Origin of the sequence: Vibrio wakamikoensis (assembly GCF_050337275.1) — a bacterium.
Taxonomy (GTDB): Bacteria; Pseudomonadota; Gammaproteobacteria; order Enterobacterales; family Vibrionaceae; genus Vibrio; species Vibrio chaetopteri.
Genome location: NZ_JAKJST010000025.1, coordinates 1 through 57671 on the forward strand (window position 1 = coordinate 1; position 57671 = coordinate 57671).

General features: G+C 46.3%; 49 protein-coding genes (1 of these 49 running past the window's edge). 22 read left to right on the forward strand and 27 right to left on the reverse strand.

The features are described 5' to 3' along the window. The 3 genes from L4C42_RS15010 to L4C42_RS15020 form a co-directional block, all read left to right on the forward strand. Positions 1 to 406, forward strand: a 406-nt coding sequence (locus L4C42_RS15010; RefSeq protein WP_429761056.1) for an aldehyde dehydrogenase family protein, incomplete at its 5' end; no start/stop codon positions are given. Between the two features lie 413 nt (positions 407 to 819). Further along, the gene (locus L4C42_RS15015; protein ID WP_429761058.1) at positions 820 to 1566 is read left to right on the forward strand and encodes a sugar nucleotide-binding protein; all 747 of its coding nucleotides are present in this window, start codon (positions 820 to 822) and stop codon (positions 1564 to 1566) included. 51 nt (positions 1567 to 1617) lie between these two features. Then, positions 1618 to 1911 carry a hypothetical protein gene (locus L4C42_RS15020; protein ID WP_353498874.1) on the forward strand — a complete coding sequence of 98 codons (294 nt, stop codon included), beginning with the start codon at positions 1618 to 1620 and terminating at the stop codon, positions 1909 to 1911. Positions 1912 to 1954: 43 nt separating this feature from the next. Here the strand turns inward: L4C42_RS15020 and L4C42_RS15025 are convergent, their stop codons facing one another. Further along, entirely contained in the window at positions 1955 to 2650 is a 696-nt protein-coding gene (locus L4C42_RS15025) for a response regulator (RefSeq protein ID WP_353498875.1), read from the reverse strand. Between the two features lie 23 nt (positions 2651 to 2673). Then, positions 2674 to 4131 (reverse strand): ATP-binding protein, encoded by a 1458-nt coding sequence (locus tag L4C42_RS15030; protein ID WP_489686899.1) that lies wholly within the window; start codon positions 4129 to 4131, stop codon positions 2674 to 2676. Positions 4132 to 4714: 583 nt separating this feature from the next. On the opposite strand from L4C42_RS15030, the gene L4C42_RS15035 reads away from it, so the two are divergent. Beyond that, the gene (locus tag L4C42_RS15035; RefSeq protein ID WP_353498877.1) at positions 4715 to 6091 is read left to right on the forward strand and encodes an aldehyde dehydrogenase; all 1377 of its coding nucleotides are present in this window, start codon (positions 4715 to 4717) and stop codon (positions 6089 to 6091) included. A 125-nt stretch (positions 6092 to 6216) separates the two neighbouring features. Here the strand turns inward: L4C42_RS15035 and L4C42_RS15040 are convergent, their stop codons facing one another. Together L4C42_RS15040 and L4C42_RS15045 are read right to left on the reverse strand one after the other, a co-directional pair. Further along, positions 6217 to 8211, reverse strand: coding sequence for a DUF3466 family protein (locus L4C42_RS15040; protein WP_429761061.1), 1995 nt, complete (start codon positions 8209 to 8211; stop codon positions 6217 to 6219). A gap of 102 nt (positions 8212 to 8313) precedes the next feature. Next, positions 8314 to 8556, reverse strand: a complete 243-nt coding sequence (locus tag L4C42_RS15045; protein ID WP_353498879.1) for an EF-hand domain-containing protein — start codon at positions 8554 to 8556, stop codon at positions 8314 to 8316. 644 nt (positions 8557 to 9200) lie between these two features. Here L4C42_RS15045 and L4C42_RS15050 point away from each other — a divergent pair. The 3 genes from L4C42_RS15050 (at position 9201) to L4C42_RS15060 (ending at position 13297) form a co-directional block, all read left to right on the forward strand. Continuing rightward, complete coding sequence (locus L4C42_RS15050) at positions 9201 to 10724, forward strand: Lcl domain-containing protein (protein WP_418642555.1); 1524 nt, start codon at positions 9201 to 9203, stop codon at positions 10722 to 10724. A 176-nt stretch (positions 10725 to 10900) separates the two neighbouring features. Further along, complete coding sequence (locus tag L4C42_RS15055) at positions 10901 to 11692, forward strand: hypothetical protein (RefSeq protein ID WP_353498881.1); 792 nt, start codon at positions 10901 to 10903, stop codon at positions 11690 to 11692. A 123-nt stretch (positions 11693 to 11815) separates the two neighbouring features. Then, complete coding sequence (locus L4C42_RS15060; protein ID WP_429761064.1) at positions 11816 to 13297, forward strand: amidase; 1482 nt, start codon at positions 11816 to 11818, stop codon at positions 13295 to 13297. 94 nt (positions 13298 to 13391) lie between these two features. On the opposite strand, the gene L4C42_RS15065 is transcribed toward L4C42_RS15060, so the two are convergent. Continuing rightward, positions 13392 to 14426 (reverse strand): AraC family transcriptional regulator, encoded by a 1035-nt coding sequence (locus L4C42_RS15065; protein ID WP_429761066.1) that lies wholly within the window; start codon positions 14424 to 14426, stop codon positions 13392 to 13394. A gap of 97 nt (positions 14427 to 14523) precedes the next feature. Between L4C42_RS15065 and L4C42_RS15070 the strand changes: the two genes are divergently transcribed. Further along, the gene (locus tag L4C42_RS15070) at positions 14524 to 15264 is read left to right on the forward strand and encodes an SDR family NAD(P)-dependent oxidoreductase (protein ID WP_429761068.1); all 741 of its coding nucleotides are present in this window, start codon (positions 14524 to 14526) and stop codon (positions 15262 to 15264) included. 9 nt (positions 15265 to 15273) lie between these two features. Next, entirely contained in the window at positions 15274 to 16023 is a 750-nt protein-coding gene (locus L4C42_RS15075; RefSeq protein ID WP_429761070.1) for an urea carboxylase-associated family protein, read from the forward strand. 273 nt (positions 16024 to 16296) lie between these two features. Here L4C42_RS15075 and L4C42_RS15080 read toward each other — a convergent pair whose 3' ends face one another. From L4C42_RS15080 to L4C42_RS15090, 3 genes are all read right to left on the reverse strand, one after another. Continuing rightward, positions 16297 to 17526 carry a DEAD/DEAH box helicase gene (locus tag L4C42_RS15080; RefSeq protein ID WP_429761072.1) on the reverse strand — a complete coding sequence of 410 codons (1230 nt, stop codon included), beginning with the start codon at positions 17524 to 17526 and terminating at the stop codon, positions 16297 to 16299. Between the two features lie 156 nt (positions 17527 to 17682). Next, positions 17683 to 19419 carry a gamma-glutamyltransferase gene (gene ggt, locus L4C42_RS15085; RefSeq protein WP_429761074.1) on the reverse strand — a complete coding sequence of 579 codons (1737 nt, stop codon included), beginning with the start codon at positions 19417 to 19419 and terminating at the stop codon, positions 17683 to 17685. Positions 19420 to 19567: 148 nt separating this feature from the next. Then, the gene (locus tag L4C42_RS15090; protein ID WP_418642552.1) at positions 19568 to 20344 is read right to left on the reverse strand and encodes a sulfite exporter TauE/SafE family protein; all 777 of its coding nucleotides are present in this window, start codon (positions 20342 to 20344) and stop codon (positions 19568 to 19570) included. Positions 20345 to 20570: 226 nt separating this feature from the next. Here L4C42_RS15090 and L4C42_RS15095 point away from each other — a divergent pair, with 226 nt between their 5' ends. Beyond that, positions 20571 to 21089, forward strand: coding sequence for a DUF2058 domain-containing protein (locus tag L4C42_RS15095; protein ID WP_418642551.1), 519 nt, complete (start codon positions 20571 to 20573; stop codon positions 21087 to 21089). 61 nt (positions 21090 to 21150) lie between these two features. On the opposite strand, the gene L4C42_RS15100 is transcribed toward L4C42_RS15095, so the two are convergent. Together L4C42_RS15100 and L4C42_RS15105 are read right to left on the reverse strand one after the other, a co-directional pair. Then, a complete protein-coding gene (locus L4C42_RS15100; protein ID WP_353498890.1) occupies positions 21151 to 21873 on the reverse strand; it encodes a LytR/AlgR family response regulator transcription factor in 723 nt (240 codons plus the stop codon). Between the two features lie 10 nt (positions 21874 to 21883). Then, complete coding sequence (locus L4C42_RS15105; protein WP_429761077.1) at positions 21884 to 22960, reverse strand: sensor histidine kinase; 1077 nt, start codon at positions 22958 to 22960, stop codon at positions 21884 to 21886. 157 nt (positions 22961 to 23117) lie between these two features. Here L4C42_RS15105 and L4C42_RS15110 point away from each other — a divergent pair, with 157 nt between their 5' ends. The 6 genes from L4C42_RS15110 to L4C42_RS15135 all read left to right on the forward strand — a co-directional run bounded on the left by L4C42_RS15110 (position 23118) and on the right by L4C42_RS15135 (position 30090). Continuing rightward, the gene (locus tag L4C42_RS15110) at positions 23118 to 24167 is read left to right on the forward strand and encodes an efflux RND transporter periplasmic adaptor subunit (protein ID WP_429761079.1); all 1050 of its coding nucleotides are present in this window, start codon (positions 23118 to 23120) and stop codon (positions 24165 to 24167) included. Next, positions 24167 to 27244, forward strand: coding sequence for an efflux RND transporter permease subunit (locus L4C42_RS15115; RefSeq protein WP_429761081.1), 3078 nt, complete (start codon positions 24167 to 24169; stop codon positions 27242 to 27244). The genes L4C42_RS15110 and L4C42_RS15115 overlap by 1 nt, the downstream gene beginning before the upstream one ends. 90 nt (positions 27245 to 27334) lie before the next feature. Next, positions 27335 to 27691, forward strand: a complete 357-nt coding sequence (locus L4C42_RS15120) for a DUF2147 domain-containing protein (protein WP_429761083.1) — start codon at positions 27335 to 27337, stop codon at positions 27689 to 27691. Positions 27692 to 27845: 154 nt separating this feature from the next. Next, positions 27846 to 28844, forward strand: a complete 999-nt coding sequence (locus L4C42_RS15125) for a phospholipase A (RefSeq protein WP_353498895.1) — start codon at positions 27846 to 27848, stop codon at positions 28842 to 28844. 109 nt (positions 28845 to 28953) lie between these two features. Continuing rightward, complete coding sequence (locus L4C42_RS15130) at positions 28954 to 29616, forward strand: DUF3313 family protein (RefSeq protein WP_429761085.1); 663 nt, start codon at positions 28954 to 28956, stop codon at positions 29614 to 29616. 12 nt (positions 29617 to 29628) lie between these two features. Continuing rightward, a complete protein-coding gene (locus L4C42_RS15135; protein ID WP_429761087.1) occupies positions 29629 to 30090 on the forward strand; it encodes a hypothetical protein in 462 nt (153 codons plus the stop codon). Between the two features lie 101 nt (positions 30091 to 30191). Here the strand turns inward: L4C42_RS15135 and L4C42_RS15140 are convergent, their stop codons facing one another. From L4C42_RS15140 to L4C42_RS15165, 6 genes are all read right to left on the reverse strand, one after another. After that, positions 30192 to 30425 (reverse strand): CG2 omega domain protein, encoded by a 234-nt coding sequence (locus L4C42_RS15140; RefSeq protein ID WP_353498898.1) that lies wholly within the window; start codon positions 30423 to 30425, stop codon positions 30192 to 30194. Positions 30426 to 30576: 151 nt separating this feature from the next. Further along, positions 30577 to 30723 (reverse strand): hypothetical protein, encoded by a 147-nt coding sequence (locus L4C42_RS15145; protein WP_353498899.1) that lies wholly within the window; start codon positions 30721 to 30723, stop codon positions 30577 to 30579. A gap of 121 nt (positions 30724 to 30844) precedes the next feature. Beyond that, positions 30845 to 31570: an RluA family pseudouridine synthase gene (locus tag L4C42_RS15150; RefSeq protein WP_429761089.1), complete on the reverse strand. Its 726-nt coding sequence runs from the start codon at positions 31568 to 31570 to the stop codon at positions 30845 to 30847. 174 nt (positions 31571 to 31744) lie between these two features. Then, a complete protein-coding gene (speB, locus tag L4C42_RS15155; RefSeq protein WP_353498901.1) occupies positions 31745 to 32665 on the reverse strand; it encodes an agmatinase in 921 nt (306 codons plus the stop codon). Then, complete coding sequence (speA, locus tag L4C42_RS15160; RefSeq protein ID WP_353498902.1) at positions 32666 to 34576, reverse strand: arginine decarboxylase; 1911 nt, start codon at positions 34574 to 34576, stop codon at positions 32666 to 32668. A gap of 254 nt (positions 34577 to 34830) precedes the next feature. Next, positions 34831 to 36621, reverse strand: coding sequence for a sigma-54-dependent Fis family transcriptional regulator (locus L4C42_RS15165; protein WP_429761092.1), 1791 nt, complete (start codon positions 36619 to 36621; stop codon positions 34831 to 34833). Between the two features lie 345 nt (positions 36622 to 36966). On the opposite strand from L4C42_RS15165, the gene exaC reads away from it, so the two are divergent. Both exaC and L4C42_RS15175 read left to right on the forward strand, forming a co-directional pair. Continuing rightward, entirely contained in the window at positions 36967 to 38487 is a 1521-nt protein-coding gene (gene exaC, locus L4C42_RS15170; RefSeq protein WP_353498904.1) for an acetaldehyde dehydrogenase ExaC, read from the forward strand. A 231-nt stretch (positions 38488 to 38718) separates the two neighbouring features. Continuing rightward, entirely contained in the window at positions 38719 to 39435 is a 717-nt protein-coding gene (locus tag L4C42_RS15175; RefSeq protein WP_353498905.1) for a hypothetical protein, read from the forward strand. Between the two features lie 91 nt (positions 39436 to 39526). Here the strand turns inward: L4C42_RS15175 and L4C42_RS15180 are convergent, their stop codons facing one another. From L4C42_RS15180 to codB, 3 genes are all read right to left on the reverse strand, one after another. After that, on the reverse strand, positions 39527 to 39736 hold the full coding sequence (locus tag L4C42_RS15180) for a cold-shock protein (protein WP_353498906.1): 210 nt from the start codon (positions 39734 to 39736) through the stop codon (positions 39527 to 39529). Positions 39737 to 40040: 304 nt separating this feature from the next. Then, complete coding sequence (locus tag L4C42_RS15185) at positions 40041 to 41318, reverse strand: cytosine deaminase (RefSeq protein ID WP_353498907.1); 1278 nt, start codon at positions 41316 to 41318, stop codon at positions 40041 to 40043. A gap of 19 nt (positions 41319 to 41337) precedes the next feature. Next, positions 41338 to 42582: a cytosine permease gene (gene codB, locus L4C42_RS15190; protein WP_353498908.1), complete on the reverse strand. Its 1245-nt coding sequence runs from the start codon at positions 42580 to 42582 to the stop codon at positions 41338 to 41340. A gap of 403 nt (positions 42583 to 42985) precedes the next feature. On the opposite strand from codB, the gene L4C42_RS15195 reads away from it, so the two are divergent. Beyond that, positions 42986 to 43720, forward strand: coding sequence for an RNA methyltransferase (locus tag L4C42_RS15195; protein ID WP_353498909.1), 735 nt, complete (start codon positions 42986 to 42988; stop codon positions 43718 to 43720). A 76-nt stretch (positions 43721 to 43796) separates the two neighbouring features. On the opposite strand, the gene fdxA is transcribed toward L4C42_RS15195, so the two are convergent. Further along, the gene (fdxA, locus tag L4C42_RS15200) at positions 43797 to 44120 is read right to left on the reverse strand and encodes a ferredoxin FdxA (protein WP_429761096.1); all 324 of its coding nucleotides are present in this window, start codon (positions 44118 to 44120) and stop codon (positions 43797 to 43799) included. Between the two features lie 239 nt (positions 44121 to 44359). On the opposite strand from fdxA, the gene L4C42_RS15205 reads away from it, so the two are divergent. Beyond that, on the forward strand, positions 44360 to 45988 hold the full coding sequence (locus L4C42_RS15205) for an NAD(P)/FAD-dependent oxidoreductase (protein ID WP_353498910.1): 1629 nt from the start codon (positions 44360 to 44362) through the stop codon (positions 45986 to 45988). A gap of 81 nt (positions 45989 to 46069) precedes the next feature. Here L4C42_RS15205 and L4C42_RS15210 read toward each other — a convergent pair whose 3' ends face one another. From L4C42_RS15210 to hutC, 7 genes are all read right to left on the reverse strand, one after another. Continuing rightward, complete coding sequence (locus L4C42_RS15210) at positions 46070 to 46900, reverse strand: hypothetical protein (RefSeq protein WP_418642542.1); 831 nt, start codon at positions 46898 to 46900, stop codon at positions 46070 to 46072. Between the two features lie 178 nt (positions 46901 to 47078). Next, positions 47079 to 48530, reverse strand: a complete 1452-nt coding sequence (gbpA, locus tag L4C42_RS15215) for an N-acetylglucosamine-binding protein GbpA (RefSeq protein WP_429761099.1) — start codon at positions 48528 to 48530, stop codon at positions 47079 to 47081. Positions 48531 to 48845: 315 nt separating this feature from the next. Then, complete coding sequence (gene hutH, locus L4C42_RS15220) at positions 48846 to 50378, reverse strand: histidine ammonia-lyase (RefSeq protein WP_429761101.1); 1533 nt, start codon at positions 50376 to 50378, stop codon at positions 48846 to 48848. 10 nt (positions 50379 to 50388) lie between these two features. After that, positions 50389 to 52110 (reverse strand): urocanate hydratase, encoded by a 1722-nt coding sequence (gene hutU / locus L4C42_RS15225; RefSeq protein ID WP_353498914.1) that lies wholly within the window; start codon positions 52108 to 52110, stop codon positions 50389 to 50391. 100 nt (positions 52111 to 52210) lie between these two features. Continuing rightward, positions 52211 to 53218, reverse strand: a complete 1008-nt coding sequence (gene hutG / locus L4C42_RS15230) for a formimidoylglutamase (protein WP_353498915.1) — start codon at positions 53216 to 53218, stop codon at positions 52211 to 52213. Beyond that, a complete protein-coding gene (gene hutI, locus L4C42_RS15235) occupies positions 53208 to 54440 on the reverse strand; it encodes an imidazolonepropionase (RefSeq protein ID WP_353498916.1) in 1233 nt (410 codons plus the stop codon). Before hutI ends, hutG begins: the two co-directional genes overlap by 11 nt. 201 nt (positions 54441 to 54641) lie before the next feature. Then, positions 54642 to 55352 (reverse strand): histidine utilization transcriptional repressor HutC, encoded by a 711-nt coding sequence (gene hutC, locus L4C42_RS15240; RefSeq protein ID WP_353500177.1) that lies wholly within the window; start codon positions 55350 to 55352, stop codon positions 54642 to 54644. A gap of 235 nt (positions 55353 to 55587) precedes the next feature. Here hutC and L4C42_RS15245 point away from each other — a divergent pair, with 235 nt between their 5' ends. Continuing rightward, a complete protein-coding gene (locus tag L4C42_RS15245; RefSeq protein WP_353498917.1) occupies positions 55588 to 56202 on the forward strand; it encodes a fumarylacetoacetate hydrolase family protein in 615 nt (204 codons plus the stop codon). Positions 56203 to 56696: 494 nt separating this feature from the next. Then, positions 56697 to 57671, forward strand: partial view of a cytochrome c oxidase subunit II gene (gene coxB / locus L4C42_RS15250; protein WP_418642537.1) — the 5' portion only. 195 nt of this gene lie beyond the right edge of the window; only the first 975 of its 1170 coding nucleotides appear in the window; the start codon lies at positions 56697 to 56699; its stop codon lies beyond the right edge, outside the window.

Sequence of the window (57671 nt, forward strand, 5' to 3'; positions counted from 1 at the left end):
AATCCTTAAGTCTATCGGTGTTGAATCAGAGACTCGTCTAGCGGTTATGGTTGTTGAGAACGATCACCCACTAGTACACGTAGAGCAAATGATGCCAGTACTTCCAGTTGTTCGTTGTGCGAACATCGACGAAGCTATCGAGCGCGCAGTAGCTGCTGAACGTGGTAACAAGCACTCTGCATGTATCTACTCTGGTAACATCGAGAACGTCACTAAGTTCGGTCGTGCTATCAATACAACTATCTTCGCACACAACGGTCCAACACTATCTGGTGTAGGTTACAACGCTGAAGGTACCTCAACGTTTACTATCGCAGGTCCTACAGGTGAAGGTATCACAAACGCGTACTCGTTCACTCGTGCACGTCGTTTCGCAATCGCTCAAGGCGGTCTGCGTATTGTTTAATTGGTTGTTTGACTGATTGATGTGAAAAAGCCGAAGCTGTTGCTTCGGCTTTTTGCTTTTTTAAGAGCACCCCCTCTAGCTCCCCCTTATTAAGGGGGAGAACAGCAGGCTCGTTCCTATCGTCACATCACCTGACTACTATGAGGCGATGCGCAGCGAGCCTGTAAGCTCATCCCCTTTATAAGGGGAGGCTGGGAGGGGTGCTCTTCGTCTCTATCGACTCTCAATTTACCAGTAAAAGCCCCCAATACCACTCCCGTACAAACCGGGCACATCGTTTACAAAATTGCTCCAAAGCGGCAAAACCACACCCCTACAAACCGTGCTCCCAATCAGACTTCCCCAAACACCCAATTGAGCTCTATGCCGCTTATGGTTAACTAACCTAAGAACACAAAGTGCAGAGCAACACAATGAAAACAATCCTAATGACCGGACTCACCGGCACCCTTGCCCCAAAAGTCGCAAAACAGTTTTCTCAGCGAGGCTGGCATGTCGTAGAGTGGAATCATCACCAAGTTGCGCCTGATAGCGAACAGGACAGCAATACGTTCTGGCAAAGCCAAACGATTGATGCCGTGTGTCACATGGCGATGGGAAGTAAGGAGTGGGCAGCATGGCTTGCCAAGCGCTGTGCACAGCAAAAAATCCCTTATCTGTTCGTCAGCACCGCTATGGTGTTTGATGCTGAAGTGGATGGTCCTTATGGCATCTTCAATGAGCGCAATACAAAAGATGACTACGGTCTATATAAAGTGCGCTGTGAAGATGCGATTTGGCGGATGAATCCAGATGCTATGATTGCGCGAATTGGTTGGCAAATCCATGATGAAGCCGTTGGCAATAATATGCTCACACACCTTGAAAGGCAGCAGCGAGAAGATGGTTTAATTAGCGCTAGCCAAAGTTGGTATCCAGCTACGTCTCACATGGACGACACAGCCATGGGCTTTTTGCAGCTTATCGAAAGAAACGAGCCTGGTCTTTACCACCTTGATAGCAACGCCAATGACCGCTTGAGTTTCTATCAGTTGGTGTGCTTGCTGAAAGAACACTACAAAACGGAGTGGAAGGTAGTTGCGAATGATGCCTATCACCATGATCAGCGCTTACGAGATGAGCGTATTGCGTTGCCGCCACTGAGCGCGCGTTTTGGTTAAGCAGACTGAATTTTTGTATTAGCGATTTGAATATTGATAAGTATTCAAATCGTGATCAAAGATAAAGATCCTCAGCGCAATACTGGAATATATTACGCTCATCATCGCCTGAGAATCCCTATCTTGAAAACCAACAATGCCCTACATCAGCCGCACATTCAGCAGCATTTAAAGGACACCACCAAGTACATTAACGGTTTTTTGAAATCGAATGGGGGTGGTGCTACTGCCACCTTGGGTAGCCAAAACGACATTAAGATTAAGAATGAGCAAGGGGTGGTGGTGAAAACCTATCAAGGTGAACAGATAGCGCACAAAAAGCCGGGTGTGGATACATACGCCTGAGAAGCGACTGCATCCGTTAGTTGGACTACGTATGGCGCGAATATTAATCTTGGCTTGTCTCGATAATTTCAAACCGATACCCAACGCCATAGATGGATGTTATCCAGTCGAACTCCAAGTTAACTGCGAAGATCTTTTTACGAAGATTTTTGATGTGGCTATCAATTGTTCTATCGGTAACGACACGTCCATCAGAGTAGATTCTATCCATGAGTTGGTCGCGATTGAATACGACACCCGGGTGGCGATGAAAGTGAGCAAGTAGTTTGAACTCAGCTGGCGTCAATGGCAGAACCGTGTCTGTGACGGTGGCTTTCATTAATTGTTGGTCTACGTTCAGCAATGGATTCTTGTCGGCATCCAACGTTTCTTGGCTCGATTGAGAACGACTGCGGCGCAGGACATTTTTGACGCGCGCTACGAGCTCTCTTGGGCTGTAAGGCTTGCAAATATAGTCATCAGCCCCTAGCTCTAATCCAACTAAGCGGTCTATTTCGTCGACTTTTGCTGTTGCCATCATGACTGGCACGTCATTAAAGGTTCTTAGTTCTCGATAGATATCGAGACCATCTCGGTTCGGGAGCATTAAGTCGAGAATGATCAGTTCCGGTTGATTTTCCTTCACCCAATCAATCACTTCGTTTCCATCGCCAATCATGTGGGATTCAAAACCACTGTGATTAAGATAGTCTTGGATAACTTGAGCAAGCGATGGCTCGTCTTCAACGATAAGGATCATAAAACCTCTAATTCAGTTTCTAATTATTGTTGTTTTGGTAAGCGTACTACGACTTTCACGCCACCTAAAGATGAATGGCTGGCCTCTATCGTGCCTTGATGTGCTTCGACGATATTCTGGCAAATTGCCAACCCTAACCCTGAACCACCACTTGCGCGACTACGTGAACTGTCTACGCGATAGAGGCGATCGAACAATTTGGGCAGCGATTCATCAGGTACCCCAGGAGCGCTGTCTTCGATGATAGCGACCAGTTCATTCGCTTTTGACTGCAGAGTGATACGAATATTCCCTCTTTCATTGGTGTATCGAAAGCAGTTCTCGAACAGGTTTTGAAATACCTGTTGTATCAGTTTCGCATCCACATACAGCGACGTATCGATGCTTGAGGAGTACTCCTTGGCTACGCTTAAGCTTTTTGAAGCAAATCTGAGTTCAAAGCGAGCAAGTAAATCATCCATGATGTCTGCTAGAACGACGTCGTTTCTGTGGTTGGTTCGAAATGCACTATCACTGGAAATCGACAGTGAATGTAAGTCGTCGATAAGCTGTGTAAGGGTCGTTACCTGAGCATGCAGACCTTCTAGGTATTTGGTTTCCATTGGTCTGATGCCATCTTGCAGTGCTTCAATTTCTCCTCTAAGCACCGCGACGGGTGTTCTAAGTTCATGAGAAATATCAGAAAGCCACTGCTCTCGAATCTCCTTTTGCTTAGCCAATGATGCGGCCAGAAGATTGAATGAGGAAATCAGATCCGTCAGTTCATCATTACCGATTTGCTCAATACGGTGATCTAGGTTGCCGTTGGCAATTTCTGTTGCTCCTCGGTGCAGAGCGCCTAAAGGAGTAAGCAGGTACTTAACCGTGATGAATGCAATTATTAGCGTTAGAACAAATGCAGCAACAGTCGCAGTAAAAATGTTGGCCGTTTGAGAATACATAAAGCTTTCAGCTAACCTATTTGAGACTTGGCGGCTTTGTAATACAGCTAGCCAGCCTATCGTGTTGCCTTCTTTTACTATTGGTACTCGGCTAAAAAATTGATCCTTGCTTAGTTCGTCCTGGTTAACGTTGCGTCTGAAAAGCGATTCACCATCTTGATCGAGAATGTAGATACGCATGCCTAAAGGCACGAAAAGAGCCGAGTGAGATCGACTGTTATCGCGAACTCGAGGTAAGTCTGGTTCAACACGCCACGGATCCCCTGGTCGAGGTTTGGGAGGTGGCATTTCGCCGACTTGTTGTATAAGTGACCCGAAAGCTCTGGGTGAGCGCTGAAGTGGATGCCAGCCATCAGTATCTGAATAGAGTCCTGCGACGCTCTTTGCTAGGGTTTCAACTTTTTGTAATTCTTCTTGGTTCAAGTAGCTTTGTAATTCTACTTTGAAACTGGAATTGATCATAAATGCCATAGAAAGCAAAAGTATCAAGCTCGAACTAAATAGTGAGATGAAGAGTTTTTGAAACAGGGTAATTCGCATAATCGTTATGGCATTAAATATCGTGATTCAATTCTATAACCCTATTATGGAGAAAATGTGCAGAAAGCACAGTTTGCTTTGACGATAGCTTGAATTTGGTGGTTTTTTGATCGGATTCACTATGAGGCTTACTAATAATGTGCGCCATGGTGCATTTGTTGGGGTCTTGGTAAGGTCTGTGATGTATCTTAATTGCATCCTATAGTCAGTTTGTAAACAAAGACTTAAATCATAACTGCTGCCAATGTATTGTGAGTTACTGTTACGTTCTGTCCTTAGATAAGTAACACGTTTTGTCCCGCACGCCAGTCCGATTGAAGCGTGAGTTAAGCTAACTTCATGATCTTTGGTAGCACTTTTATGTTTCCTTTTCGAGGTAAAAAACCGTCAAGTAACATACTTGGTCAAATTAGGTATCTTGGTCAATAAACTTGACGCTCAGTGACATAGTTTGGGTGAATGCTTGGGTTAAATTAGCATCATCTTGAGGCGGGCAATAGACCTAGCCAACAAGCTCAAAAGAGCAATCTAGGCGACGATAAAGCCCAGCTCTTATAGCACCAAATCTCACGAGGTAATCACTATGTCTTTTGATATCAATAACGCTAAAGGTGTATTCGCGACAGTGGACGCTGCGATTGAAGCAACTCACAAAGCTCAAATCGAGTACTACGTAAACTGTACCAAAGAAGGTCGCGAAGCCATCATCACCGCGATGCGTGGTGCAGTACTAGCGCGTGCAGAAGACTTTGCAAAATTAGTTCGTGAAGAGACAAAACTAGGCCGTGTTGAAGACAAAATCGCTAAGCACCAGCTGACAGCAGCAAAAACGCCAGGCACTGAGATCCTAGAAACTCAGGTTTGGTCTGGTGATAACGGTATTTCTCTTGGTGAGCGTGCACCTTACGGGGTGATTGGCGCAGTAACGCCAGTGACTAACCCAACAGAAACTATCGTTAACAACGCTATCTCTATGCTAGCAGGTGGTAACGCAGTCACGTTCAACGTTCACCCATCATCAAAAGTTGTGTCGGCGATGATGATTGACCTTCTTAACGAAACGATCATTGCAGCAGGCGGCCCAGAAAACCTAGTGACTATGGTTCAAGAGCCAACACTAGAAACGCTAAATGAAATCGCGAGCTCGCCACTAGTGAACATGCTAGTTGGTACTGGTGGTCCGGGTCTAGTTAAGGCTATCCTGCAATCTGGTAAGAAAGGTGTAGGCGCAGGTGCTGGTAACCCACCTGTTATCGTTGATGCTTCTGCAAACCTAGACTTAGCAGCTGCAGGCGTATACGGTGGTGCTTCTTTCGATAACAACCTACTTTGTATCGGTGAAAAAGAAGTATTCGTTGAAGAAGCCGTTGCAGACGCGTTCCTAGACAAGCTTGAAGAAGTTGGCGCATATGTTTTGACAGCGGAAGAAGCTGAGAAGCTAACAGAAGAAATTCTAACACTAGACGAGTTCGAAGGTGCGAAACCTTGCACTGCACACGAGATTTCTCGTGTATGGCACCCAGTTAAAAAGCACGTAGGTCAAGATGCGGGTCAAATCCTAAAGTCTATCGGCGTTAAGTCAGACACTCGCCTTGCAGTAATGTTGGTTGAGAACGACCACCCACTCGTACACGTAGAGCAAATGATGCCAGTACTACCAGTGGTTATCTGTAAAGACATCGACGAAGCGATTGAGCGTGCGGTAGCAGCTGAGCGTGGTAACAAGCACTCTGCATGTATCTACTCAGGCAACATTGAGAACGTAACTAAATTTGGTGGCCGAATCAACACCACTATCTTCGCACACAATGGTCCAACGTTATCTGGTGTTGGCTACAACGCAGAAGGTACGTCAACGTTCACTATCGCAGGTCCAACAGGCGAAGGTATTACTAACGCACTATCGTTCACCCGTGCACGTCGCTTCGCGATTGCTCAAGGTGGCCTACGCATCGTTTAATCGACAGCGAATAACCGAATATCTCATCACTCTTCCCAAGCGATGATATATCTAGCCGAGCGAAAGCTCGGCTTTTTTTGATCTTCATCTAGGCGAAGTGACATATCAGTAAATTGGTTGAGACGTTATAGTGTGAGTGACGGTGTACCATCAATGAGGTTGCGCCACCCATCTCGCACGACCCTGAATGCCAGTAATAAAAAGATGCCCATTAAAGTCATACTGCCGCCTTCTCGGGTAACGGTAGCGGTGTTTTCCGATCGGCTCTGAATATCGCTGCTGGTAGCTCCCTGTATAGGGATGAGTTTTACGGCGACAACGGTTTCGGCTTCTATTCCGTTGCCACAAGTGGCGAAGTGATCCGTGGAGTCATAACCCGAAGCGCATTTGATGGCTGTCGCTGAAATCACTCCTGCATCGTTGATGTCTGATGCAGTGACAATACGATAGGCATTGTTTAAGTCGCTGTAACTGCCTCCATTGGTGAGATCATCTAGCCACCATGCGCGTGAGTTGAATAGAGTTATGCGCGATTCATCGCTTCCAATGCCATTGTAAGGAAAGATGTAGCCTCGACGGCGACGTTGCGGCCCATCAATTTCGGTATGATTTTCAGCATCCACTTCACCAACGATTTCGTTATGTTGGTTGATTGCATTGGCATGCCCTCCAGCACCGACAAAGAAAATCGACTGTGACAGTTCGCTGAAATAGGTCGCTGATGGTGTGGATTGTCCCGCGTCAGCAATGAACATTCGGTTTGCTGCAGCACCACCCTCAGGTACACTCCCCAAACGCTTGGTTTCGCCAATAACAATCAGCTGGGAGTTAATATCTGTAGCGACAGAGTTGCTGTAGTAATAGCTATCGTCGTACTCGAGTTTAGCATTGCTAATAAATACCGATGTCCAGGCGTTTTCTTCAACAGAGAAGTCATCGGTGGTGGTTGGCAAGTATACCGCAGCTTGCATGATGAGATTGTCATCAGCGAGATCGGAGTTGAATCCAACCAATACAGGTAAACCTAAATAATGACTGTCACTGCGTTCGACAATGGTTGCGGCTCGAATGCTGGCCTGTGCTGATGCATAGTTATAGTTGTCATAGCTAGTGGCCCAAGAGCTGGCCGGAAAGCGAGTTTTACCATCGTCGGCCAGCGACCAGATAAAGGCTTGTGTCGCAAACCCAAAGTGCTGGCAAGCACTGGATAGGATAGGATGTTCAAGCTCTATACAGCCACTAAGATCTAGTGAGTTATAGTACTTTGAGGTGTCTGAGTAATCGAAGGTCGCGACCGAGGCACTGCCGACAACATAGGTCTGACTGTCCACACCATTGGCGGGGTAGGTAAAGCTATCAAAGGCAATGGTTGAACCCATTTCTTCAACCATTAACTGCTCACCCTCGTAGTCCGCAAAGCTCAGAGCTGAATTGGCAAGCGGTTCTAGGGATGTGGTCTTTCCATCGGAAAAGACAAGCCCACGGCCGCCATAAGGCTGTACATAATACCCGTCATAGTCAAAATAGCTGCTGCTGCTATTAGCGATGATATGGCCTGCGGAGTCGATAGTACGAGCTTTTATGTCGATGGTGCTTTCGACTGCAAATAGCATCTCTTCATAGCCAGAAGGGATGTCAGGGTCGATGTCCAGTGGCGAGTCGTATTCCATAAAGGAGTGGTAGAGCGGTGTGTAGCTTGCGTTGTAAAATGCATCTTGATGGTTTTCGAGACCGCCAATACCTGTACTGGCATCCCCATACCACCGATTGCTCGCCCATGCCTCACAGGTTGCGTAGCCTAACTCGCTGTCACAATAATCGTAAAGATCATCATAATCGAGATAGTAGAAGTGGTTATCAACGCCAAAAGCGACCTCTTGGTCTAGTGGTATTCCCTCCATACCATTCATGCTATAGCCAAGCGCACTGTATTGGTTGTCAGTACAATTATCTTCAAAACACCATTCTGATGAGGAAGGTGCGATGGCCGTAGAATAGTATTCGTTAGCTTCAGTAGCAATTGAGGTGTCTACCTCTACCACACGATAGAGCGCTGCGGCGCTGGTAAAAGAGTAGGTAAGCAGAGTGCAAACCAAAGGGAAGTGGACAACTTTGGACACGTATTAACCTTATTTCCATATAACAAATGAACACATAGCTTTTTAGGCGCTATGTTGTAGTTAGAGCCGTTGTAGTTAGAGCCGGCTTTGAGAGTCACCGTCTCAGCTGCGACGTTTAGGTGGTTCGGGTAGTTCCGATTCCGATAACGCGCCATCACCATCACTATCAAGCAGATCCAACTCGTCCAATAAACGGCCTTTGAGCTCATCTTTTGTCAGTAGCCCATCACCGTTTGCATCCATTTCTTCAAAGGAAGGCGGCTTACGGCGTTCTTCCTGAGCTTGAGCGGGGTGATATGCGCCAGCAAGCAGCAAAGCGCTTAGAGCGAGAGCAAATTTCTTCATGTTAATTTCTCTAAAAATCAAAAGTGAATGTTCATTGTGTCGCCTGATTGAGCAGAGAAAGTGAGACGAATGTGTAGAAAATAAGGAGAAAGCAAAGGAGGACATAGAATGCGCGTTAATTGACTAAAAAGTTCAACCATTGGGCGCAGACTATAAGAACGCGGACGACGGTTTCTATCGTCAGAACGCCTAATATTCCAGCACCAAAAAATAGTGAGCCACCGAATACAATTTTAGAAGGGTTTTTCATATCAATTTCGTTTCCTTGTAGAGCGTTATGTTTAGGTTCTGTATCGACAAACCGTTTTGTTCACTAAAAAGATAACCCGAGTGCGTGTTTAACAAATGCGCTCAGAACCAGTGAAGGCAATATCGTGAGAACGAGTAGGGAAAGTAGAAAAACCAATACTCTGTTCATTCATCAGTCCTTGATAGATCATTGATAGCTGATTGATTAGTACGCTAATTAAACAATGTGTAGGGAGTATGAAGAAAATGCAGATGTCGACAGAAAATTGTGTCGTTTGAACGGGGGCTAATCGGTGTTTTTATTATCTCTATATTTTCTGCACATTTTGGATTCATAGTAGTGCGGTCGAAAAGAATGACCTCAAGATTAAGTCGTTCGCTTATTAGGAGGCACTATGAGTCAGTCAAAATTAATTCACACGTTTCTAGGACTTAACCGCAGCATGTTTCGTTTAGTAAAACTGTCGGGGGCAATTGCACTATTGGGTGTCAGTACACACTCGTTTGCCCAATTAACCTATACCATTGTTGATACAAACCAAACTGAATGTTCAGGCGATTCTCTAACAATGGGTTCTTGTCGAAGTGAGCGAGCGTTTGGTCAAGATGCGCAATATCAAGGGTATGTTCCCAGCTATACCGCTCATGGCGATGGCACGGTAACAGATAACAACACGGGGTTAGTGTGGGCTCAAACGACGGACCTCAATGGTGATGGAAAAATTACCGCCGACGATAAAGTCACTTACGATCAAGGTATTGCGTATGCTTCTAGTTTAAAGCTCGGTGGACACAACGATTGGCGCGTCCCAACCATTAAAGAGTTGTATTCTTTAATGTTGTTTGATGGTGAAGACCCTAGTGGCATCAATGGTACTGGCACTTACTCAATTAGGCCGTTTATCGACCACTCTGTATTTGGCTTCGAATCTGGTGATATGGACGCCGGTGAGCGGTTGATTGACTCTCAATACCTAAGCTCTACCAAATACGTATCAACGACCATGAATGGTGATGAAACGATTTTTGGCGTTAACTTCATTGATGGACGAATCAAGGGTTATGGGGCGACATCTCCAAGAGGGGGTGAAAAAACGTTTTATCTTCTGACGGTAAGAGGTAACAACGATTATGGCATCAATAACCTAGTTGATAACCGTGATAAGACAGTCACAGACAAAGCAACTGGCCTGACGTGGCAGCAAGGTGACAGCCAGCAAGGGATGGATTGGTTTAGTGGAATACAGTACTGTGAAAATCTAGAGCTTGCAGGAAAAAGCGATTGGCGAATGCCAAATATCAAAGAATTACAATCGATTGTGGACTATTCTCGCTCCCCGGATACAACCAGTAGTGCAGCTATTGATTCTGTATTTGAAGCCAGCACCATCATCAACGAAGGTCAAAAAGTCGATTACGCGAACTACTGGAGTAGCACAACACACGCGAACCTAAAGAACACTAATAATGCTGCTTATATCGCATTTGGGCGTTCTTTAGGATACATCAATGGTGAATGGATTGATGTGCACGGCGCAGGCGCTCAGCGTAGTGACCCGAAACAATACAACGGCGTCGATTATCCACAAGGACATGGTCCCCAAGGTGATGCGGTTCGTTATGAAAACTTCGTTCGTTGTGTGACCGACCAAAATACTCAGTATGTGCAAAACCCAACTAAACTAGAGCGAGAAACTAAGCAATACACGCTTTCTGGCAGTGCCACGAGTGCTGATAGTCAAAAAAAGGATGGCAGACGAGGGCGCAATCCAATGGCAAATATGGACAGTAATGGCGATGGGAAACTATCAAAGTCTGAAGTGCGGGGGCCGCTAAGAAATGACTTTTCTCGCATCGACCGTAACAACGATGGTTTTATTTCGGGAGATGAGATACCGCAACGTCCAGTTAGAAAGTAAGGCTTTATAGGGCAGAGCTTTGAATCGAAGCTCTGCTTTCAATCCATCTCTAAACATCGACTTCTCTCTCCAGCGACACGCGACTCTTTCTCACGGATATTTAATATGCACATTGATTACTATTGGTAAACCAAGCAAACTGACTAGATGGAAAATGACGTTGTCCAAGAGGTGTCATGAAAGTCAAAATTGCTTTACTTTTCTTAGTCTTAATGTGCGCCTTGAAATCATACGGTAGTGTACTAACACTACCTACTTGCCAGTTTGCGCGCTCCCTTGATACTGAGGTGCATTTTTACATTAGCAAAGATATATTGGATGAGTATTCACCACAGTTCGTTAAAGCCAAAATAGACGCTTGGATCGCGTATTCCAACCTGACACTTAAAAACTCGTGTATTCCAACGACCCGTCGTGTAACTCACGTTGAATATGTGTCGCAAATTGATAGTTCTTGGTTTCAGGACATCGCGGTCGCTGAAAGACTGCTTATCAATGAGCTCAATCGAACCTTTCCAGAGGTGAACAAACAAGGTGAGCCTATTTTTAACGCGATAGTGTTTGCCAACGCATTTGATAGCTACAAATCGCTCTATTGCGGTTACGCTTCAAGCTCCTCGTTCTTTTTTACTATCGCTATCAACTGCCCCGACTCGATACTCGAACATGAAATTGGTCATCTTAGTGGCGCTTCTCATGACATTAAAACGCTGAGTTACTATGAAGAGTTTGATTTAGATGCACATCGGTTAAGCACTTATCCTCCGCTAAAAAACTACTCTCTTGGCTACATATGTGGCGAACGGGGTACAATTATGTCTTATGAAGATAATCATATGCCAGTTTATTCAAGTCCCGATATTAAGTGGAATGGTAAGGAGTGTGGAGAGAGTGACAGGGCGGATAATCGGCGGGTTATGGTTGAATTTGCTAGGCAGTATTCTAAAGTATCGCTCATCAACGACTAATGCTAGTCACATCGCTTGTTCGAGTTACTATAGATTTCCGGTATGTTACCGTTACATATACTTACCTCTGTCAATCGCGGTCGCTATAGTTGAGCTAACTATATTATTTTGAAGGGGAAAATCATGCCACTGAATCGTCGAAGCTTCCTAAAATCTGCCATGGCGTTGTCCGCTGCCACTATGACTTCTCCTTCATTTGCGACTAAGTCAGGAGAGACAATGAGTATCGAGAGTATCCACAATATGACGGCCACTGAGATGAGAGCAAAGCTACTTGCTAAAGAAGTGACGTCAGAGCAGCTAGTTTTGGCATGTCTAACTCAAATTGAAACTCATAATCCAAAGCTCAATGCGGTGTTCCAAATTCAAAAGCAAGAAGCGATTGCACAAGCTAGAAGAGCGGACTTAGCCTTGAAAGCGGGTGAGCCGGTAGGGCCACTGCACGGTATTCCATTTACACTTAAAGACTTGTTTGAGACTAAAGGAGTTATTACCACTGCGGGTAGTAATATGTTCAAAGACAATGTCCCAGAGCAAGATGCGACGCTGGTGAAAAGACTAAAAGCGGCAGGCGCTATTTTGCTAGGTAAGTCGAATACACCTGAACTCGCACTTTCAGATGAGTGCAACAGCCCTGTTTATGGTCGAACCAACAACCCTTATGACCTAACTAGAACGCCAGGTGGTAGCTCTGGTGGCGCTGCGGCAGCCATTGCGGCAAGAATGATACCATTTGATATTGGTAGCGACATTGGTGGTAGCGTACGTTTGCCTGCGCATTTTTGTGGTATTTGTGCTTTAAAACCGACTCATGGCCGCATTCCAACCACAGGGCATATCCCGAGCTACGGCGACGCTTTTTCTCAATTTAACCATGCTGGTCCAATGGCGCGCAGTGTGGATGATTTGGAGCTATTGTTAGAAGTGCTAAACGGTCCAGACTGGAAAGACCCGTTTGCACAAGACGTTCCTTTGGCCGCTAGCAGCGATGTAAAAGTCAATGAACTGCGCATCGGTTTCTACACCGATGATGGTTTGGTCACCGTACCAGAGATGTACAAAAACGCGGTTAACAACGCTGTGGAAGCGCTTAAAAAATCGGGTTGTGAGACGTCGCACCAACTACCAGAGCAAGTCCAATTTGGTGGTGAAATACTGGTGGAACACTTCTTATATGATGGTAGCGAGCATTTAAGAAACTTTGTGAATGCCAACAACCCAGAGTTAATGGGTGAAGAGCTTAAAGGCTGGTTGTCTTTAGGTATTGATGCAACCGTTGAAGACGCGCAAAAGGCTAATGCACGCTTAGCGAAGCTGCGCAATTCAATGATTCAAGTATTTGAAAATGCAGATGTGTTGATTGCACCAGTAGCGCCAGTTGTCGCATTTAAGCACAACTCAGCCGATGGCACGGCGGACTCATCGATGATGCAAGCCTACAACCTAACAGGTTGGCCGGTTGCAACCATTCCAGTCGCAATGAACGAAGATGGATTGCCGATTGGCATTCAAATTATTGGACGTCCATGGAAAGATGAAGAGGTGCTAGCGGCTGCGAAAGCGATTGAATCTAGCCTTCCTGCATTACCAGCGCCTGTTTTATAAGTGCTGAGCTAACGATGGTTGGGAGTGATCGTTAGTTAACGCAACTCAATAACGTAGGGTAGGTTACTGAAAGGTACCTACCCTTTGTTTTAATTTACTGGATACTTTTCTTAGTATTCAGACGTCTAAGTTGACTAGGGGGCATGGAAAACCAACGCTTACAAGCTCGGCAGAAGTTTGCACTGTCGCCAAAACCAAGCCATTCGGCAACCGTCGATAACGGTAATGCCGTCATTGTCACATAGTGATAGCACACTAGCATGTGTACCTCATCTTTCATCGTCGTTAGGCTTTTATTGTACTTAGCAAGGCGTCGCTTCATCGTTGCAACACTGCAGTGATGCTGTGTGGCGAGTTCAGGTAAGGTTACTTCTGTGCTGCGCTGTGCGATTTGATCGTAAATCGAGTGGTAAATCTCTGCTAGGAAACGGTTTTCATCATTACCTTCTTGCTCCGACCAAGAGTTAAATAGTGTCGTGATCATGGGAGATGATGCCCCCATAGCTCTTGACCAATCTGAAGCCGGCAGTTCGATGTAAGTGCAGGGGGCACAAAACTCAATGTTGGTGCCAAACAGGTCGTTGAGGCCTTGGCTATTACCTTGTTCAGGCGCTTGTAAACACACTCTGGTTGCTTGTAACTGAGTTTGTGTTAACTGAGTAAGAAGTTGCCAGCAAGCCATCAGTGCATCTTCAAATTGCCAAGCGACGGTGTTTCGTTCATCTTCAAACTCCACATATAGTCTTCCGGAGTCTTCACAGAATCTAATTTGGAGAATGGCCTCAAATTGCGGTGCGTAGAGCGAGATCAAGCGCACGGCACTGGCTAAGTCTGGCGCGCTTTGTAGAGCTATATTGAAACGCCCAAAACTTTCCACCGAGAACAATTCTCCTAAAGCAAAGCCCGCATGGTAATGCCCAGCGTGCCACAACGATTCGATAGACTCTTTTTGTAGCGCGACGAGAGTAGCAATATCGATACGCTGTTGGGAGATAAGCAGTTGCTCAACTTTAATCGATACTGTGTTTACCTCTTGGTATCGCCTGAACAGCGTCCGCAGGTTTTTTAGCGTGTCTTGATTGTAATCATAAGGGGCAACTAGAGGCCCAACCGCACTGATAATATCCATGGTAACCTAAAAGTAATCTTGAGCTATAAGGACAATTATACTCGATTTTTGTCAAGTATAGTGAATACAGAAATCGAGATGACCACAGGAGATAATTATGAAAGTTGCAATGGTTACAGGCGCTTATCAAGGAATTGGCTTAGCGACATGTGAGCTACTTATGGAGCAAGGTTACGCGGTTGTGATGGCAGACATCCAAGACTGCTCTGAAAAAGCAAAAACATATAGAGAGCAGGGCTATGAGGTGACGCCGGTTGTACTCAACCTTGCTGACACAAATACGTTTTCTGCGGTGTATCAAACCATTGAGGAAACCTATGGTCATTTAGATGCACTCATCAACAACGCCGCTATTTTGAAAGATTTTGGTATTGGTCCTATTGAACTTCAGGAAGAGATGCTTCGTGAAGTGCTAGAAATCAACCAAATTGGTCCGTTTTTGTTGACACAAAAACTGATTCCATTACTCAAGAAATCCGAATCACCGCGCATTGTGAACCTCTCGACACAGGTGGCACAGCTTGCACAGTTAAGTGATATGGATTCGCCGTTGAAAGACGATATTTGCTCTGCGTATCAAATGAGCAAAATTGGTGTTAACGCCAATACCGTCTTGTTCGCTAAAGCACTAGAGCCGTTTTCGGGCAAAGTAAATAGCTGTTGCCCTGGCTGGGTAGAGACAGACATGAACCTCGATGATCTGCCTGATTATGGTGACTCACAAGCGAGACCTAAAACTGTTAGAGAAGGGGCGGACACTTCTGTTTGGTTAGCAACACTCACAAAAGAAGGACCCACTGCTGGCTTCTTCACAGATCGTCAACGTATTGATTGGTAGGAGAGAATGATGTCTAAAACAGTCACGAAGCAAAGCGGCATGTTGATGGGAACACCCATAGCCTCAAAATATCTTGAAATGACAGAAAAACGTGACCAGTTGCGTTCTGTCTCAAAGGGTTATATTGAGCGCCATAGCGGCAAAGCCTTTAAAGTCAGTAAAGGCCAAGTGTTTCGAATTATTCAATCTGATGGCCCGCAAATTGGTGATGTTTGGGTATTCAATCAGCATGACCGTACTGAGCACTTTATGGGGCATACGACGTTCCTATATGAAGGTGCGTATTTAGCACAATACAGTCAACTTTGGTCGTGTATGCCCAATGTTAGACCAATGGCAACAATGCTGGTGGAGCACTCTGGTAATCCAACACTGCCAGAGAACTTTCATAATCACGTCGCGTTAGGTGGTCACTGTACCCAAGCTCAGTGGGAGCTGTTAAGTGGTGTCAAAGGGCATAACAGTTGTCACGACAATGGCATTCAGGCCGTCGCTGAGTTTGGTATGGGCGAGCAAGATATCATCCATGACAACTTCATGGTATTCCAGCCGAGCTTTATTCAAATGGATGGCAGCGGTGATAGCATGCCAAGCCAAAGTAATCTGGGTGACTACGTTGAATTTGTCGCAGATATGGATCTGTTGGTTGCGGTTTCAGCCTGTCCAGTTGGCGACTACTCGGTGCCGATGACTGAGCCTGAAAAAGTGAATGCAAAAGGGCTCGGTTATGAAATCCTAGAATGGTGTGAAGCGGATTAGTTGGTATTGCTCGATAAGCTCTAAATATGGCATCTTGCCCCACGCCGAGCGTCAACGCTCCCCCAAAAAAGTCATTCCCTTGGAAAAGGGAATCTCAGTCAGCGCGATCTGAATGTAACTAACGTGACTGTGCAGTTAGCTAAGCGCTTTAGGAGATCCTCACTATTGTGAGGATGACGAATTAACGGTGAGCTGGTATTCGCGATAAAACAAGAGGCCAAAGTCCAGAAGGTTGTTAACTTAAACTCTGGCACACCTTCGCTCCAAACCCATTTAAGAGCGCTTAGTTCTACCCTGGAACTGTTTAATGCTCTTCTTTTTGTTGGTTCTGCGATTAGCTTGCTTATCTCTAGGAGCTCGCTTGCTTTCGCCAGACGAAGGCTGGTCGGTAACAGGAAAACCATCCAACTCTTGTAGCGCTAGTTCACGTTGAGTCACCTTTCTAATAGCGGTCAAATACTCTGTCTCACCGTGACACACTAAAGAGACCGCGATACCTTTTTGTCCTGCCCTTGCAGTGCGACCGATTCTATGTACATAAGTCTCTGCGTTTGAAGGTAACTCAAAGTTTATCACTACAGGTAATTGCTCTACATGAATACCGCGTGCAAGTAGGTCTGTGGCGATCAGCACGTTGATTTGTTGCTGTTTGAATTGCTCGAGAGTAGCTTCTCGCTCTGCCTGATCTTTGTTGCCATGCAGTGCAGCCGTGTTTAGCCCAGCTTTGTTTAACTTCTTACAAAGTGCATCAGCGTTGTCTTTGGCACCAATAAATACAAGTACCTGACGCCAGTTATGACGGCTGATTTGGTCAATCAGCGCTTTGGTTTTGTTTCCCTTATTAACGAGATAGAGTGTTTCATTTATCGATGGTTCTGCATCTTCCGTTTTCTTCGCTTCAATGAGTGCTGGTGAGTTAAGTAGTTCGTTGGCCTTGCTCTCTAGTAGCTTCGGGAAAGTAGCAGAGAACATCAGTGTTTGACGCTTTGCTGGCAGCATCTCGATGATGCGTTGGACATCCGTCCAGAATCCCATTTCTAACAGGCGATCGGCTTCATCAAGAACCAGTTTATTGATGTTGCTGGCCATTGGCGCGTTTTCAGTGAGTAGTTCAAGCAGGCGGCCTGGCGTTGCGACAATGACGCTTGGTTGTTTGGCAAGAGCCGCTTTTTGCTGTTCTTTATCCACTCCTCCGAAAATGCTGATTGATGTCAGCTTTGTATGCTGAGTTACCAGAGAGAGCGTGTTATTGACTTGTGAGGCAAGCTCGCGAGTAGGCACCAGTATAAGCGCCTGTGAGTGTGATGACACTGCGAGAAGTTGCTCCAACAGTGGTAAGCCATATGCCAGTGTTTTACCGCTTCCTGTCTTAGCGATGGCCAATACATCCTGCTGATTCAAAATCGCAGGAATAGTGAGTGTCTGAATTTCCGTTGCTGAGCGAAATGTATCGGGCAGCGCTGCTACCAATTTTTGGCTTAGAGAGAATTGAGAAAACGGCATAGTGTTGGTCTTAACCTTTGCTGTGCTAGTTGGGAAGCGGCGTGCACTTTACCACAGATAGTGATGAGTTTATCTGCCCAACATAATGGTCTCTTTGACATCTTTGCAGCTGCGCTACAAAAAAGGCTAAAAGCACCTGCTTTTAGCCTTCCCAAATTAATCGCCTAGTGAGGTCGAAGCCCTGCGTCTATCTGTTGCGCCATGTAGCATTCCATCTTTGACTTCAATGGCATTGAGGCCGCTCACAACAGGAATAACGTGTACCTTGTAGCCCATTTCAGCAAAGCTTGGCACCATAGATTCGGCGAAGGTGCGCTTTTCGACCAACAGGCCAGTCGGATTGTATGGCTTAGTGCGGTCAATTTTGGTGCCGTATTGGATGTTCGGCAGGTCAATCGCATCTTGAGCGGATAGGTCCCAATCAACAATGCCAACAATAGTTTTCAGTACATAACCCGGAATTTGCGAGCTACCAGGGCTGCCTACGACGAGACGCAGATTATCGTCTTTATCGAACACCATCAGCGGGGTAATGGCAGAGCGAGGACGTTTGCCTGCTTCAATGGCGTTTTGTACCGGTTTACCCTTTAGGCTTGGAACCGATGAAAAGTTGGCCATTTGAGCATTCAGCAAGACACCATCGACCATGACACCAGAGCCCATACCCGTGCCGACGGTACTGGTCATCGCGATGGCATTACCTTCGCTATCGACAATAGAAATGTGTCCAGTATCTTGGCTTTCAAAGCCTTCGTGTGCAGCCGGTGTCGCTACCTCGGGTAATCCTGGCTTAATGCTCTTGCTATCACCCGCGCCTTGTTCTGGGATCATGTCAAAGCGATCATCGATATAGTCTTTATCGAGCAATGCTTCAACGGGTGTATCTACATAGCTTGGGTCGCCGGCGTAGGCAATGCGGTCTTCTTTAGCAAGGCGCATTGCTTCAACCATCAGTCGCCAAGGTTCCGCTGTGGTGATTGGCATTGAAGCGATATCGTATTTTTCAAGCATGTCGAGAGACTGGGAGACCAATACACCACCAGAAGCAGGATAGCCGAACGAGACAATGTCATTGCCACGGTAGCTTGACTTAACGATGTCGCGCGTCTTCACACGATAGTTAGCAAAGTCAGTGAGAGAGAGTTTCGCTTGGTCTTTTTCGAGGCGAGCGTTGACCGTTTCGACAATGTGCTTTGCCAGTGCTCCTTGGTACAGATAATCAGCACCTTGTTCGGCGATGGCTTTAAGCGTTGTCGCCATGTTAGGGTTGGTCATGTTAGTGCCCGTTGGGCGGATGGTATCGCCTTCCCAGTAGAGCGCTTTTATTTCTGGATCATGGATAAGTCTGGTTTGTTCACGCACTACGATGTCATAGGTGTAGCTGTTCATCGAATAGCCGTTTTCAGCGTAATTGATAGCTGGCTGTACAAGCTGTTTCCAATCCAGTTTGCCGTGCTTTTCGTGAGTGTGCTGAAGAAGCTTAAGCGTACCTGGAACCGCTACGGAGCGAGGACCCAAAATGTCGTCGCGGCTAATCGCCTTACCGTCTTTATCTAGAAACATGTCTGGAGTGGCACTGGAAGGCGCTTCATCACGGCCATCGTAAGCGGTAAAGGATTTAGCTTTGTTGTCGTAGTAGAGAGCAAAGGTGCCACCGCCAATACCCGTCATATCAGGCTCTACTACTGACATCACTAACTGCATAGCGACCATCGCATCGACCGCGTTACCGCCTTGTTTGAGAATGGAGTAGCCAGTGCTGGTCACATAAGGGTTGGTGGCACTGACCATAAAAGATTTGCCAGTGTCGTTGGGTGCAGTAGGGAACGGATCAGGCTGCGCCGTTACCGAGCATGAAACAAGCGTAGCGATCAACGCGATACGAAATGACATAAAAGCCTCTAAACGATGTGTCATGGATACAAATAAAGATAGGTGCTATCAGTAACATATCCACTTGATGCTTGTTTAACCGTTAGGTCATGGCTTTGTTATCACTTGGTCAGAGCCTGATAAAGCAGGTCTTGGTAATAGCTTGGCATTATAGATAGGTGTCGTAGAAGAAATAACAGGTAATGGCGATAGAGCTTAACGTGACAAAGCGTCGCACATAGATTTGTGGTAGCTGTCTTGAGAGGTTCGCCGCGACATAACCGCCAGTCAGTGTTCCAAGCATTACAGCGATGCCAGAATACCAATCGATAAGGCCATTAAAAACAAACAGCACGATGGCAATTGCGGATGCGCAGGTTGAGATAAGGAGTTTCAAGCCGTTCATCAAATTGATGTCTTTGTAGCCAGCAACCGCAAGGTAGCTTAGGCCAATCACCCCAAGTCCCGCGTTGAAAAAGCCGCCAAAAACACCGACAAGGAATAAAAACAGCGCAAGTCCAAACGCGACTAACCCACCAAGGTTACGATGGCTACTCGCCATTTGCAGCCGAGCATTAATACGATCGCCAAAAATGAACAGCAAGGTGGCGAACAGTAATAACCAAGGTATCGCGCTGACAAACTGTTGCTCTGACACAATGATCAGTAAGTAGCTGCCACTGATGCCTCCGGCGATACTGAGTAGCACCACCTTAAGTAAATTGCCGCGGTCTTTAAGCACTTCTCGGCGAAACGCATAGGTGCCACTCAAATAACCAGCACAAGCGGCGAATGTGTTGGTCGCATTAGCGACAATTGGCGGGATACCGATAAACAGCAGTGTCGGAAAGGTAATAAAGCTGCCACCGCCGGCCACTGAATTGAGTACACCGCCGAAGACACCAGCAATAAACAGTAAAGCAATCTGTGATAGGTCGAGCAGCATAATCGGTAAAATCAATGAGATGGGGAGTGTTTGCCAACATAGCTCAAACCTAACTCATTCTCAAAACCGACATTCTGAAGCGTGATCTATGAGTCATCATCCTTCAATATTGGACAGTGAGTATGTGGGCGCAAAATCGAGGAGATTCTCGCGGTTTGCACTTGCTCTTGCCGAGCTTTCTTGGGATCATGCCAACAATTGTGAAAACAAACTAGGATTGCATTCCATGTCGAAACTAAGCCTTCAAGAGCAGATGCTAAAAGCGGGTCTGGTCAACGAGAAGAAACTGAAAAAAGCCAAGAAAGGTTCGAAAAAATCACGTGTTCAAGCGCGCGAAGCAAAAGCTGCAGTAGAAGAAAGTAAAGCGGCACAAAAAGAGCGTGACCAAGAGCTCAATAAGCAGCGTGACGAAGAAAAATTGAGCAAAGAAATCAAAGCTCAGGTGAAGCAACTGATTACTCTTAACACTATTGAACATGGCAACGGTGACATTAAATACAACTTCACTGATGGTACTTTGGTTAAGTCGTTATATGTTACTCAAGAAGTGCGTGACCAGCTAAGTAAAGGTCAGTTGTCTATTGCACGTCTAGAAGAAGGCTACGCGGTGATCCCAACCATCGTTGCGAAGAAAATCGCCGAGCGTGACCAAGAGACCATTATCGAAAACGACGTGAAAGAAGAAGTCGTTGAAGAAGATGACCCGTATGCACAATATGTGGTGCCAGACGATCTGATGTGGTAATACTCAAACGTTACGTTAAAGCCCAATCATTGTATTGGGCTTTTTGTGGTTTTAAAGGCGGTTACTTCAAGTACTCATTCACCACAGCCACCTTCGCTCTAGCGACCGGTATCGCCTGACTCACTCCACTCAATGACAGCAGAGTATTTCTAGCCTCACGTTGGACTTGGGTTATCAAACCCACGTTGACGATAAAACTGCGATGTACTCGCAAAAATTGCTCTGTGCTCAACTCTTTTTCAAAGTTGGTCATGGTTTCTTCTGTGACTATCGTCTGTAACTGAAACTTTCTCTGTCCTGAGGCTGTTAGGTTAACTTGTTGGTAGCGGCCGATGCTTTCTATGTAGCTGATATCGTTCTCGGTGAGCCTGTAGGTTGTCTTGCCATCATGGACTAGAATTTCCAGTTCCAAAGAAGGTGATACCAGAGGTGGAAGGGCTTTAATCTTTTCAAGGCAGCGCTCAAGTCTGGTCTGGCGAACGGGTTTTAATAGATAGTCCACGACTTTGGTTTCAAATGCGCTCAACGCGTGCTCTGAATAAGCTGTCACATAAACGAGATGATAAGGTACATGCTCTGTGGCTTTGGCGACCATGAAACCATCCAGTCCTGGCATCTCTATATCCATAAATACGATGTCGGGTGTCTGCTGGCAAATTGCCTCAATCCCTTTTTGGGGATCGTTGTAGCTACCAACTACGTCAATCTCTTCAAATGCCGCAAGGCTACGTGCTAAAGCTTGAGTCGCTGCGGGCTCATCATCTATTAATAAGACTCGGTACACAGGTTTCTCCTTAAAAATCATGACGAATGGTGATTTGTGCGCAGCTAGTATCGTTGGAAAAACCCATTGAAAAATTGGCGTCGTCGTATTCTAAATTTAGGGTGTCAACAATATTACGGTGACCACTGCCGGCTTCAAATTTAGGCGTTGTGGTTTCTGGCCAACTGTTGCAAACAGCAATGCAAAGCTCCCCATCTGCATAGCGGGTTTTGACTTCAAGATGAATGGGGTTGATGGTCTTACTTATTGCATGCTTAATGACGTTTTCTACCAATGGCATGATCAGCATTGGCGGGATTTGCAGCGCTTGACTCTCTTCACTTACATCTATGGAGAAATGCAATCGCTCGGTAAAGCGAGCTTTTTGGATCGCTAAATAGTGCTCAATCAGCTCTATCTCATCACTGAGTAATATTCGCTTCTTGTCGGAGATTGCAATCGTGCCTCTGAGTAAGTCACTGAGTTCGAAAATAAGCTCCTGAGCGAGTTCGGGACGTGTTGGGATCTCGCTGTGTAGCAGGTTCAGTGTGTTGAACAGAAAGTGCGGATTGGTTTGAATGCGCAGTAGAGAAATCTCAGACTCTTTTAATGACATCTCAAGCTCCAATGCTTTTTGTTTCAGCTGCCAACTGTGAACGACCATAGTGTAAATGGTCACTTGCAGTAATAGGTTCAAATGAGTAAGCAGCTTTAGCCGGACGAGTTGAAAGACGGTTACGGTGTCAAATGTCTGCGGCGCCGGGAGACCGCCGGAGGTAAAGGCGATAGCTAATGAAGCTAAAACCAAGTTGATCAAGATTTGATATGGCAGCTTGTGGCGATAGAGAGCACCAAATTTGGCATCAAATAGTCGTCGCAATAGCCAAAATAGTGCGCATATTGAAAATATGCCTGTGAGGGCACGAAAGACCATGTTCAAGGTCAGAGGCTCATCCAGCGCAATCATAACGTAGTACAGTGAAGAGTAGATAATCACAGAGTTGATGAGTGGCCATACGACCAGCAACAGCAAGTCCTGTCGTGAGAACGACAACTTGGATAACAGTGATTTTGAGAACAAAGACTTTAGGATTGGAGGTTTCAACATAGGCACTCTAGGAATAAGGTGCTGACAGTATAAGTGAAACGACGTTGTCTGTTGACCCGCTCATGACCGAAATAGACCCAATCGTACATTTTACCATTTTGCGATAAGCCCAGCCGATTACTATGGCTCGTAAATGTCGTTGTAATGGTTGAATGAAATGAGAACGCCACAAACTTATAAAAACGGACTGACTACCTTGATAGTCGCGCTAAGCCTATTTGGGTGTAGCAAAGATGAAGTGCCGGAAGCCACCTCTGCGCCAATCAAACCGGTGAAAACGTTGGTTGTAAATCAACAACAGCAACAGGTGAGGCACTTTACTGGGATTCTCGAGGCGAACAAAACCATCGATATGAACTTTCGAATCCAAGGTGAGTTAACAGACCTTCCTATCAAATCTGGTCAAAAAGTAGAAAAAGGGCAGTTATTGGCGCAACTAGATAGTAGCCAACAGCTAATTAACAAAAAATCGAGTGAGGCCTCTTTAAAACAAGCGAAAGCAGAGTACGAACGAGCACTGTCACTTATTAATAAAAAGGCAATCAGCCAAGCGAATTTAGATGCGTTGGAGTCGCAATATATTTCAGCCCAAGCCGCTTTTGAGCAAAGTGTAAAAGATGTTGAGTACACCTCTTTACTTGCTCCTTTTTCTGGTGTGGTGAGTCATCGTTATATTGATAACTTCTCTAAAGTCACTTCGTCGACCAAAATCCTTACGTTGCAGGATGTTGAACAATACAAAATCACCATCACGGTGCCACAATCACAGTTTGTGCAAACTCAAACAGCCGACGCCGTTAAACTCAGTGCAGAGATAGAAGGGTTCGCACAGTCATTCCCACTCAAAGTCGATGAGCTCAGTGTAAGTCAGCAAAGTAGCCAGCAGCTACACGTTACCTTAGTGATGCAGCCACCGTCTGAGCGCCGATTGTTTACTGGGACGTCAGTCAAAGTGAAAGCCGAAGCGTTTGGTCTCAGCAATGGAATGGTACTACCTAGTCATACTGTGCTTAGCGATGGCGACGAGCATTATGTGTTTGTGGTACATCCAACAACCAACGTGTTAGAGAAGCGTATTGTGCGCGTTGACGGCGTCAGTGAGCAGGGCATCAATATTGTTGAAGGGCTATCGAACGGCGAGCGCGTCGTGATTGCCGGAGTGAGCCAAGTTCATGACGGGCAACAGGTAAGAGTGGAGGCGAAGTAATGTCGATGACTGCCTTTTCTCTAAACAACAGCCGTATCACGCTGCTCATTATTGCGGTGTTGACGTTTTTGGGTATCCAAGCCTACAACACCATCCCAGAAGCGTACGACCCTGGCTTTACAATTCGAAATGCTCAGGTCATCACCCAGTTTCCAGGTGCCAGTCCAAAACGGGTTGAAGATCTGGTCACCGATCCGCTTGAAAAAGCCGTGTTAGAGCTTGCTGAACTGGACTATGTTAAAAGCCAATCGAAAAACGGTGTGTCGATACTCACCGTTGCTATCAAAGAGGACTACTCTGACCTTCAGCCAATTTGGGATAAATTACGTCGTAAGATCGAACGTGCTGCGAGTACGCTACCTGAAGGGGTTGGAGCGCCTGTAGTCAACGATGAATTTGGCGATGTCTACGGCATTGTTCTTGCGATTCACGGTGAAGGCTTTTCTTATCGTGAGCTCAAGCAAACGGCGGAAGATCTTCGTAGTGGGCTGTTTTTACTCGACGATGTGGCTAAGGTTGACCTTCATGGTGTGCAGCAAGAGCAAATCAAACTCAAATTCGATGCTAATGCACTGACTGCCTATGATTTAACGCCTAATCAGCTCGCGGATATTTTGTCAAAACAGAATATCGTCTTGAGTGGGGGGAGTGTCGTCTTTGGGCAAGAACGCTTGCCAATAGAACCTAGTGGTAACTACAACACACCCGATGAGGTCAAAGGTACCTTGGTGACGCTACCATCAAGCGGTAAAACGGTAAGGTTAGACAGTTTAGTCACCCTCGAATCTGGTTACGAGTTTCCTATCAACAATCCCGTTTATTTCAATGGAAAACCTTCTGTTAACGTTGCGATTGCAATGGTCGAAACCGGTAATAATGTGCGTTTGGGCGAACAAGTCGACGCTTATGTAGAGCAGTTCACTCGTCAGTTACCGATTGGTCTTGAGATCAGCAAGGTCAATTTTGCGCCTAAGGAAGTAGAAGACAAGGTCAATCAATTTGTATCGAGTCTAGTGCAGTCGATGACGGTCGTTGGCTTAGTCATGTTTATTTTCTTGGGCTGGCGTACAGGTTTGATTGTCTCCTTGTTGGTGCCAGTTAGCATGCTACTGACCATTTTAGTGATGTCTCAAATCGGGGTCGGTCTAGATCAGATCTCTCTTGCTGCACTTATCATCGCTCTTGGTATGTTGGTTGATAATGGCATTGTGATGTCAGAGAACATATTAGTTCGCATTAACCAAGGAGTGAGTAAAAAAACGGCAGCGATTGAGAGTGCCAATGAGCTTAAACTTCCTTTGTTGACGTCTTCCTTAACTACGTCCGCCGCTTTCTTGCCGATCTTCCTGGCAAAGTCGACCATGGGTGAGTATACGGGGGCACTGTTTGTGGTCGTGACGATTACGTTATTGGCCTCTTGGCTATTAAGCTTAGTGATGATCCCACTGCTTTGTGTGCTGCTCTTAAAACCAACCAAACAGGTGAAGCAACAATCGCCTACTCAACTTGCTTGGTATGCCAATCTACTGACAAAGCTTATCCGCTTTCGCTGGTTGACGGTTGTGGCGATGCTGGTGGCTACGGTGTTTGCTTTTCATGCGATGAAGTGGTTACCGAATATCTTCTTCCCACCATCGGAGCGAGCTTTTTTCAAGATGGAAGTGACGATGCCAATGGGCACCTCCATTGAGCACAACCAAGCCATGGTTGCTGACATTGAGCAGTACTTACTTACCTTGCAAGCTAAGAGCGCTTCGGATGCTAAATCGAGCGATAACTTGGGTATCAAAAACCAAGGAATTAAAAACTGGTCTGTATACGTTGGTTATGGTGGCCCACGTTATATTTTGCCGCACAGTTCTCGAACGTCGAGCCCAGAGTACTCATTCTGGATCATTAACACGCATGACTATCGTGATAACCCAGAATTGATGCAACGCATAGAGTCTTACGTCAATGAGCATCACCCAGATGCCATTGCCACCACAAGGCTTATCGAAAATGGTGCGGCAATTTTAAACCCGGTTGAAATCCGATTAAATGGATTGGATCAGGACAAGGTGTTTGCGATTACTCAAGAAATCAAGGCGAAACTCGCGAGCATTGATGGCCTTAAAGACATCAGTGATGACTGGGGGCAAAAAACCAAGACGATTCGTATTGTCATTGATCAACAAAAAGCGGCGCTCGCAGGTGTGAGTAACAGAGATATCGCGCTGAGTTTGCAGACCTCTTTGGTGGGTAAGACCTTGAGTGAGTTTCGTGACGGTATCTTGAGTATTCCTATCGTGCTCTCCAATGAAGAGCGAGAGGAACTCAATGTCGAGCAAATTTTGGCGCTGCCTATCTATACTCCTGCGGGAGATGTGACTCTCGCGCACATTGCTGACGTTGATATCGTATGGCAAAACGCCAAAATCTATCGTCGTAATAGTTATAAATCCGTCACCATTGGCGCCCAGCTAGAGCCAGGCTATACCGCAAGCGAAGGGTTGAATGCGATTTTACCTTGGCTAGAGGCAGAGTCTAGAAATTGGCCAAGCGGCGTGTTTTTTGAGCTTGGTGGTGAATTTGAGAAGTCGGAAAAGTCGACGGGTAGTATCAGTGAGAACTTACCGTTGGCGCTGTTTGTGATTATTGGTTTGCTGGTGGCGCAGTTTAACTCATTTAGAAAGCCCATCATCATCCTATCAACGATTCCGATCGCGTTTGTTGGGGTAGTTGCAGGTCTACTTATTGGTAATAGCTTCTTTGGTTTCATGACGTTCTTAGGCGTGATATCGCTGGCGGGTATCGTGATTAACAACGCCATCGTTTTACTAGAACAAGTGGACATTGAGATTGCCTCTGGCAAGCGTGCTATTGATGCACTGATCGCAGCGGGTAAGAGGCGAATGAAACCTATTCTTCTCACCACTTTGACGACCGTACTGGGCATGATACCGCTACTGATTACAGGTGGAGCGATGTGGCAGACGATGGCGATTGCCATTGTCGCGGGTCTGATTTTCTCTACTGTGCTGACGCTGATATTTGTACCTGTACTGTATAGCGTCTTCTATCGAGTGAAGATCTAACTAATGATTGTTAGAGAGCTAATGATAAAGGGAGGTTTGCTCCCTTTATCAACTTTCAAAAGTGGGCTTTAATTCTACAAGGATATTAAAATGAAAATACTGTTTACCTTATTCCTTACCCTATGGTCGATGATGACTTTTGCGGATTCGACAGTCATCGAAGGTCAGTGGTTGGCGGAAAACAAAACCACACACATTGAAATTAGCCAGTCTAAGCCGGGCCTTTGGCAAGGCATTGTGACTAAATCACCGTTACAACCTAAATTAGAAGGACAACAACTCTTATCAGATATGATAGAAGTAGCGGATGGCTTTAAAGGAAAGGTGTACGCGATCAAGAAGGCGAAGCACTATGATGCAGACATATTTTTAGTGGATGACACATTGCAAATAGAGGTGAAAGCTGGGTTTTTCAAAAAAACCATGATTTGGACGCGCATCGAGTAACTGGGTTGTACTGATACGTGCTTGATTTAGAGGGGAATGGGGGAAAATGACCCATTGACCCCCATTTTGTGCCCGTTGGTGCCCTAGTTTGTCGCGTTAAAGTAAAGAGAGCGGTAGTTTGATATTAAAATAATATCAATAGGGTACGCTCCTCATGAAACGAACTTTGATTACGCTTTTTGCCCTGAGTCTTGCGAATAACGCTCATGGCGGAAAGACCGCAGACTGCCAACTTGAACGATTCCATTTGTTAGACGATGACACAACATTAGGTGAGGTTAGGCGCTATTGCAATGAAACCGGCTCGACGCCATCCATAGCAGCGCCAAATAAGTCCCAATCAGGGGCGATCAGTCAGCGTTTGAATCAGGAAAGAGAGGCCGAAAGTGGAGCCTTTGTTCTTACGCCTCATAGAATGAACTACATATTGCCAGTTTATACAACGTCGAGTTTGACCCCGCTTGAAAACCAAAGTTCGAGCGAAGTTTATCAGGGTCTCAAAACCGTCGAAACGCAATTTCAAATAAGCTTGAAATTTCCTCTAACGTTTGACTCACTCTTCGTACCAGGGGATAAAATTTATGGAGCATTTACGCTTGAGGCTTGGTGGCAGGTGTATGCTAAAGATATTTCCAGTCCTTTTCGAGAAACTAACTATCGGCCAGAGGTGTTCTACGCGATGCCACTTGACTGGCATCCCTTAGGCGGCAATACCGGAATGATGGTAGGTATTGAGCATCAATCCAATGGTCGTGCCGGCGTTCAGTCGCGTTCGTGGAATCGTATCTATCTGAATCTCGCTTATGAACGTGACCGAGTCGTGGCCTATATTCGCCCATGGTATCGACTACCGGAAGATCCGAAAGCGGATATCAATGATGCTCGTGGTGATGATAACCCAGATATTGAAGATTACGTTGGTCATGGTGAAATTGGCTTGGGTTACGATCTCGACAAGTACAAAGTGTCGATTTTCGGGCGAGGAAATGTCAAGACAGGCAAAGGTGCGATGACGCTCAATGTGACTACCCCGCTTTATGGCAAGTTGCGTGGCTATATCAAAGTATTTCATGGTTATGGGGATAGTTTAATCGATTATAACCATATTCAGACACGTCTTGGCATTGGGGTAACCCTCAATGACTTGTTCTAATGCGGACAGTTCATACCGGTTTAGTACCCATTCATTCTCTACAAACTCACTCAATAGTTTTACTGCGTTAGAGTAGCAAGCTCTTTGAATATCAAACATTGGAAGTAGGATGCGTACACTCATTATTATGGGCTTGATTGCGACACTCACGGCGTGCAGCGCTGTTTCTGAACGCTATAAGCACAATGATTTCACTTATCAAGTTAATACAAACACAGACTCTTGGCGATATGTGTGGTTGCCGGCAGAGTATTCTGATCAAACATTACTCAAAGAGAAGTTCTCCACGTATTCCAATTTTTATATCGCACCAACACGATTGGAGGTTCAAGACTCTGAGTTTTCCGAACAGGAGTTGAGAGATTTTGCCAACTACCTTGAGTTTGAAGCTCAAACGACGCTGGCCAACTATAAAACGCCGGCGTCTTCTCCTAAAGAAAATGGCCTGACCGTCCAGTTCGCAATCAGTAACGTTGCTACGCCAAATTCCATCCTTGCAACTACGAGTTCAGTGCTTCCAGTAGGGCTCGCTATCTCTTATGCGTCTTTGCTGACGACAGGGGAGCACACTAATGTGACGACGGCGAGGATCGAAGTCTTAATCTCTGATAGTCAAACTAAAGAGCCACTCTTCTCTGCGATTGACATCACTGCGGGTGAAAAAAGCCTAGATAATATCTTGGAGCCAGAAGAGGAAATTAAAAGCATACTTAGAGGATGGGTAAATAAACTGGAACAAACGTTGAACCAGATACCCGAAAACGCCAAATAAGGATCACTTATCATGTATTTTGACTTTAAATCTATACTCCCTAAGGTGATAGATAACAACTATCAAGGGGCAAAGCTGAGCCAATATTTCTTCTATTGCCTTACTGCTATGACGTTATGGCGTAGCCAGCACCATTTATTGGCCGCTGATGGCGGCGCACAAAGTATTGCAACCATTCCATTAGACTCATTTAGTTCGGGTGCCGCGTCAACCATCGTTGGTATATTTGCTTTGTGGGGGCTTTCACAGCTGTTACTTGCCTTTATATATCTGTTGGTGGCTGTTCGATATAAAAGCCTTATTCCCATGATGTTTATTATCGCCATCGCAGAGTATGCTGGAAGGTTTGTGGTTGGTAGCTGGAAACCCGTTGTCACACTTGGTAATGCGCCCGGAGGGCTTATCAATCTACCGTTAGTATTAGTTTGTCTGGTTGCGCTCTTGGGTTCCATTTATCGACGTGATAGCCGCTAGTTTAAGAAGCTGTCAAGTGGCGGTCATAGTTATTAACAATCGCCACTTCTTGTTTGCTCGCAACGCCTTGCGTTTATCATTTTGACGTTATTATCGGTTTTTCACTTTTTCTTTCCGTGCCCTTTCCCTGGGTTGTCCTTGCCATGAACACTTCGGTTCTCTTTGTTTTTGTTATGTTTATTATCACACTCTTCGGACTCAATTCGAACGCGATCTGATTCGTAGCTTACACAGTCTTCACTTAGCTCAAGGTGATCGCCTTTAATAGAGATACTTGCAAAGCTGATTGATACAGGAAGTAGCATGGCCGTTAGTATAAAGATAAGTTTGCGCATTGTATGGGTGTCTCATTGTGGTAACAATTGGATGAGGCGTAGTGTAGGGGAGATGCTCAGCGGAAATTTGTCATTTTGCGCCATCAGGCATAAGTGTTTGACTTCCATTCATTAATTAATGTTCAGAGGTGTCATATCTTATTTGTCTGAGCTAGTGGTGTACTCGTTGTCTTTTTTCAAAAATGGATGCTGTCAGGTTGTAGGTTAGAGCCGGGGCGACCAATCTAGGCTCTGGTAACTGGTGGTCGCGCTGCTCTCGCTTATCAACAAATTGCTGCTTTGTGGTTTGAGCTGCCATAAAGGCGTTGGCACCTTTTTCTTCACCGATGGTCGTCTTATGGACTCAGCGCTTCCTCCAGGGAAGTCGGCTCGACCAGTGCGTTGTTGACCTTATCGGGCGATGGTTTACGCCGATTTTGCTAAAAAGGATTAGGACTATGGCCGTGGATGCGCTCGCCAGTGGATGGGTGGTTAAAGTAAATGTCGCTGGCATGTAGCATTAAGCGCTGTGAGCCGTTATTTAGCTGCTGGTTGTTATAAAGATCGCATCCTAGAATAGGGTGGCCGAACTCAAGGCTATGGATCCGCAATTGATGTGTGCGACCGGTGATGGGAGAGTATTGCACTAACGTTCTGAGTGGGTTGTCTAGGCGGCGAATGATCTGGTAGTCACTGAGGGCTTGTTTTCCTGTATGGTGGCAAATTTTGACGCGAGGAAATAGAGCTTTATCTTTAGCTATCGGAGCGGATATTTGGCCGCTGTCTGCTTCAACCCATCCCGCTAGCATCGCGAGGTAGCGCTTTTGTACAGTTTGAGCTTGAAACTGTTGGTTGAGAGATTTAGATGCTGCGCTATTGAGCCCGACCACCATGACACCTGAAGTTCCAAAATCGAGCCGATGTGGTAACTTTGCCTCTGTAAAAGCAGGGGTTTCATTTTGAGTTTGGGTTGCGCTTTGACCATTTACTAGTCGATAGTGCACCGAATCCCAATTAAGTGGATTTTTACCGGATAAACTTAACAACCCGCTCGGTTTATTGATGAGTAAAACATCATCATCTTGATAGAGGATTTCTACATTAGTCTGACATTTTGGTGCCACAAAGTTATCGATGATTTCATTAGTAGGGTCAGATTTAGACATACAGTAGGAGTCCTGATGCAATAACAGAGAAGGCACACGAGCCACAGAACCGTGGAGCTTACCACTAGTTTACGAGCAAGACGACTGTAGGCTGACATCAATTTGCTTATGGTGAATCAACAGGGGCGCAGTGTTAAAAAAGCAGCGAGGCTGAATGCCCCACTGTGTTAGTTTCTATTCCTTGTTTTCCTTACTTGCCCATACATAAAGTAGCTCAAGTGCGATGGTTGCTCCTGCTAGTGCAGTAAGATCGCTTTGGTCGTAAGGAGGTGACACTTCTACCACATCCATACCCACGACGTTGATACCTGCTAGACCGCGGATGATTTTCAGAACTTTGTCCGAGTTCAAACCGCCACAAACCGGAGTACCTGTACCAGGAGCAAACGCTGGATCTAAACAGTCAATATCAAAGGTGATATACACGGGCTTATCGCCAATGATGCTGCGGATCTGAGTCACAATTTCTTCTGCGCTTTGATCGTTCGCTTGCATGGCGTTGATCACGTTAAAGCCGTGGTCGTCGTATTCAGTACGAATACCAATTTGCACGGAGTGCTTAGCAGAAATAAGACCTTCTTTTGGTGCATGGTAAAACATAGTACCGTGGTCGTAGTTACTGCCGTTTGAGTACGTGTCTGTGTGAGCATCGAAGTGAATCAATGCCATCTCACCATGATGTTTAGCGTAAGCGCGCAAAATAGGTAGAGTGATGAAGTGATCACCCCCTAAAGCAAGCATGGTTTTACCGCTTTTTAGAATCTCGCTCGTCGCTGCTTCCAAACGGTAAGTGAAGTCTTCAGCATCACCGGTATCGAACACCAAGTCACCAGAGTCAATCACTTTGGTCTTGTCGAAAACGTTGAAATCCCATGGGAATTTCTTGCCTTCCCAAGCTAGGTTAACCGAAGCGCGGCGAATCGCGTCTGGCCCCATGCGAGCGCCAGGGCGACCGGAAGTCGCCATGTCTAGAGGTACACCAAAAACCACCACGTCTGCGTCCGCAGATACTGGGTTTTTCACGTAAGGTCGACGCAAGAAGGTCATTGCGTTCGAATACAGTGAATAATCAGTTTTAGTAAACAAATCATTCATTTAAAAATCCTCTAAATAGGTGTAGCCAGTTAAGCCGCACTCTAGTTCTTCTAAAATAAGCGCTTGTTCGTCAGCCGCTATGTGGCGTTCAACCAGCTCTTTGTAGTTCTTTTTAATCGCGTCTACGTCGATGTGAACGTAGCGCATCATGTCTTCAACAGTGTCACCCACGTCGATGGCGGTAAATTCAAACTCGCCTTCGTCAGTAACGTTAACAACGGCACTGTGTGTATCGCCAAACAGGTTGTGCATGTCACCAAGGATCTCTTGGTACGCACCAACAAGGAAAAAGCCCATTAGGTAGGGTTCATCTTTGTTCCAAGCAGGTACTGGTAGCGTAGATTCAATACCTTGGCCATCAACATATTGCTTAACGGTACCATCAGAGTCACAGGTAATATCCAGCATGATCGCGCGCGTTTGCTCTTCACCACCGAGACCCGATAGTGGTAATACTGGGAATACCTGTTCAATACCCCAAGCGTCTGGCATCGACTGGAATAGAGAGAAGTTCACAAAAAACTTGTCTGCTAATCGTTCGTTAAGCTCATCAATAATCGGTCTGTGGAAGCGATTCTTGTTGTCCATTTGGCGATGTAATTCACCGTAAATGCTTAGACTGAGCTGCTCTACCCAGGCACGCTGATGCAGATCAACTACACCAGATGCAAACAAGGTGTGTGCTTCTGTTAGATCGCTTTGTGTATCGTTGTAAATCTCGATGACAGCGCGAGCATCAGTGCCGCCTTTTAGGCTCTGCCAGTTTTGCCACATATTTTGAAGCAGAGGATGAGCCTCTTCTGCTGGAGCGTCAACAGACTGAACGTTATAGCTTTCTGTGCCAATCACATTGGTGATCAGTACCGCGTGGTGCGCGGTTAGCGAGCGACCGGACTCAGAAATAATTACCGGTGCGGTTTCTTCGTAGAGCGCACATACGTCGCCAACGGTACTCACGATGTTACGAGCGTACTCAGCAAGTCCGTAGTTCATAGAACTGCTCGACTGACTGCGCGTACCGTCATAATCGACCGCTAGACCACCGCCTACATCGAAATAGGAGATAGGTACAGACATCTTGCGAAGTTCACAGTAGAAGCGAGCCGCTTCGTTTACCCCATTTCGCACATCGCGAATGTTGGCCATCTGCGAGCCTAAATGGAAATGCACAAGTTGCAGCATATCCAATTGGTCTTGCGCTTTTAGGCGGTCGACAACTTGCAGTACTTGAGAGGCAGACAAGCCGAATTTAGATTTGTCACCACCACTAGATTGCCATTTACCCGCACCTTGAGAGGCTAGGCGTATACGCAAACCCACTCGTGGTTTTACGTTAAGTGCTGCTGCTTCTTTTAGTACGATATCAAGTTCAGAGAGCTTCTCGAGTACGATGAAAACTTTGTGCCCCAGCTTTTCGCCAATCAGTGCCAAACGCACATATTCACGGTCTTTGTAGCCGTTGCAAACGATCACAGAGCTGGCACGTTGTGCCATCGCAAGGACGGCCATCAATTCTGGTTTACTGCCTGCTTCTAGACCAAGCTGCTTGGTTTCTGCTTCCGCTTGGCTCTCTAGGATTTGCTCAACCACATCTTTTTGTTGGTTTACTTTAATTGGGTAGACCAACAAGTACTGGTTCTGGTAACCGTAATCTTGAATAGCTTGGTTGAAAGCATCACAGATACCATGAACGCGTTGGTGGATGATTTGTGGAAAGCGTACCAATGCCGGTAGCGTCAGCCCTTTATCTTCCAGAGCTTTAGCAATTTTGGTGAGTGGTACTTGGTGCTGTCCATTTTTATGTGGAGAAACAATGACATCCCCTTCGTCATTGATTCCGAAGAAATTTTGGCTCCAGTATTGGACGTTATAATCCGCACGTACGCGGTCAAGCTTTGAAGTCGTTGTCACAGCGTGTCTCACTTATCATGTGTTCAGGCTGTCGCTCATCTCTATACTTGCTTAAGGTATATGATTCGAATTGTTGCTCGATTTGATGATTGAGAAGAAGCATTTACCTGAAAAATCAAACCCCGTGATGATCTTCCATGATGCTCACGAATAGGATCTTGAGTGCTTATTGTTGTGGAGCGCTTACTCAAGATTTGTGCGCATTAACGGACAAATCATCCCTCATGTCTAACAAAAGATATTTGTCATTACGATTACGGTTGGTTGTAGCCGAGTTTTTTCAGTTTTCGGTAGATGGTGTTGCGACTAATACCGAGTAATCGTGACGTCTGGCTGACGTTACCTTTGGTTTTATTAAAGGTCGCGATCAGTGTTTGATCCAGTGTAGAACGTAAGTTTTGTTTGTTGGTGTCGTCTGCCGTTTTTAACGCAAACCATTTTTGGTGGAGGCTAGTTGGGATAGATGCGGGTGTGATTATCTCTTCATCACACAGCGCTGCCAGCAAACGGCACGCGGAGACGATTTCTCGAATGTTTCCAGGCCATTGATAGTGAATCATGGCATCCAATAGAGAAGGGGAAAGGGTTTGCTTTGGTGCTTCACGGTGAAACAGCTGGCAGATAAGCGCGTCGAGATCGTCACGCTCTCTTGCTGGTGGCAAGGTAATGGTTAACCCTTCAAGTCGATACCAGAGATCTTCACGAAACTCACCGCTGGCAACCTGCTGCGGTAGGTTAGCATGTGTGGCGGCAATCACGTAAACATCAACAGGGTAGGTTTTTGGAGAGCCGACGGGAGAGACCACTTTATCTTGTAGAACATGCAACAGACGAGATTGCGCAGACAGTGGCAGATCGCCTATCTCATCGAGAAACAGTATGCCGCCATTGGCTTGGCGAAACTTACCTTCAAAGCCCTTGCTATTGGCTCCGGTGAAGGCACCGGGCGCATAACCAAACAGTTCGGACTCAATTAAGTCTTTGGGTAGGGCGCCGCAGTTGATAGAGATAAGAGGCTTGTCTGCCAAGTCACTTTGCTGATGCAGCGCTTTAACCAGTTCATTTTTCCCGCAGCCAGTTTCACCGCCAATGACTAAGCTAATTCGCTTGTCCATGACTTTGGCCGCTTGTGTCCATAACTGCTCAATATTGCTGTCTCCGAAGTGAAGCGGGCAGGGACGCGGTTTGTTCGGAGAGCTCACGATGCTGCTTAATGGAATCTTTGCTTTGCCGCGCACCGCTTCAACCTGATAGTAAAACTGCGCGGTTTTACTTATTTGGTTCATGGTCAGCGATCCGATGACACTATCGATGGCATCTCCAGGTTGGATTTGGTTGGCAAGAACACTTGATGCGATAGCGTTTTGCGCCAGTACTTGGCCGTTTTTATCGGTGACGACAATACCTTGCCAGCCGCTGTCCAGTACGGAACGGTCATGACCGATACGAATACGCAGAGCGGCGTCTGGAATATGATTGAGTAGCTCACTCTCGACTTTTTGCACCATAGATTGAATGAGTACTTGAGTCGCATCGTTATGAGTTTGGTATTCGCTAGTGACATCGAGCACCGCAAGCAAACTGCCGTCGGGAGCAAAAATGGGGCTGGCGGTACAACTGATAAATTGGTGGTCACGAATGAAATGTTCGCCGCCGATAACCGAAATAGGGCGCTTTTCTATTAATGCCGTACCAATGGCGTTGGTACCTTTGAGCTTTTCATCCCAGACCACCCCTTGGTCGAGGGCAATTTCGGTAAGTTTTTCGCGAAAGCGTTTTTGTCCCCATGTTTTAATAATGGCGCCTTGAGTATCGGCGAGGATCAGACGACTGTCGGTACGGGAGAATATTTGACAAAACAACGGATAGGCATGCTGTTCAACTACTTGGATGAGTGACTGGTGCTGCTCGGCGCGTGACTTGATTTCTTCGCCATCGATGCGTCGGTCGTCCGGCTGCTTTCGACTGCTTAAACCTGCGAGTACGCTGCGTCGCCAAGAGTCTTTTAACCAAGTTTTGTTGTTTTGTATCTGAGTAACTAACATAACGTTCCCGAATGTGAGTGTTCCAGTTTCTCTGCCGATAAGACCGACGGTTCTCTTTCGATTATTCTTCGCTGTTCAATGGCTTGTAGTGACTGTGCCAATCTGTAACAGCGGTGTGTGACACACTGTGGCATCTTGTAACAGTGTGGGTTTGATGACCTCAATGAGTGTCACCCAAAGACAGTACAATAAAAATATATTAATCATAAATTTACATAATTATAACATTTAAAGCATTTGGCTTGGCGTAAATGTTGCCTTTATCACTGTACGTTTTTGCAACCGCTTGTTTTTGTTGTTGCAAAAGTGCTGCCAACAGTCTGAAAAATAGAAAAAGGAATGAACATGATTTACGCTCAACCAGGAACAGAAAACGCCGTCGTCAGCTATAAAAGCCGTTACGAAAACTACATCGGAGGCGAGTGGGTAGCGCCAGTAAATGGCCAGTATTTTGACAACGTGTCACCAGTAAATGGCAAACCGTTTTGTGAGGTTCCTCGCTCAGGTGAAGCAGACATCAATCTAGCGCTGGATGCGGCACACGCTGCAAGAGAAGCTTGGGGTAAAACCAGTGTTGAGCAGCGCGCCAATATTATGCTGAAAATTGCGGATGCAATTGAACAGAACCTTGAAGCGCTTGCTGTCGCTGAAACCTGGGAGAATGGGAAACCCGTTCGTGAAACGCTAGCTGCGGATCTTCCTTTAGCGGTGGATCATTTCCGTTACTTTGCCGGCTGTATCCGAGCGCAAGAGGGCACAGCGGCCGATATCGATGCTACAACGGCGAGCTATCATTTCCCAGAACCCGTTGGTGTTGTTGGGCAAATTATTCCTTGGAACTTTCCGATGTTAATGGCTGCATGGAAACTGGCACCTGCACTGGCGGCAGGGTGCTGCGTGGTACTCAAGCCAGCGGAGCAAACGCCCGCGTCTATTTTGATGCTGATGGAGAAAATTGGTCACTTACTACCACCAGGTGTGGTGAACATTGTTAATGGTTACGGCGCAGAAGCAGGTCAGGCCTTGGCGACGAGTGAACGTATCAACAAGTTAGCCTTCACAGGTTCTACCGAAATCGGCCACCATATCTTGAAATGCGCAGCAGAGAGTTTGATTCCATCGACAGTCGAGTTGGGAGGTAAATCTCCAAATGTGTATTTTGAAGATATTTTCGATCAAGACGACGATTATCTAGATAAGTGTATTGAAGGTACATTGCTTGCGTTCTTTAACCAAGGTGAGGTATGTACTTGTCCATCACGTGTGTTAGTGCAAGAGTCGATCTATGATAAGTTCATTGCCAAGCTTGAAGAGCGTTCTCGTGGCATCAAACAAGGCAACCCACTCGATGTTACCACGCAAGTTGGTGCTCAAGCTTCACAAGAGCAGTTTGATAAGATCATGAGCTACCTTGAGATTGGTCGTCAAGAAGGCGCGAAAGTGATCATTGGTGGAGACATGAGTAAGCAAGAGGGCGATTTAGAGCAAGGTTATTACATTCAGCCAACTATGCTTGCAGGTAACAACAAAATGCGCGTGTTCCAAGAAGAGATCTTTGGTCCGGTGATTGCGATCACCACGTTCAAAGATGAAGCGGAAGCGTTGGCGATTGCCAATGATACAGACTACGGATTAGGTGCTGGAGTTTGGACGCGAAACGGCAACTTGGCATATCGCATGGGTAGAGAAATTCAAGCTGGTCGAGTATGGGTGAACTGCTATCACGCCTATCCAGCACATGCCGCGTTCGGTGGCTATAAGAAATCGGGCATCGGCCGCGAAACTCATAAGCTGGCACTGGGTCACTACCAAAACACCAAGAACCTGTTGGTTAGCTATTCAACCAGCCCATTGGGTTTCTTCTAACCTGGTTTGAATAAATATTGAACCTGTCGAAACCGAAGTCCTATGGGCTTCGGTTTTTCTTGAATATAGCACTTGTGTATCGGTGCTGATATTTATAGCCTAAATGTCAGCTATATATCTAGCTCAGTTTTTTAAATAGCTAAAAACGCGCATCATAGTGGTACTTTCTGAAGCTATCCTTGTTTCAGAAGATTAGCTTTCTTCCCTCAAATTGCCATAGAGAACCATGACATGCGACACGTCTATTTACCATGGAAGACGTCACGCCACGGATTGCTCACCCTTGCTTTACTCTCTTCATCGCTCATTCCATCTTTTGCTACTGCCAGTGAATCACAAAGAGAGATCGTTGATTTCAATATTCAAGCGACAAAGTATCAAGATGAAGTCATTGGTGTTTTCGGTATAGATGTGGCAGCGACGGATAGCGTCACTTTAAGTGCGGAGGTTGATACCGATCGCTATCTGCAATTCGGTGCGAGTTACGATTGGCTTACGGGCAACCATTACTTCAACGTTTATGGTCAATATGGGTTTGACGACACTATCGACATCCACGACGTTGGATTTATGTATGGTTACTCGGCTGCACCATCGTTATTTGTTTATTGGGATACTTATTATCAATGGCGAGATACCAGCAAAGCTGTAGAACTGCCAGAGCCTATTGATTACGCTAATCATCGCCGGGAGTGGAAAAACACCTTAGGCGCAAGCTATAGCGTTCACCCTTTGCTGGATATTGGTGTTAGTTACAATGTGGATGTGTTGACATCACAGCATGGGTTTGAAAACAGTACGCGCAGTAGCTACGACATTTCAGCGACAGTGAACACGCCTTATGTTCAACCGTATGTGAAGTACACAAAGGGTCAGTATCGTGTGCGTCCAGGTAGACCGATCGAAGACAGCAGCAATGTCGAGTTGGGATTCTATCTCGACTTTTGACGAGTGTGGGTAGTGAGGGTTCTTAGACAGACAGAAAAGAAAAAGGCCTCGATTTCTCGAGGCCTTTTAGCATTCTTACGAAGCTGCGTTATTAAGCTGGAACAACGTTAACAGCTTGTGGGCCTTTTTGGCCTTGCTCAACACCAAAAGAAACCGCTTGGCCTTCTTTTAGAGTTTTGAAACCGTCACCAGAGATAGCGCGGAAGTGAACGAATACGTCTGGACCGTTCTCTTGTGCGATGAAGCCGTAGCCTTTCTCTTCGTTAAACCATTTTACAGTGCCAGTATTTGTGCTAGACATATTATGTCCCTTACTTTTCAGATTAAAAATTTTTGCCTTTAGGCGGTCTCGCTTTGTGGTTCTGTTTATTTAATCAAGCTGTAAATGGATAAAACGAATGACAAATACCCTAGGGGAAAATCTGACAAAACTTATCGTACTCTTTTTACTCTTACTTTAAATAACTCTCTGAACTCCAGAGCACGAGCAGTGTACCACCACCTATCGAGGGTTTAAATGAATTTCTTGTTAAATCGTAAAAAAAATGCAAGCGATTTTGTCGCTTGCACTGGTGTTTTGAGGCTAGCCTCCCGGTTGAAGACAGTTAACGTTGGAATGTAACGCTTTCTTCAGTGCCTAAGTGAATTGAGGTTTCTGCCGGTTTGGTGTGGGCAATCACTTCACCTTTGCGGATAGAGTAGCCCACTGGAACTTGACGGCGAACGGCATCGAAGCCGTTTTCTGCAGGTAGCAACAACAGGCTGCCGGGCTTTCCAGCTTCAATCCCATAATTGTGGTGAATGTTTAGTGCCTTGGCTGAGTTGTGACTGATCATATCCAACGATTGGTTGATTTGGTCGTAACCCATCACTTGGCAAACGTGCAGTCCCATATGCAGAACTTGCAGCATATTTGCTGTGCCTAATGGGTACCAAGGGTCAAACACATCGTCATGACCGAAACAAATATTGATATTTGCTGCTAGCATTTCTTTGACACGTGTGACGCCGCGACGTTTCGGATAGTCATCGAAGCGACCTTGTAGGTGAATGTTCACCAATGGGTTCGCTACAAAGCTAATACCAGACATTTTCAGCAATCTAAATAGTCGTGACGCGTAGGCACCATTGTATGAGCCCATTGCCGTTGTGTGGCTAGCGGTTACGCGGTCACCCATGTTGAACTTGTGTGCCAAGGCTGCAAGTGTTTCTACAAAGCGTGATTGCTCGTCATCGATTTCGTCACAGTGAACATCAATCAAGCAGTCGTATTTACGCGCAAGTTCAAACACATAATGCAGAGATTCCACACCGTATTCACGAGTGAATTCGAAGTGTGGGATTGCACCAATCACGTCTGCACCCAGTTTAACTGCTTCTTCAAGTAGTTCTTTGCCATTTGGGTAAGACAAAATGCCTTCTTGCGGGAACGCTACGATTTGGATGTCTACCCACTGTTTCATCTCTTCACGCACTTCAACCATTGCTTTTAGTGCGGTGAGTGTTGGGTCAGACACATCGACGTGGGTACGCACGTGTTGAATGCCGTTGGCAATTTGCCATTTTAAGGTTTGCTTAGCACGGCTTTTCACATCTTCAATAGAAAGCATAGCCTTGCGCTCAGCCCAGCGCTCGATACCTTCAAACAGCGTACCAGAAATGTTCCAGCTCGGTTCACCCGCAGTTTGCGTCGTGTCGAGGTGGATGTGTGGCTCACAAAATGGCGCAGTTGCCATTTGGCCCGTTGCGTCAATCACACGGTCAGCAGTGAACGATTTGGTTCCTGCTGTTTCAATCGCTTTAAACACCCCTTCTTCGATAAGAATATCGAACTGGCCTTGTTGACCATTGATGGTTGCGTTTTGAATAAGCAAAGATGACATGGCATCAAATTCCTAGTAATTAAGCGTCAGCGTTTTCTAGCTGAGCAGTTTTTGCATTAAGAAGACGGTTTAGTACAAGATAGCTTAACGCGCCACCAAGTACGGCATTTAGTGGCACAACGCCAGGTAAGAAGTTACCAGCTGCAACACCAAGCGCCACGGCAATGATACCTGCCCAGTTTACCGTTTGGAATTTTGCTGTTTCAAAATTTGCGTAACGCTTACGGTTGATCAGGAAGTCTGCGATGATCACGCCGCCGATTGGTGGGATAGCCAAAGATAGGAACGTTAACCAGCCTACAAAGTTGTTGTATAGCCAAAGTGCACACAAAGTACCGACAACACCGTTTGCCATCGACAAGTATTTACTTGGTAAACCGGTGACGTTAGAGAAACCAAGGCCAGAGGCGTAAAGCGCGTTGTCGTTGGTAGTCCAGATGTTCAGACCTAGTACGATGATGGCAGGTAGCAATAGACCTTGAGCGATCATCACTTCAGAGATATCTGACTGGCCTGTTACCGATGCGCCGGCAGCGCCGAAGATGAACATCAGCGAGTTACCAATAAAGAACGCCACCATGGTGATGAAGACTGCACCCATTGGCTTTTTACCGAAGCGTACGAAGTCAGCGGTAAGTGTACCCGCACTCACAAACGAACCCACTACCATCGCAAGTGCAACAGAGAAATCTAATGGTTCAGCAGGTTGGATTTTTTGCAGTTCGGCAACTCCGCCAGCGCTATCTACCGCCGTCAGTACAGAGTAACCACCCAATAGTGCGATAGCAGGAACCGCGATAGCTGACAACACCATCAATGCGGAAATGCCAAAGTAAACCGTCGCTGTCATCAACAGACCGCTCACCAAAATCAGGATATTGGTATCAATGCCGGTCGCTTTTTGTACTGGGATAGCGAACATGGCGACGCCAACACCAAACCAACCGACTTGAGTACCGCCAAGGAGCACAGAAGGAAGCCAAGAGCCTTTAGAACCAAAAGAGAAACGAGCAAGGAGGTGAGTAGAGAGACCAGTAGAAGCGCCGATGTAACCGAGGAAAGAAGTGTAAATACCGAGGATGAGGTTACCGATGAGAACAGCGAGGAAGAAATCATTGAAAGCAAGTCCAGTACCGAGGGAACCACCGGTCCACATACTTGCGGAGAAGAAGGTCAAACCAAGCATTACCATGGTTAATGAAGCGACTCCCTTCCTGGCCGTTGCCGGAACTGGCCCTAAACTGTAGTTGTTATCCGCAGACATCTGATACCTCACAATTCACTAAATATGTTTATTCGTACGTTTACCTGTATTTCAGGCAAACGGCGCGTATTATGGTGATGTAAATCACAGAGTCAAGCGCTGAATTCTCCAAAAGTGACGTTGTTTTTTAGCTTCGCTTTATTAGTGCCAATTAATCATAAGGTTAATAAAATTATGGCTGGAAATTATTTTGAAAATTAATTTCCAGCCAAACTAGGGAAACGTTTGCTAGTGGAGGTTGATTAGTGGTTTTTCTTAGTTTGATCGAAAAACGATAGTTTTGCTTCAAAAGTATGAGTTTTGACTATGCTGTTAGTATTGCTCAAATCCGGGCTAGCATCCGTGCTCGCATAGTTTTGCCAATTAAGTATATAATGCGCCCGCTTTTATCTGAGGTAAGACAATGATTTCAAAAAACCAACTAAAACTGCTGAGAGCCCTTGGGCAGAAAAAACAGCGTAAAGCACACGGCCTATTTTTGGTGGAAGGCGAAAAGAATGTGCTTGAGCTTGTCGAGACGTCATTGAAGGTAAAGCAAGTCTTTGCCACATCAGACTTCTTAGCTAAGCATGCTAGTGAGCTTCGTGCTTATGAGTGTATTGAAGCGACCTTAGATGAACTGACAAAAGCGAGTTCGCTTGTTAGCAACAATGCGGCAGTTGCAGTGGTTGAGATCCCTCAGACAGATGCACCGGAACCAAAAGGTATGATGATCGCGTTGGATGGCGTTTCTGATCCTGGCAACCTAGGCACCATCATTCGTATTGCTGATTGGTACGGTATTAAACACATTGTCGCAAGTACCGATTGTGCGGATCCGTACAACCCTAAAACAATCCGCGCCACGATGGGCAGTTTTGGACGAGTTCAGGTCACGCTGCTCGACTTACCTCGTTATCTCAATGAAGCAAAAATACCGGTATATGGAGCGTTCTTAGAAGGGAAAAGCGTTCACACGACAAACTTTTCTCAGCAAGGTATCTTGTTGATGGGCAGTGAGTCGCACGGTGTACGTGCTGAAGCTGAGCATTATGTTACGGATAAAATCACCATTCCGGCGTTCGGCGGCGCAGAATCGTTAAATGTGGCTATGGCGACCGGTATTATCATGGATAACTATCGTCGTCAGCATAGTTAAAAATCAGCTTAGTTAAAAACTGGCGCGAGACTTGAGTAGACCCCTGCCTGCGCAGGGGTGACGATACCCTTCAGGGCTACTTCTCTAGCATCCCAAGTTTGTTTGGTACGCCATTCCACTTCTCTGCTTCATCCATTGCGGGTTTGACTTCAGTTTGAACTGACCATACTTCCGAAAGCTCTGCGTTGAGTTCGATAAACACGTGTTGGTCATCGGTGAGCTCATCTTCTTGGAAAATAGCTTGAGCGTCACATTCAGGTACGCACAGTCCACAGTCAATGCATTCGATTGGGTTGATCACCATGAAATTTGGGCCTTCGTGAAAGGCGTCAGCAGGGCATACCGCGACACAGTCGGTATATTTACATTGAATACAGTTATCGGTAACGACAAATGCCATGATGGTGAACTCTTATTAGCCAAATTTGTGGAGGGGCGATAATACTGATCCGAGCGCAAAATTCAATATCTTGGCGCTACTTGATCCCTTTATCACCCGTCTAAGTCGCAATTAAGTATGACAGACAAATCAAGTTAACGTAAAATGCGCGCCATTGTGAGCGAGCAAGCCTTAAGTTTAAGCCATTCGGTTTAGAGAACGGGTTTGTAAGCTAAGACACCAACGACGCGAGACCCTCCATGATACGTTTAACTGAAATCAAACTTCCTCTTGATCACGAGGAAGGCGAAATTTCTCAAGCCATCCTAAAAAAACTTGGTATTTCTTCAGATCAAGTTGTTTCATTCAATGTGTTCAAGCGTGGCTATGATGCGCGCAAGAAAACACGCATTTTGCTTATCTACACTCTAGATATTGAAGTGAAGAATGAAGCGGCTCTGCTAGAGAAGTTTGCTGATGACCCACACGTCAAAGTCACCCCAGATATGGAGTACAAGTTTGTTGCGAAAGCACCAGTAAACCAGGCTGAGCGACCAGTCGTCATCGGCTTTGGCCCATGTGGCTTGTTTGCAGGACTGATTTTGGCACAAATGGGCTTTAAGCCAATTATTGTTGAACGTGGTAAAGAGGTTCGTGAGCGTACTAAAGATACCTTCGGTTTCTGGCGAAAGCGTACGCTTAACCCTGAATCGAACGTACAGTTCGGTGAAGGCGGTGCGGGTACGTTCTCTGACGGCAAGCTTTATAGCCAAGTGAAAGATCCAAAACACTATGGCCGTAAGGTGATTGAAGAATTCGTCGCTGCAGGTGCACCTGAAGAGATCCTGTATGTGAGCAAGCCTCACATTGGTACCTTTAAATTGGTGACCATGATTGAAAAGATGCGCGCGACAATCATTGAGCTAGGTGGTGAGATCCGCTTTAGCACGCGTGTTGATGACATTCACATGGAAAACGACCAAATCACGGGTCTAACACTATCGAGCGGCGAAGAGATCAAAACTCGCTATGTGGTACTAGCAGTAGGTCACAGTGCTCGTGATACGTTTGAAATGCTGCACGATCGTGGCGTGTATATGGAAGCGAAGCCCTTCTCTGTCGGCTTCCGTATTGAACACAAACAATCAGTGATTGACGAAGCGCGCTTTGGTCCAAACGCAGGTAACCCAATCTTGGGTGCGGCTGACTACAAACTGGTTCACCATTGTAAAAATGGTCGCACGGTATACAGCTTCTGTATGTGTCCTGGCGGTACGGTTGTTGCGGCGACGTCGGAAGAAGGTCGAGTGGTGACCAATGGCATGAGCCAATACTCTCGTGCAGAGCGCAATGCCAACAGTGCGATTGTAGTGGGCATCTCTCCAGATCAGGATTACCCAGGTGATCCACTGGCAGGTATTCGCTTCCAGCGTGAACTAGAAAGTAACGCTTACCTTCTAGGCGGTGAAAACTACGATGCGCCAGCACAGAAAATTGGCGATTTCTTAAAAGGTAACGATCCAAGCGCACTAGGTGATGTTGAGCCATCGTTCACACCGGGTATCAAACTGACAGACTTGTCTAAGGCGCTACCGGATTTTGCTATTGAAGCCATTCGTGAAGCGATCCCTGCGTTCGACAAGAAAATCAAAGGTTTCTCTGGTGCAGATGGCCTATTGACGGGTGTTGAAACTCGTACTTCCTCACCAATATGCATTAAACGTGGTAAAGACTATCAAAGCGTTAACTTGAAAGGCTTCTACCCAGCTGGTGAAGGTGCAGGCTACGCGGGCGGTATTCTTTCTGCCGGTATCGACGGCATCAAAGTTGCTGAGGCGCTTGCCATAGCTATGGTTGAAGATCTTGTCGAGCAACCTGCTGAAGCCTAACCCTCTTTAGACAGCAAAAAGCCCATCGGATTATGATGGGCTTTTTTGTATCTCTATGATTTTGAAATAGAGAGCTTTTGATTAAAAAGCGTAGGTCAGCGTTGCCATTGGGCCATAGAACTTAAACTTTGCATCGAGGTCGGCAAAGTCTCGGCCGTAGTCAACATTAATCTCGTAATAGCTGTAAGTCGCCGCTAGGCCAAAATCTTCAGTGAACTTGTATTCGATGCCAGCACCTAAATCGAGAAGCAGTCCTGAGATTTCTTCGATACTGAGGGCAAACACCTGCGCGTGGCCTAATAGGTGCCAATTGTCAGTAATCCTATAGTCAGTGATTAAGCCAATATTGGGCAATGGTGCGGTGAGATCGGTAAACTCTTCATCTTTGACTGGAATGAGGGTTGGGTCATCTTGATCAACACGGTAACCAAGTTCGCCTCCAAAGCCGACATTGAAATTCATTATGTGAAGACCAATGGAGGCTTTCCAGTCCCAATCTTCACCATCGTAGAACTTATAGTTGTAGCCAAAGCGCAAGATGTCGATGTTGAGTGTTGAATCGAGGCGCGCGCCTGCTTGCACTTCAGTATTTGAATCAGGCAATTGAAACGGTTTAGTGACGACCGTATTACTCGCTTTGCGATGAAGGCTACGCCAATCTAAAAAGATGCCATGACGCTCGTTAAAGTCATAGCCGACCAAAAGGTAAGGTAGTGTTGAGCGTTCTTTGAGGCTTAGATCCGATTCAAAATCTAAGTCAAAGTCATTGCCTGTGTTTGGGTTTGTGACACCGATAGAGGTATCGGCCTCGGAAAAAAACGCGCCGCCGGCCATATGAAATTGACCCGCCAGGGTCGGAGAGGTTGCTGTACACGCGAGGCCGCCTAGCGCGACCAGATGACGAAGATCCATTTCTATCACCTTACATTGATTAACTGACATCATTTTTATGAATTAAACAAGTTCAATATATCAGAAGGTTATGGAAATGTTTAGGTTGTATGTTCGTTGTAGCGATAAAGGCTGCGAAATCGTAAACGCACAAACAAAAAAGGCTCCAAACGTTTTGGAGCCTTATTGCTAGAAATGGTTAGTTAAGTTTGTTCCAAGCTGAATCCCAGTGACTGCCGGTGCCTGGTTCGAACTGAGTCGCTGTAGGAGACCACTGCTTGCAGTATCCTGAGTGTGGGAACGGCTTACATTGATAAATAGCGCCGTCGCTTGCCAGTACTTTGGTACCTTCTGTGTAGCTTTCTACACCCGTCGGGAATACAAAGTCGTAGTCAGTCGGTGCAGTCTGGTCGACGAGCATAAAATCTTGCGTGGTTTGATCAAGCAGGTTGCCTTTTTCATCACGAACACGGGTAACCAGCATGTGATGGCCAGGCTCAGACTTAGAAAGAGCTAAGACAACATTTTTGCTATCACCATCGTTTAACGCAAGCTCACTGCCAGCAAGTGTTTCTTGACCGTGGTTGTAGACACTCATCGATACGTCTACTCGACCGACCGCCGTGACAGTAAGGGCAAGTTCAGTTGGTGCGGTGCCAATAACGTATTGCGTTTCTAGTCCTGTTACCTCAGCACCTGATGCTGGAGGCGGCGTTACGATGTCATAACCAATTTCAACGCGATCCAATCCGCTATTATCAGCCACGTAGATAGTGTTAGCGCCAAATACTGGAGCGATATTGCCACTGCTGTCTGCTTGGCCTGCTTTGATATCTGTCGTGCTTGAGTTAATGGCACTTGCTAGTGCGTGCGACCATTGGGTTGCTGCGCCTTGTTCGCTCGAATCAATGGTAATGCTGGTCGATAGATTTGGCAGCTCACCGTTAGCATCAAACACACGCGTATACACAGAGTCGCCAACTTTCAGATCCATTGTTGGGTTGATTGTACCTGCTTGCGTCCAGCCAGGAATGCCTGGTGTGGTGCCTTCAAACTGCACATCAATCACGTTATAAAACGCCGCTGCGGTATCACCCACATCCCAATAAGCTAGGATCACTTGGTAGCCTTCACGTTCAGGGACATTACATTGGTGAGTCGTCAGTTTTGGTGGTTTTTGCATGTTGCCATCGACCACACAGAAAGGGTTTAGATCGAACGAGTCACGACTCAATGCCTGGTTTGGATTCCAGTTTGGTTTAGTGATGTAGTATTTCCAATCACGGGTTACGTGATTTGCTGTGAATGTCCATTCAAAGTTCTGTAAACCCGCTTGGATTGGCGTTTTTACCCAGCGATCTGAGGTTTGCTCGTTTAGTGGAGAAAACTGTACCAGTCCAGCGCTGGCGATTTGACCGTCAGATGGACCTAATAGTGGAAAGCCTTCTGGACCTTCAACACTTTGTGGTTCCCATTGAACCGAACCACAGTTACTGTTCTTTTCGCCATTTGCATTTGGAAACTTACATAACGCAGCACGACTCGCCGCTACACCGTTTTCGACTGCAGAAACGTAACCATGACTATGGACAAGTGGGCTGGTAGCCAATCCAACAGCCGCCAATGAAATTAAGACTTTTGTGTGTCTCATACCAATACCTTCTCTTAAAATTTTAATTGCACGTTGAGTCAGTGCATGTTTAGTAGAGCACTTGCTTCCGGCAAGTGTAGGCATAATTTAGTAATGAAAAATAAGTTCAGCGAATGGGTTGAATTGTTTCTGGAAGGCACTTCTACAAATTAGTGTAATTTGCATTTAAATGACATTTTTTGGACGAATATTCCAATAATTTGAACCAATGTCGTATTAAATGTTGATTTTATCATTAGGTGAGAAATTCACTTACCCAAAATAAGACCATTATTTAGGCAAGTGAATTTAGTTTTGTGATGATGTCGGACGCTATTAGATACTTGGCAGTAAGTTAGCTGGCATTAGGGCATTGTGAAGCGACAGCTTTATGATTTCGTTGGCTTTAGCAATGTCAGGAGCAAAGTAGCGGTCTTTATCATAAAACGGCACCACTTCTCGTAGGATTTGTTTACCCTGCTCAACAAGAGGTGCAGAGTTCAGTGGTGCCCTAAAGTCGAGCCCTTGTGCGGCAGCAAGATACTCAACAGCAAGGATCCCTCGGGTATTCTCCGCCATGTCTTTCAGCCTTCTCGCAGCAAACGTCGCCATAGAAACATGATCTTCTTGGTTGGCAGACGTTGGTAAGCTATCTACAGAGGCAGGATGTGCCAGGGTTTTGTTTTCGCTCGCCAGTGCGGCAGAGGTAACTTGAGCAATCATAAAGCCAGAATTGACCCCGCCGTTATCGACCAAGAACGGTGGCAATTTGCTTAATGCACTGTCGATGAGCAGTGCCATTCTTCGTTCTGACAAGCTACCAATCTCTGCGATAGCCAGTGCTAAACCATCGGCTGCCATAGCGACTGGCTCTGCATGGAAGTTACCACCAGAGATAATATCGCCATCGTCAGCAAAGACTAACGGATTGTCCGATACCGAGTTAGCTTCCACTTGCAGGCTATCTGCGGCATTGCGGATTTGCTGTAAACACGCCCCCATGACTTGTGGTTGGCAGCGAAGGGAGTAGGGATCTTGAACCTTTTCGCAGCCTTGGTGGGAGTTGCCAATTTCACTGCTGTTGCCAAGAAGGTGACGATAAGCGTGGGCAGCGTCCATTTGTGAGCGATGACCACGTACGCGATGAATGCGCGGATCGAATGGTCGACGACTACCAAGCGCGGCTTCTACTGACATCGCACCGCATAAGGTGGCTGACGCAAACAGATCTTCAGCCAAAAATAGTCCCTCTAGAGCAAAGGCGGTAGAAGCTTGGGTGCCGTTTAGTAGCGCCAGCCCTTCTTTCGGGGCGAGGGTAACTGGCTCAAGTCCGGCAATTTGCAGCGCTTCGAGTCCGCTGATGATTTTGCCATTGTGACGTGCTTCGCCTTCGCCGAGTAATATCGTACTCATATGAGCAAGCGGGGCGAGATCCCCTGATGCACCGACGGAGCCTTTTTGCGGGACGCATGGATACACTTGTGAGTTAACCAACTCAATCAATGCGTTAATGACTTTGAGGCGAATACCGGAGAAACCACGAGCTAGGCTGTTGATCTTCAGCACCATCATCAGTCTGACGGTTTCATCACTCATCAGCTTGCCAATACCCGCGGCGTGCGACAGCACGATACTCTTTTGCAGCACTTCAAGATCGTCAGGCTCAATTCGAGTGTTGGCCAGCAAACCAAAGCCCGTATTGATGCCATAGACGGTGCGATCTTCGGCGATCACTTGCTCAACAATCTGTGTGCTGGCTTCAATGTCATCTAGCGCTAAAGGGCTCAGTGACAAGTGCAGCGGTGAGCGACTAATCTGGCGTAACTGAGCTAATGTAAGCTGCCCTGGGAGTAGTTCTAACTTCAACATGTTCTGCTCCTTATCCATGGCTGCTGTCTTGGTGGTTAGATTCATTACTGTCCATCATCGGCAGATCAAGGCCTTGCTCACGCGCGCACTGTTTGGCAATGTCATAGCCTGCATCGGCATGACGCATCACTCCCGTCGCAGGATCGTTGTGAAGAACACGGCCTATGCGACGCGCAGCATCATCAGTGCCATCACAACAAATCACCATACCGCTATGTTGGGAGAATCCCATACCTACGCCGCCACCATGATGCAGTGACACCCAAGTCGCACCGCCAGAGGTGTTCAGTAGTGCATTGAGCAATGGCCAGTCGGATACCGCGTCAGAACCATCCATCATGCCTTCAGTTTCGCGGTTCGGGCTAGCGACAGAGCCTGAATCGAGATGGTCACGTCCAATCACGATAGGAGCTTTCAGCTCGCCATTTTTGACCATTTCATTGAAGGCTTGGCCTAAACGTTCACGATCTTTCAGGCCGACCCAGCAAATACGCGCTGGCAGTCCTTGGAACTGAATGCGCTCGCGAGCCATATCAAGCCAGTTATGTAGGTGAGGGTTGTCCGGTATGAGCTCTTTCACTTTTTGGTCGGTTTTGTAGATATCCTCAGGATCGCCCGATAGCGCTGCCCAACGGAACGGTCCCACGCCTTCGCAGAACAAAGGTCGAATATAAGCCGGTACAAAACCTGGGAAATCAAACGCATTTTCAACGCCTTCTTCAAGAGCCATTTGGCGAATGTTGTTGCCATAGTCAGTGGCGACCGCGCCTTTTTCTTGCAAATCTAAGATGGCTTGAACTTGTACTGCCATAGACGCTTTTGCTGCTTTGGCGACGGCTTCAGGGTCACTATCGCGCTGCTGATTGGCAAAATCCATCGTCCAGCCTTGAGGCAGGTAACCATTAAGTGGATCGTGAGCGGAAGTTTGATCGGTAACGACGTCTGGAGTGATGCCTCTTTCGACAAGCTCAGCATAAACATCGGCGGCATTACCTAGAAGGCCGACTGAAATAGGTTTGTCGCTATTTTTGATGATGGATAGCGCTTCATCTAGAGAGTGTGCTTTAGTATCGACATAGCGCGTGTTGAGACGGTAGTCGATACGCGATTCATCACATTCAACCGCTAACATTGAAAAACCTGCCATGGTCGCAGCAAGAGGCTGCGCACCGCCCATCCCGCCTAGACCACCTGTTAGGATCCATTTATTTGCAGGATCACCGTTAAAGTGCTGTTTAGCGATAGCGACGAAGGTTTCGTAAGTGCCTTGTACTATGCCTTGAGAGCCGATGTATATCCATGACCCTGCTGTCATTTGGCCGTACATCATCAGCCCCTGTTTATCGAGCTCGTTAAAGTGCTCCCAGTTTGCCCAATGAGGGACAAGGTTGGAGTTGGCGATCAACACGCGTGGCGCATCTTTGTGAGTAGGGAAGACACCGACGGGTTTTCCAGATTGCACCAACAAGGTTTGGTCGTCTTCAAGGCGTTTTAGCACGTCGACAATCTTGTCGTAGCAAGCCCAATCACGAGCTGCTCGCCCAATACCACCATAAACCACGAGTGATTGTGGGTGCTCAGCTACTTCATCATCCAAGTTATTCATCAGCATGCGGAGCGGTGCTTCAGTGAGCCAAGATTTCGCATTGAGCTCGGTACCACGTGGCGCTTTGATGGAGCGAGAGGTGTCGAGTCGTGAGTTAGTTGGATGTAGAGATTGTTTATCAGTCATTGTCATTTCCTTTTGAACTCTGCCTTACTCGGGGCTTTTATTTTTTTATAGCGCCCTTGTCATGATTAATGACCATGGTGACTGGCAGAGAGTGTTTACGTTATTCGTTATCGGTTTTTTGTAGCTGTTTGGACATGGCAACCAATATCTGCCAACACACTCTTGCGGCAAGTTTTGCGGTGCGGTTGTCTATGTCGTAATTTGGGTTATATTCGGCGATGTCAGCCAGCATTAACTTGTCGCTGGCAACAATAGTGTTGAGCATGGGGATGAGCTGCTCTAAATTCATGCCAAACGCGGCGGGTGCACTCACGCCGGGGGCTAGGCTTGCGTTGAAGACATCAAGGTCAATGGTGAAATACAGGGTGTCGACCTTATTGATGAAGCGTTTTAATTGAGCAATATGCTCATGTATGGGTCTATCTAAAAGATCAGTATCTTTGATGTATTGAACTTGCAAACTGTCGACTTTTTTAAACAAAGCCTGAGTGTTACCTGTTTCGCTCACACCTATACAGAAGTAATGAAAGTTCTGCCCAGTGGCATGGCAATGATCGGCGATTTGAGCAAATGGCGTCCCTGAGCTGGGTTTGAGGTCAACATCCGTTAGTGTTTTGTCGTTCGTTTGATATTCTCTAAGATCGAAGTGAGCATCGAAGTTGATAATGCCAATGTTTGGCTTATTGTTGGTTTGAGATAGGAAATCGGATAGACCTTTAAAAGAGGACCAAGCAATCTCATGTCCGCCACCCAGCACCACGATCGGTCCATTAGTCAGGTGTTTAGTGATCGTTTCAGCGGCTTGTTGCTGATGAAGCTCTAAGTCATCAGAATCGGCAACAACATTACCAATATCAATAATCTCGTTATCTTGGTGCCAAGCTAAATTAGCAAGCGCAGCTCTGATAGCATCTGGTCCTTGCTTGGCGCCAATTCGTCCTTTGTTTCGTTTCACTCCTTCATCAGTGCAAAAACCTATTAGCTGAAGTTGTGGGGAATCGCCTTGAGAACGGTGAACGACTTTATGATGCACACGAAAGCGTTTATTGCCGTCCTCATGGTCGTCACGACCAGTCCAATTGAAGGGATGTTGGTTGTTAGAGGACATCTTCGACACTCCCTGCAACGATTCGCTTACTCAGTCCACCCATGCCGAATTGATAGCTAAGCTCGCTAGGGTGTTCGATGTCCCAGATAGCAAGATCAGCGCGAAAACCTGGCTTGATTTGGCCTATGTTGCGGCCTTGACCAATGGCCTGTGCGGCATGGCACGTTACGCCTCGTAGACTTTCTTCTGGTGTTAAGCGGAACAAAGTACAAGCCATGTTCATCATCAGTTGCAGATTAGCGAATGGTGAGGTTCCTGGATTAAGATCGCTACCAATGGCCATAGGCACTCGTGCCGCTCGTAGGTTGTCGATGGGTGGCTGTTGTGTTTCTCGCAAGAAATAGAACGCGCCTGGCAACAAGGTGGCGACGGTTCCACTGTTGGACAAGGCATCGACGCCGGCGTCATCCAAGTATTCGATGTGATCGACGGAGAGCGCATTAAGCTCAGCCGCTAGTGCACTGCCACCTAGGTTGCTGAGTTGCTCTGTATGGCCTTTAATCGCAAGACCGCTTTGTTTCGCAGCCTGAAAAACACGTTTCGTCTGCTCAACGTTAAAACCAACTGATTCGCAAAAAACATCAACAGCATCAGCGAGTTGATGCTTTGCTACATGAGGGATGATGGTCTCTGTGACGTAATCTATATAGTCATCGGGGCGATCGCGATACTCCGACGGCACTGTGTGCGCGGCAAGAAGGGTTGTGGTGATATTGACTCTGCGATGATTCTCGAGCGCTTTTGCTGCAAGCAGCATCTTCACTTCATCATCGAGCGTTAACCCGTATCCAGACTTAACTTCGATAGTCGTGCAGCCACTGCGGATAAGACTATCGAGTCTTGGAAGAGCCAGTTCAACAAGTTCCTCTATCGTCGCTTCCCGTGTTGCTCGAACCGTGCTGTTAATACCACCACCGCTCTGAGCAATCGCCTCATAAGACATACCATTTAAACGGTTTTCAAACTCTTCAGCTCGGCTACCAGCGAAGATCAAATGAGTGTGAGGGTCAATCAAACCCGGAGTGACGATTTTACCTTTGCAATCCAACGTCGGTACATCGTCGGTGATGTCATGGTGTAGGGTATCTAACGAGTGAATGTCGCTAAGGATCGCCTTAACGTAACCACCTCGAATGACTACCGTGCAAGGCTTAGAGGGCAGATAACCAAGTGCGCCCGGCTCCATAGTCACTAGACGGGCGTTAGTAAGGATCAGATTCATAACATCGCTCTGTTTTATTGTATATACAAATGAATAGTTGAATATATACAATTGATCAAGTGCGAGTGGTTGAAATGTGATCAGGATAGACCTGTGAAATTGTGTTCCTTCAAAAGGAAGGTGTGATGGTTAGAGTAGGAAATGACGATCCAAACCGGATCGCCTATCAGGACGTCGTTTGAACAGATGAATGTCGGATGACTATAACTCTATTTTTGAACTGAGCTGATATCGACTACCAGGATGATAAAGCAGTGCGGTACTGATGAGTTTGTCTTCACTCCAGGTTCGACGATGCAATAGTAGGCAAGGCTCAGTGACGGCCATCTCAAGTAAGCGGGCGATTTGCTCATCACAGGTAATGGCCTCAACGGTATGCTCAACGGCAGTCATTGGGCAGTTTTCGGTTAGATATTCGTTAGGTGTGGTTTGAGTAAAATCTTGCTGGTGGTACTTGGGGGTGTATTTAGCATTCACCCAACGACATTCTAATTGGATTGGCTTGTCGTTTTCTTTATGGAGAATCTCGCTGTAGTAGACGGCACTGCCAAGCATCACCCCAAGCTTAGTCGCAATAAGCTGATCCGCTTTGGTTGCTTCATGTCGAACCACTTCGCTGGAATACTGCTTACCGCGAGCTGCAACCTCTTTGGCGATGTTACGAGTATCAAGAAGAGGCGATTGGGCTTTTTCTGCTGGGCTAGTTACAAAGGTACCTAGTCGCGGGCGACGCTCTAGTTTGCCTTGACCGACGAGATCGCGAATAGCCTTATTGACGGTCATGCGGCTCACAGCAAACTGCTCTGTTAGCTCCATTTCGGTGGAGATTCGCTCACCGACTGACCACACTCCTTGGTCTATTCGGTCTTCAATATACTGTTTGATCTGAATGTATAGCGGCTCTTGGGACATCATTCACTAAATCCATTTATTTGAATATACAAATGGTCATAGAATTTGCATGAAAATGCAAGGCATCACATCATTTATCACTATTTTTGCGGGTTTGAGCTTGTTTGGTTTAACTTAGAGCAAAAGCTGATCTTGACCTCAAGTTTGATATTTTCTCTGCGAAATCATCAGTCTGTCACTTAACTTCGGGTAAAATAGCGAGTTCGTTTACAAAGGAATAGGGCAAGGAAGGGTGATGAAGTCGGTTGTAGTCGGTGAAAAAACGTTTTATCCATCGAAAATCTTATGCGTTGGCCGAAACTATGTTGAGCACATTCGTGAGCTAGGAAATGAAGTTCCGGAGAATATGGTGGTGTTCAACAAACCTAACTCGAGCATCGCGACTGACCTGTATTCCTTCCTCGATGAACCGCTGCACTATGAAGCGGAAATCTGTTTTATCGTCCGCGATAAACAACTCTATGCTGTTGGTTTTGGACTCGACCTTACCAAACGCGGTTTACAGTCGACATTAAAAGCCAAAGGCTTGCCTTGGGAACGCGCTAAAGCGTTTAATCACTCTGCAAAATTCAGTCGTTTTGTGCCGCTAGGTGACATGGATATTAACGAGCTCGAAGTGGAGCTATTTATCAACAGTATGCGAATGCAGTTGGGCTCAACGAAACAGATGCTCTACAAGCCGGACGTTATTCTAAGCGAGCTCAATACCTACACTCACCTTGAAGACGGCGATATCGTCATGACAGGCACACCTCAGGGGGTGGGAGAAATTGTCGCTGGCGACCGATTCCTAGGCCGTATCAAGCACCAAGGTAAAGCGGTCATTGAAGTGGAGTGGTTGGCTATTTAACCGTCACTGAGCTCCTTCTAATGGAAATATTATTCCTGGAGATTGATTGCTTGCGATCTCCAGTTTAACTTTGGATTACATAGAATCCAAAATCGCAATTTGTCAAAAATTTCATCCTCATCGTCTCCGCTTCCCTCACAAAAATTCGCTGATTATTTTTCTTCTTGCGGATCTGGAAATCAGTAACTAGCATTTAGTTAACAAAAATATAACAAATTGTTTCTAGTTGTATTTAACTGATACCGGACTCAATAAGTAAGTGGTCAGTGAGTAGCTTTGACCGTTTACTTGTGTAGTTTGGCGTTACTTTTTGGACTCATGAAAGAGTCGAAAACCTAGTTGGTCTTCGTTTATCGTCGTCGAATCACAGCTTGTTGGGTTTTGATTACGGACTTGTTCCATCCTGGAGAGTTTGATCACTTTTCAGACGTGCTTGGTACAAGTCATAGGGGAACCACGTCAGGATAGACGTGGCTAGGCAAAGGAGAAATCTTTTGAAGAGATTGCTGACCGTTCACACTGGAACTGGTTTGGCGACTGCGCTCGTCAGCCAACCTCTCTTCGCGGAGTCGAGCCAATACAATTTGACCCGCGGGGTTACTGATATCAGTAACCAAGTGTATGACCTACATATGCTCATTTTCTACATCTGCTGTGCCATCGCAGCAGTTGTGTTTGGGGTAATGTTCTATTCTATTTTCAAGCACCGTAAGTCCAAAGGGGCGGTAGCCGCTAACTTCCACGAAAGCACCAAGGTGGAAGTGGTTTGGACTGTCATTCCCGTCATTATTTTAATATTGATGGCGATTCCGGCAACCAAGACTTTGGTTGCGATGGAAGACACCTCCCAGTCAGAAATCACCATTAAAATTACTGGCTCACAGTGGAAATGGCACTACGCCTACTTTGGCGAAGATGTGGAATTTTTCTCACTAATGTCCACGTCTCAACAGCAGATTGATGGTGTTGAAGAAAAAGGTGCGCATTACCTGCTAGAAGTGGATAACCCGCTTGTCGTGCCAATCAATAAAAAGATTCGCTTCCTGATGACCTCCGATGATGTGATTCACTCGTGGTGGGTACCAGCTTTTGCGGTTAAAAAAGACACAATTCCGGGTTTTATCAACGAAGCATGGACAAAAATCGATGAGCCAGGTGTCTATCGTGGCCAATGTGCGGAGCTTTGCGGTAAAGCACATGGCTTCATGCCGATAGTGGTGCAGGCCATGGCGCAAGATGACTACGACGTTTGGTTGACAGGAAAGAAAGAAGAGATGGCGCTCGCTAAAGCAGAAGCGGCCAAGGCACTAGATGCAACGTTATCGATTGAAGAGCTATTGACCACAGGCGAAGGTATCTATGCCTCTCGATGTGCAGTGTGTCATCAGGCTAACGGTCAAGGCTTACCCGGCGCCTTCCCAGCAATCGCAGGGGCGGAAGTGGCGACATCGGGCTCTATCGATACTCAC

Excerpts from the sequence above, each read along its gene's own strand:
- L4C42_RS15025 (WP_353498875.1), bottom strand. The coding sequence starts at position 2,650 with ATGATCCTTATCGTTGAAGACGAGCCATCGCTTGCTCAAGTTATCCAA.
- hutG (WP_353498915.1), bottom strand. The coding sequence starts at position 53,218 with ATGTCCTCTAACAACCAACATCCCTTCAATTGGACTGGTCGTGACGAC.
- L4C42_RS15130 (WP_429761085.1), top strand. The coding sequence starts at position 28,954 with ATGCGTACACTCATTATTATGGGCTTGATTGCGACACTCACGGCGTGC.
- codB (WP_353498908.1), bottom strand. The coding sequence starts at position 42,582 with ATGTCTGCGGATAACAACTACAGTTTAGGGCCAGTTCCGGCAACGGCC.
- L4C42_RS15165 (WP_429761092.1), bottom strand. The coding sequence starts at position 36,621 with ATGTTAGTTACTCAGATACAAAACAACAAAACTTGGTTAAAAGACTCT.
- L4C42_RS15210 (WP_418642542.1), bottom strand. The coding sequence starts at position 46,900 with ATGGATCTTCGTCATCTGGTCGCGCTAGGCGGCCTCGCGTGTACAGCA.
- exaC (WP_353498904.1), top strand. The coding sequence starts at position 36,967 with ATGATTTACGCTCAACCAGGAACAGAAAACGCCGTCGTCAGCTATAAA.
- ggt (WP_429761074.1), bottom strand. The coding sequence starts at position 19,419 with ATGTCATTTCGTATCGCGTTGATCGCTACGCTTGTTTCATGCTCGGTA.
- L4C42_RS15110 (WP_429761079.1), top strand. The coding sequence starts at position 23,118 with ATGAGAACGCCACAAACTTATAAAAACGGACTGACTACCTTGATAGTC.
- L4C42_RS15135 (WP_429761087.1), top strand. The coding sequence starts at position 29,629 with ATGTATTTTGACTTTAAATCTATACTCCCTAAGGTGATAGATAACAAC.
- L4C42_RS15140 (WP_353498898.1), bottom strand. The coding sequence starts at position 30,425 with ATGCGCAAACTTATCTTTATACTAACGGCCATGCTACTTCCTGTATCA.
- gbpA (WP_429761099.1), bottom strand. The coding sequence starts at position 48,530 with ATGAGACACACAAAAGTCTTAATTTCATTGGCGGCTGTTGGATTGGCT.
- L4C42_RS15055 (WP_353498881.1), top strand. The coding sequence starts at position 10,901 with ATGAAAGTCAAAATTGCTTTACTTTTCTTAGTCTTAATGTGCGCCTTG.
- L4C42_RS15045 (WP_353498879.1), bottom strand. The coding sequence starts at position 8,556 with ATGAAGAAATTTGCTCTCGCTCTAAGCGCTTTGCTGCTTGCTGGCGCA.
- L4C42_RS15145 (WP_353498899.1), bottom strand. The coding sequence starts at position 30,723 with ATGGCAGCTCAAACCACAAAGCAGCAATTTGTTGATAAGCGAGAGCAG.
- hutH (WP_429761101.1), bottom strand. The coding sequence starts at position 50,378 with ATGTTGAAGTTAGAACTACTCCCAGGGCAGCTTACATTAGCTCAGTTA.
- L4C42_RS15050 (WP_418642555.1), top strand. The coding sequence starts at position 9,201 with ATGAGTCAGTCAAAATTAATTCACACGTTTCTAGGACTTAACCGCAGC.
- speB (WP_353498901.1), bottom strand. The coding sequence starts at position 32,665 with ATGAATGATTTGTTTACTAAAACTGATTATTCACTGTATTCGAACGCA.
- fdxA (WP_429761096.1), bottom strand. The coding sequence starts at position 44,120 with ATGGCATTTGTCGTTACCGATAACTGTATTCAATGTAAATATACCGAC.
- hutC (WP_353500177.1), bottom strand. The coding sequence starts at position 55,352 with ATGTCCCAAGAGCCGCTATACATTCAGATCAAACAGTATATTGAAGAC.
- L4C42_RS15065 (WP_429761066.1), bottom strand. The coding sequence starts at position 14,426 with ATGGATATTATCAGTGCGGTTGGGCCTCTAGTTGCCCCTTATGATTAC.
- L4C42_RS15150 (WP_429761089.1), bottom strand. The coding sequence starts at position 31,570 with ATGTCTAAATCTGACCCTACTAATGAAATCATCGATAACTTTGTGGCA.
- L4C42_RS15125 (WP_353498895.1), top strand. The coding sequence starts at position 27,846 with ATGAAACGAACTTTGATTACGCTTTTTGCCCTGAGTCTTGCGAATAAC.
- hutU (WP_353498914.1), bottom strand. The coding sequence starts at position 52,110 with ATGACTGATAAACAATCTCTACATCCAACTAACTCACGACTCGACACC.
- hutI (WP_353498916.1), bottom strand. The coding sequence starts at position 54,440 with ATGAATCTGATCCTTACTAACGCCCGTCTAGTGACTATGGAGCCGGGC.
- L4C42_RS15105 (WP_429761077.1), bottom strand. The coding sequence starts at position 22,960 with ATGTTGAAACCTCCAATCCTAAAGTCTTTGTTCTCAAAATCACTGTTA.
- L4C42_RS15205 (WP_353498910.1), top strand. The coding sequence starts at position 44,360 with ATGATACGTTTAACTGAAATCAAACTTCCTCTTGATCACGAGGAAGGC.
- L4C42_RS15080 (WP_429761072.1), bottom strand. The coding sequence starts at position 17,526 with ATGCCGTTTTCTCAATTCTCTCTAAGCCAAAAATTGGTAGCAGCGCTG.
- L4C42_RS15095 (WP_418642551.1), top strand. The coding sequence starts at position 20,571 with ATGTCGAAACTAAGCCTTCAAGAGCAGATGCTAAAAGCGGGTCTGGTC.
- L4C42_RS15185 (WP_353498907.1), bottom strand. The coding sequence starts at position 41,318 with ATGTCATCTTTGCTTATTCAAAACGCAACCATCAATGGTCAACAAGGC.
- L4C42_RS15195 (WP_353498909.1), top strand. The coding sequence starts at position 42,986 with ATGATTTCAAAAAACCAACTAAAACTGCTGAGAGCCCTTGGGCAGAAA.
- L4C42_RS15245 (WP_353498917.1), top strand. The coding sequence starts at position 55,588 with ATGAAGTCGGTTGTAGTCGGTGAAAAAACGTTTTATCCATCGAAAATC.
- L4C42_RS15030 (WP_489686899.1), bottom strand. The coding sequence starts at position 4,131 with ATGCGAATTACCCTGTTTCAAAAACTCTTCATCTCACTATTTAGTTCG.
- L4C42_RS15175 (WP_353498905.1), top strand. The coding sequence starts at position 38,719 with ATGCGACACGTCTATTTACCATGGAAGACGTCACGCCACGGATTGCTC.
- L4C42_RS15060 (WP_429761064.1), top strand. The coding sequence starts at position 11,816 with ATGCCACTGAATCGTCGAAGCTTCCTAAAATCTGCCATGGCGTTGTCC.
- L4C42_RS15035 (WP_353498877.1), top strand. The coding sequence starts at position 4,715 with ATGTCTTTTGATATCAATAACGCTAAAGGTGTATTCGCGACAGTGGAC.
- L4C42_RS15015 (WP_429761058.1), top strand. The coding sequence starts at position 820 with ATGAAAACAATCCTAATGACCGGACTCACCGGCACCCTTGCCCCAAAA.
- L4C42_RS15180 (WP_353498906.1), bottom strand. The coding sequence starts at position 39,736 with ATGTCTAGCACAAATACTGGCACTGTAAAATGGTTTAACGAAGAGAAA.
- L4C42_RS15070 (WP_429761068.1), top strand. The coding sequence starts at position 14,524 with ATGAAAGTTGCAATGGTTACAGGCGCTTATCAAGGAATTGGCTTAGCG.
- L4C42_RS15120 (WP_429761083.1), top strand. The coding sequence starts at position 27,335 with ATGAAAATACTGTTTACCTTATTCCTTACCCTATGGTCGATGATGACT.
- L4C42_RS15075 (WP_429761070.1), top strand. The coding sequence starts at position 15,274 with ATGTCTAAAACAGTCACGAAGCAAAGCGGCATGTTGATGGGAACACCC.
- L4C42_RS15090 (WP_418642552.1), bottom strand. The coding sequence starts at position 20,344 with ATGCTGCTCGACCTATCACAGATTGCTTTACTGTTTATTGCTGGTGTC.
- L4C42_RS15115 (WP_429761081.1), top strand. The coding sequence starts at position 24,167 with ATGTCGATGACTGCCTTTTCTCTAAACAACAGCCGTATCACGCTGCTC.